This window comes from Achromobacter dolens, assembly GCF_902859745.1.
Lineage (GTDB): Bacteria > Pseudomonadota > Gammaproteobacteria > Burkholderiales > Burkholderiaceae_B > Achromobacter > Achromobacter dolens.
The window spans coordinates 56,021-112,617 of record NZ_CADIJW010000009.1 but is presented as its reverse complement, the minus strand read 5'-3'; the positions used below and the strand labels follow the sequence as shown (position 1 = coordinate 112,617).

General features: G+C 68.0%; 51 protein-coding genes and 1 pseudogene (2 of these 52 running past the window's edge). 30 read left to right on the top strand and 22 right to left on the bottom strand.

What is annotated here, in order from left to right:
* Both ttcA and folB read right to left on the bottom strand, forming a co-directional pair.
* Nucleotides 1-789, bottom strand: the 5' portion of a protein-coding gene (ttcA, locus tag HV783_RS09965) for a tRNA 2-thiocytidine(32) synthetase TtcA (RefSeq protein WP_254603856.1). 228 nt of this gene lie to the left of the window's left edge; the window shows 789 of its 1,017 coding nt (coding positions 1-789); it begins with the start codon at nt 787-789; the stop codon falls past the left edge of the window.
* A gap of 2 nt (nt 790-791) precedes the next feature.
* The gene (gene folB, locus HV783_RS09960; protein ID WP_006386740.1) at nt 792-1,151 is read right to left on the bottom strand and encodes a dihydroneopterin aldolase; all 360 of its coding nucleotides are present in this window, start codon (nt 1,149-1,151) and stop codon (nt 792-794) included.
* A 122-nt stretch (nt 1,152-1,273) separates the two neighbouring features.
* Here folB and HV783_RS09955 point away from each other — a divergent pair, with 122 nt between their 5' ends.
* On the top strand, nt 1,274-2,176 hold the full coding sequence (locus HV783_RS09955; protein WP_175189063.1) for an NAD(P)/FAD-dependent oxidoreductase: 903 nt from the start codon (nt 1,274-1,276) through the stop codon (nt 2,174-2,176).
* Nucleotides 2,177-2,285: 109 nt separating this feature from the next.
* On the opposite strand, the gene pcaD is transcribed toward HV783_RS09955, so the two are convergent.
* Complete coding sequence (gene pcaD, locus HV783_RS09950; protein WP_054503774.1) at nt 2,286-3,086, bottom strand: 3-oxoadipate enol-lactonase; 801 nt, start codon at nt 3,084-3,086, stop codon at nt 2,286-2,288.
* 157 nt (nt 3,087-3,243) lie between these two features.
* On the opposite strand from pcaD, the gene HV783_RS09945 reads away from it, so the two are divergent.
* Entirely contained in the window at nt 3,244-4,170 is a 927-nt protein-coding gene (locus HV783_RS09945; protein WP_175189062.1) for a LysR family transcriptional regulator, read from the top strand.
* A 55-nt stretch (nt 4,171-4,225) separates the two neighbouring features.
* Here HV783_RS09945 and HV783_RS09940 read toward each other — a convergent pair whose 3' ends face one another.
* Entirely contained in the window at nt 4,226-4,987 is a 762-nt protein-coding gene (locus HV783_RS09940) for a maleate cis-trans isomerase family protein (protein WP_049070818.1), read from the bottom strand.
* A 126-nt stretch (nt 4,988-5,113) separates the two neighbouring features.
* Between HV783_RS09940 and HV783_RS09935 the strand changes: the two genes are divergently transcribed.
* From HV783_RS09935 to HV783_RS09915, 5 genes are all read left to right on the top strand, one after another.
* A complete protein-coding gene (locus tag HV783_RS09935) occupies nt 5,114-6,004 on the top strand; it encodes a LysR substrate-binding domain-containing protein (protein WP_175143697.1) in 891 nt (296 codons plus the stop codon).
* 123 nt (nt 6,005-6,127) lie between these two features.
* Nucleotides 6,128-7,096 carry a Bug family tripartite tricarboxylate transporter substrate binding protein gene (locus tag HV783_RS09930; protein WP_175189061.1) on the top strand — a complete coding sequence of 323 codons (969 nt, stop codon included), beginning with the start codon at nt 6,128-6,130 and terminating at the stop codon, nt 7,094-7,096.
* Complete coding sequence (locus HV783_RS09925; RefSeq protein ID WP_064525946.1) at nt 7,097-7,762, top strand: 3-oxoacid CoA-transferase subunit A; 666 nt, start codon at nt 7,097-7,099, stop codon at nt 7,760-7,762.
* Between the two features lies 1 nt (nt 7,763).
* Nucleotides 7,764-8,468: a 3-oxoacid CoA-transferase subunit B gene (locus tag HV783_RS09920; protein WP_054503616.1), complete on the top strand. Its 705-nt coding sequence runs from the start codon at nt 7,764-7,766 to the stop codon at nt 8,466-8,468.
* Nucleotides 8,469-8,505: 37 nt separating this feature from the next.
* Nucleotides 8,506-9,498, top strand: coding sequence for a tripartite tricarboxylate transporter substrate binding protein (locus HV783_RS09915; protein WP_175189060.1), 993 nt, complete (start codon nt 8,506-8,508; stop codon nt 9,496-9,498).
* Between the two features lie 398 nt (nt 9,499-9,896).
* Here HV783_RS09915 and HV783_RS09910 read toward each other — a convergent pair whose 3' ends face one another.
* A complete protein-coding gene (locus HV783_RS09910; RefSeq protein ID WP_144656704.1) occupies nt 9,897-11,672 on the bottom strand; it encodes a M61 family metallopeptidase in 1,776 nt (591 codons plus the stop codon).
* A 39-nt stretch (nt 11,673-11,711) separates the two neighbouring features.
* On the opposite strand from HV783_RS09910, the gene HV783_RS09905 reads away from it, so the two are divergent.
* The 16 genes from HV783_RS09905 (at nt 11,712) to HV783_RS09830 (ending at nt 29,826) form a co-directional block, all read left to right on the top strand.
* Complete coding sequence (locus tag HV783_RS09905; protein ID WP_049070829.1) at nt 11,712-12,488, top strand: enoyl-CoA hydratase; 777 nt, start codon at nt 11,712-11,714, stop codon at nt 12,486-12,488.
* 292 nt (nt 12,489-12,780) lie between these two features.
* Nucleotides 12,781-14,343: a DUF1254 domain-containing protein gene (locus tag HV783_RS09900; protein ID WP_054503613.1), complete on the top strand. Its 1,563-nt coding sequence runs from the start codon at nt 12,781-12,783 to the stop codon at nt 14,341-14,343.
* 460 nt (nt 14,344-14,803) lie between these two features.
* Complete coding sequence (locus tag HV783_RS09895; RefSeq protein WP_054503772.1) at nt 14,804-15,217, top strand: ATP synthase subunit I; 414 nt, start codon at nt 14,804-14,806, stop codon at nt 15,215-15,217.
* An 86-nt stretch (nt 15,218-15,303) separates the two neighbouring features.
* The gene (gene atpB / locus HV783_RS09890) at nt 15,304-16,185 is read left to right on the top strand and encodes a F0F1 ATP synthase subunit A (RefSeq protein WP_006386764.1); all 882 of its coding nucleotides are present in this window, start codon (nt 15,304-15,306) and stop codon (nt 16,183-16,185) included.
* A gap of 118 nt (nt 16,186-16,303) precedes the next feature.
* Nucleotides 16,304-16,546 (top strand): F0F1 ATP synthase subunit C, encoded by a 243-nt coding sequence (gene atpE, locus HV783_RS09885; protein ID WP_003815363.1) that lies wholly within the window; start codon nt 16,304-16,306, stop codon nt 16,544-16,546.
* Between the two features lie 142 nt (nt 16,547-16,688).
* Nucleotides 16,689-17,159, top strand: a complete 471-nt coding sequence (locus HV783_RS09880) for a F0F1 ATP synthase subunit B (RefSeq protein WP_006227275.1) — start codon at nt 16,689-16,691, stop codon at nt 17,157-17,159.
* 12 nt (nt 17,160-17,171) lie between these two features.
* Nucleotides 17,172-17,711, top strand: coding sequence for a F0F1 ATP synthase subunit delta (locus tag HV783_RS09875; RefSeq protein WP_049070834.1), 540 nt, complete (start codon nt 17,172-17,174; stop codon nt 17,709-17,711).
* A gap of 31 nt (nt 17,712-17,742) precedes the next feature.
* Complete coding sequence (gene atpA, locus HV783_RS09870) at nt 17,743-19,284, top strand: F0F1 ATP synthase subunit alpha (RefSeq protein ID WP_049070835.1); 1,542 nt, start codon at nt 17,743-17,745, stop codon at nt 19,282-19,284.
* Between the two features lie 98 nt (nt 19,285-19,382).
* A complete protein-coding gene (gene atpG, locus HV783_RS09865) occupies nt 19,383-20,288 on the top strand; it encodes a F0F1 ATP synthase subunit gamma (protein WP_049070836.1) in 906 nt (301 codons plus the stop codon).
* Between the two features lie 43 nt (nt 20,289-20,331).
* Nucleotides 20,332-21,732: a F0F1 ATP synthase subunit beta gene (gene atpD, locus HV783_RS09860; RefSeq protein WP_006386768.1), complete on the top strand. Its 1,401-nt coding sequence runs from the start codon at nt 20,332-20,334 to the stop codon at nt 21,730-21,732.
* 9 nt (nt 21,733-21,741) lie between these two features.
* Complete coding sequence (locus HV783_RS09855) at nt 21,742-22,167, top strand: F0F1 ATP synthase subunit epsilon (protein ID WP_049070837.1); 426 nt, start codon at nt 21,742-21,744, stop codon at nt 22,165-22,167.
* A 196-nt stretch (nt 22,168-22,363) separates the two neighbouring features.
* Nucleotides 22,364-23,158, top strand: coding sequence for a hypothetical protein (locus HV783_RS09850; protein WP_155755621.1), 795 nt, complete (start codon nt 22,364-22,366; stop codon nt 23,156-23,158).
* 100 nt (nt 23,159-23,258) lie between these two features.
* Entirely contained in the window at nt 23,259-24,332 is a 1,074-nt protein-coding gene (hemE, locus tag HV783_RS09845; RefSeq protein WP_116793186.1) for a uroporphyrinogen decarboxylase, read from the top strand.
* Nucleotides 24,333-24,702: 370 nt separating this feature from the next.
* Nucleotides 24,703-26,808, top strand: coding sequence for a primosomal protein N' (locus HV783_RS09840; protein WP_054503611.1), 2,106 nt, complete (start codon nt 24,703-24,705; stop codon nt 26,806-26,808).
* A gap of 55 nt (nt 26,809-26,863) precedes the next feature.
* The gene (locus HV783_RS09835) at nt 26,864-28,927 is read left to right on the top strand and encodes a UvrD-helicase domain-containing protein (RefSeq protein WP_059269091.1); all 2,064 of its coding nucleotides are present in this window, start codon (nt 26,864-26,866) and stop codon (nt 28,925-28,927) included.
* A gap of 71 nt (nt 28,928-28,998) precedes the next feature.
* The gene (locus HV783_RS09830; RefSeq protein ID WP_064528389.1) at nt 28,999-29,826 is read left to right on the top strand and encodes an AraC family transcriptional regulator; all 828 of its coding nucleotides are present in this window, start codon (nt 28,999-29,001) and stop codon (nt 29,824-29,826) included.
* Nucleotides 29,827-29,890: 64 nt separating this feature from the next.
* Here the strand turns inward: HV783_RS09830 and HV783_RS09825 are convergent.
* Nucleotides 29,891-30,948 (bottom strand): annotated as a pseudogene (locus tag HV783_RS09825) (threonine aldolase family protein).
* A 139-nt stretch (nt 30,949-31,087) separates the two neighbouring features.
* Between HV783_RS09825 and HV783_RS09820 the strand changes: the two are divergent.
* Complete coding sequence (locus tag HV783_RS09820; protein WP_054503608.1) at nt 31,088-31,927, top strand: class II glutamine amidotransferase; 840 nt, start codon at nt 31,088-31,090, stop codon at nt 31,925-31,927.
* Here the strand turns inward: HV783_RS09820 and HV783_RS09815 are convergent.
* Nucleotides 31,894-32,730: an SDR family NAD(P)-dependent oxidoreductase gene (locus HV783_RS09815; RefSeq protein WP_175189059.1), complete on the bottom strand. Its 837-nt coding sequence runs from the start codon at nt 32,728-32,730 to the stop codon at nt 31,894-31,896. The genes HV783_RS09820 and HV783_RS09815 overlap by 34 nt on opposite strands.
* Before the next feature lie 125 nt (nt 32,731-32,855).
* Here HV783_RS09815 and HV783_RS09810 point away from each other — a divergent pair, with 125 nt between their 5' ends.
* Entirely contained in the window at nt 32,856-33,788 is a 933-nt protein-coding gene (locus HV783_RS09810; protein ID WP_054503606.1) for a GlxA family transcriptional regulator, read from the top strand.
* 39 nt (nt 33,789-33,827) lie between these two features.
* On the opposite strand, the gene dapD is transcribed toward HV783_RS09810, so the two are convergent.
* From dapD to HV783_RS09760, 10 genes are all read right to left on the bottom strand, one after another.
* Nucleotides 33,828-34,808 (bottom strand): 2,3,4,5-tetrahydropyridine-2,6-dicarboxylate N-succinyltransferase, encoded by a 981-nt coding sequence (dapD, locus tag HV783_RS09805; protein ID WP_054503605.1) that lies wholly within the window; start codon nt 34,806-34,808, stop codon nt 33,828-33,830.
* Nucleotides 34,809-35,484: 676 nt separating this feature from the next.
* On the bottom strand, nt 35,485-36,615 hold the full coding sequence (locus HV783_RS09800) for a M20 family metallopeptidase (RefSeq protein ID WP_175189058.1): 1,131 nt from the start codon (nt 36,613-36,615) through the stop codon (nt 35,485-35,487).
* 33 nt (nt 36,616-36,648) lie between these two features.
* Nucleotides 36,649-37,554 carry a prolyl oligopeptidase family serine peptidase gene (locus tag HV783_RS09795; protein WP_144656724.1) on the bottom strand — a complete coding sequence of 302 codons (906 nt, stop codon included), beginning with the start codon at nt 37,552-37,554 and terminating at the stop codon, nt 36,649-36,651.
* A gap of 5 nt (nt 37,555-37,559) precedes the next feature.
* Nucleotides 37,560-38,570: an ABC transporter ATP-binding protein gene (locus HV783_RS09790; protein WP_020925445.1), complete on the bottom strand. Its 1,011-nt coding sequence runs from the start codon at nt 38,568-38,570 to the stop codon at nt 37,560-37,562.
* The gene (locus HV783_RS09785) at nt 38,567-39,550 is read right to left on the bottom strand and encodes an ABC transporter ATP-binding protein (RefSeq protein WP_063580211.1); all 984 of its coding nucleotides are present in this window, start codon (nt 39,548-39,550) and stop codon (nt 38,567-38,569) included. The genes HV783_RS09790 and HV783_RS09785 overlap by 4 nt, the downstream gene beginning before the upstream one ends.
* Nucleotides 39,551-39,680: 130 nt before the next feature.
* Nucleotides 39,681-40,598 carry an ABC transporter permease gene (locus tag HV783_RS09780; RefSeq protein WP_063569477.1) on the bottom strand — a complete coding sequence of 306 codons (918 nt, stop codon included), beginning with the start codon at nt 40,596-40,598 and terminating at the stop codon, nt 39,681-39,683.
* Nucleotides 40,599-40,603: 5 nt separating this feature from the next.
* Complete coding sequence (locus tag HV783_RS09775) at nt 40,604-41,581, bottom strand: ABC transporter permease (protein WP_006392551.1); 978 nt, start codon at nt 41,579-41,581, stop codon at nt 40,604-40,606.
* Between the two features lie 50 nt (nt 41,582-41,631).
* Nucleotides 41,632-43,272 (bottom strand): ABC transporter substrate-binding protein, encoded by a 1,641-nt coding sequence (locus tag HV783_RS09770; protein WP_175189057.1) that lies wholly within the window; start codon nt 43,270-43,272, stop codon nt 41,632-41,634.
* 63 nt (nt 43,273-43,335) lie between these two features.
* Entirely contained in the window at nt 43,336-44,307 is a 972-nt protein-coding gene (locus HV783_RS09765; RefSeq protein WP_116793235.1) for a M14 family metallopeptidase, read from the bottom strand.
* A gap of 53 nt (nt 44,308-44,360) precedes the next feature.
* Nucleotides 44,361-45,797, bottom strand: coding sequence for a M20 family metallopeptidase (locus HV783_RS09760; protein WP_175189056.1), 1,437 nt, complete (start codon nt 45,795-45,797; stop codon nt 44,361-44,363).
* Nucleotides 45,798-45,961: 164 nt separating this feature from the next.
* Between HV783_RS09760 and HV783_RS09755 the strand changes: the two genes are divergently transcribed.
* The gene (locus tag HV783_RS09755; protein WP_049070861.1) at nt 45,962-46,876 is read left to right on the top strand and encodes a LysR family transcriptional regulator; all 915 of its coding nucleotides are present in this window, start codon (nt 45,962-45,964) and stop codon (nt 46,874-46,876) included.
* A gap of 88 nt (nt 46,877-46,964) precedes the next feature.
* Here HV783_RS09755 and HV783_RS09750 read toward each other — a convergent pair whose 3' ends face one another.
* From HV783_RS09750 to HV783_RS09740, 3 genes are all read right to left on the bottom strand, one after another.
* Nucleotides 46,965-48,578 carry an ABC transporter substrate-binding protein gene (locus HV783_RS09750; RefSeq protein ID WP_116793233.1) on the bottom strand — a complete coding sequence of 538 codons (1,614 nt, stop codon included), beginning with the start codon at nt 48,576-48,578 and terminating at the stop codon, nt 46,965-46,967.
* A 482-nt stretch (nt 48,579-49,060) separates the two neighbouring features.
* A complete protein-coding gene (locus HV783_RS09745) occupies nt 49,061-49,294 on the bottom strand; it encodes a hypothetical protein (protein WP_049070864.1) in 234 nt (77 codons plus the stop codon).
* Nucleotides 49,295-49,415: 121 nt separating this feature from the next.
* Complete coding sequence (locus tag HV783_RS09740) at nt 49,416-50,285, bottom strand: NAD(P)H-hydrate dehydratase (protein ID WP_175189055.1); 870 nt, start codon at nt 50,283-50,285, stop codon at nt 49,416-49,418.
* A gap of 100 nt (nt 50,286-50,385) precedes the next feature.
* Between HV783_RS09740 and HV783_RS09735 the strand changes: the two genes are divergently transcribed.
* Entirely contained in the window at nt 50,386-51,219 is an 834-nt protein-coding gene (locus HV783_RS09735; RefSeq protein WP_006392559.1) for an enoyl-CoA hydratase/isomerase family protein, read from the top strand.
* Between the two features lie 115 nt (nt 51,220-51,334).
* On the opposite strand, the gene HV783_RS09730 is transcribed toward HV783_RS09735, so the two are convergent.
* Nucleotides 51,335-52,075: an enoyl-CoA hydratase-related protein gene (locus tag HV783_RS09730; RefSeq protein WP_116793231.1), complete on the bottom strand. Its 741-nt coding sequence runs from the start codon at nt 52,073-52,075 to the stop codon at nt 51,335-51,337.
* Nucleotides 52,072-53,043, bottom strand: coding sequence for an NAD(P)H-dependent flavin oxidoreductase (locus HV783_RS09725; RefSeq protein WP_054503596.1), 972 nt, complete (start codon nt 53,041-53,043; stop codon nt 52,072-52,074). The genes HV783_RS09730 and HV783_RS09725 overlap by 4 nt, the downstream gene beginning before the upstream one ends.
* A 199-nt stretch (nt 53,044-53,242) precedes the next feature.
* Here HV783_RS09725 and HV783_RS09720 point away from each other — a divergent pair, with 199 nt between their 5' ends.
* From HV783_RS09720 to HV783_RS09710, 3 genes are all read left to right on the top strand, one after another.
* A complete protein-coding gene (locus HV783_RS09720; protein WP_020925435.1) occupies nt 53,243-53,866 on the top strand; it encodes a TetR/AcrR family transcriptional regulator in 624 nt (207 codons plus the stop codon).
* A gap of 36 nt (nt 53,867-53,902) precedes the next feature.
* Complete coding sequence (locus HV783_RS09715) at nt 53,903-55,051, top strand: acyl-CoA dehydrogenase family protein (RefSeq protein ID WP_006386797.1); 1,149 nt, start codon at nt 53,903-53,905, stop codon at nt 55,049-55,051.
* Between the two features lie 376 nt (nt 55,052-55,427).
* Nucleotides 55,428-56,597 carry the 5' portion of a CaiB/BaiF CoA transferase family protein gene (locus HV783_RS09710; RefSeq protein WP_175189054.1) on the top strand. It continues 60 nt past the right edge of the window, so the window shows 1,170 of its 1,230 coding nt (coding positions 1-1,170); the start codon lies at nt 55,428-55,430; its stop codon lies beyond the right edge, outside the window.

The window sequence follows — 56,597 nt, the reverse complement described above, 5'->3', positions numbered from 1 at the left end:
CGAGCGGCCCGGGTGCTCCTTGTCCCATTGCTTGATCATGCGGCCGACTTCCTTGCGCTTCAGGTTTTCCTGGGAGCCGCACAGGTTGCAGGGGATGATCGGGAACTGCTTGAGTTCGGCGTAGGCGATCAGGTCGGTTTCCGGCACGTAGGCGAGCGGGCGGATGACGGTGTGGCGGCCGTCGTCGGACACCAGCTTGGGCGGCATGCCCTTGGCCTTGCCGCCGTAGAACAGGTTCAGGAAGAACGTGCCCAGGATGTCGTCGCGGTGATGGCCGAGCGCGATCTTGGTGGCGCCCAGTTCCGAGGCCACGCGGTACAGGATGCCGCGGCGCAGGCGCGAACAGAGCGAGCACATCGTCTTGCCCTCTTCGAGCACGCGCGTGACGATGGAATAGGTATCCTGCGTCTCGATGTGGAACGGCACGCCCAGTTCGGTCAGGTAGCGCGGCAGGATGTCGGCCGGAAAGCCGGGTTGCTTCTGGTCCAGGTTGACCGCGATCAGTTCGAACCGGAACGGCGCGCGCTTTTGCAACTGGAGCAGGATGTCCAGCATGGCGTAGGAGTCCTTGCCGCCCGACAGGCACACCATGACGCGGTCGCCCGCCTCGATCATGTTGTAGTCGGAGAGGGCGCGGGTGGTCTCGCGCGCCAGGCGCTTGGTGAGCTTGTTGCCTTCGTGGCGGGCCTTCTTGTCGTCGGGGCCGGCCACGGAGACGGCGCGGGTCGGCGCCGCCGCGTCAGGAGAGTCCGCCACGGTGCGGATGTCGGGGGAGGCGATATCGTTCATGGTCAACGCGAGATCTGGATTTCCACGCCCACCGCCGCACAGTCGGAGAAGGCCATGGGCTTGCTGATGCGCAGGCGCAGCGAGCGGATTTCATGGAAGTCGGCCAACAGGCGCGCGGCGACTTGTTCCACCAGGGTTTCGATCAGGTTCACGTGCGCCTGGGTGCATTCCTCGACGATGGCCTCGCGCAGGCGGCGATAGTCCAGCACGCTGTGGATATCGTGGTCGTCGACCGCGCGCTGGATGTCGACGTCGAACTCGGCATCGACGTGCAGCGGCTGGGTGGCGCGGCGTTCATGTTCGAGGATGCCGATGCGGGCGTCGAGCGCGAGCCCGGATAGGATGATGCGGCGAGTGGGCATGATGAAAACCTGGGTGGAATCCCGGAATTGTAAGGCGGCGGCGGACCGGGCCGGCGCGCTGGCTACAATTCGGCCATGGCCGGACGCCCGCGTGGGGGCGGCGACGGCAAACAAGGGATGAAATGCAACAGATGCACGATGCGGTCATTGTAGGCGGCGGCCCGGCCGGCGCCTCCTGCGCCCTCTGGCTGGCCCGGCTGGGCCTGGCGCCGTTGCTGGTCGAGGCAAGCAGCCGCCTGGGCGGCCTGGCCGTGGACAACCCCTTCGCCGACGACTGGATCGCGGTGCTGCCCGGCATGACCGGCCAGCAGGTGGCCGCCAATATCGATACCAGCGTGCGCGCCGCCGGCGTTCCGCTGCGCCTGGACACCCGGGTGACGGCGGTGCGGCCCTGCAAGGGCGGCATCGAGGCGACCCTTTCCGACGCCAATGGGGACGTATCGCTGGCGCGCGGCCGCACCCTGGTGATCGCCTCGGGCGTGCGCGCCAAGGGCTTTCCGGAACATCCGCCGGGCTCGCAGTGGCCGGGGGTGCTGATCGGGCCGGGTTCGCCGATCGTGGCGCAGGATTACTCCGGCCTGTCGGTGGCGGTGCTGGGGGGCGGCGACAACGCCTTCGAGAACTACGTCTATGTGCGCAACCGCGGCGCCCGCGCCGTGCACCTGTACGCCCGCAGCGTGCGCGCCCAGCAGCAGTGGGTGCTGCGCGCCGGCAAGGAAGGCGTGCGCATCGGTCCGTACCAGGTCGATCCGGCCACCCGCAGCGTCGACGGCCAGCGCTACGACCTGATCCTGGTGTTCTACGGCTGGGAGCCGCAGGCCGCGTTCGCCGACGGCCTGCAACTGGCGCGCGACGAGCGTGGCTACATCCGCACCGATTTCGCCACCGCCGAGACCAGCGTGCCGGACATCTACGCCATCGGCGAGGTGGCTCACCGCATGCATCCCTGCGTGGTCACGTCGATGGCGGACGGCGTGGTGGCGGCCAAGGCGATCCAGCGGCGCTGGGAACGCGCCGGGGAATAACGCCGGGGCCGTTGTGCGGCGCCGCTGACATCAGGCCCGTCGACGCCGCCATCGCGTCGCCGAATGTCCGACCCTGCAAACGGCCGGCATCGGGCGACGCGCCCGGGCCTCAGCGCGCCAGCAGGAATCCCAGCACCGCGTCGCGGAATTCATCCGGCCGCTCGATGTTGGACAGGTGCACCGCCTCCAACAGCAGCCACTGCGCGCCCGGCACGGTCGCGGCGATCTGTTCGCCATGGCTGGCGGCCGTGACGGTGTCGTCGCGGCCCGCGATCACCAGCGTCGGCCGCGGAATCAGCGCGATGGTGCGGCGCAGGTCGGCGTCGCGCACCGCGGCGAACGCGCCCGCCAGGCCTTGCGGATCGGTGTTCAGCAGCATGTCGCGGAAGGTGTCGATGACCGGCCCGCCGGCGCGCAGCATCGACGCCGGGAACCAGTTCGCCAGGAACGTCTCGGCGGCCTGTGTCATGTCCGGCGCCCGCAGCGTGGTGGCGATGCGTTCATCCCACTGCGGCGCGGGGCCGAGATAGGGCGAGGTGTTGGCCAGGATCAGGCGGTCGATGCGCTCGGGCGCATGCACGCCCAGCCATTGCCCGATGATGCCGCCCAGCGACAGGCCGAGGAAGTGGGCGCGCGTCACGTCCAGCGCATCGAACAGCTCCAGCACGTCGCGGCCGAGCCGGTCCAGCGAGTAGGCGCCGGCAGGCACGCTGGAATTGCCATGTCCGCGGGTATCGAAGCGCAGCACGCGGAAATGCCGCGCCAGCGCCGGCACCAGGTCGTCCCACATGTGCAGCGTGGTGCCGATGGAGTTGGACAAGGCCAGCAGCGGCAGGCCGGCATCGCCGTCCCAGCGGTAGGCGATGCGGGCGCCGTCGCCCGTGGTGATGAAAGTCGTGTCGGCAGGCATGATGAGCGTCCTGTTCATGAAGGAGATGCGAGGCCTGGAGCGGATGTCGCGCTCATCTGCCGGGCCGGGCAACGGGGTAGTCGTTGAAGACATCGTAGTTGCCGCCCGGCCTGAAAGAAATTACAAAGATCGCACAGTCACTGTAGGAAAACCTGACATGAGCGAGTTCACCCTGCACGACCTGCAGTGCTTTGACGCGGTGGTGCGGGCCGGCGGCTTCCAGGCCGCCGCCGAGACCCTGCACCGCTCGCACCCGGCGGTATTCGCCGCCGTGGCCAAGCTGGAACACCAATTGGACCTGACGCTGCTGGACCGCAGCGGCTACCGGGTGCGGCCCACCGCCGCGGGGCATTCGTTCCATCTGCGCGCGCAGCGCCTGCTGCGCGAACTGGCCGGCCTGCGCGCCCACGCCGAACAACTGGCGATGGGCCAGGAAAGCGAGTTGAACGTGGTGATTGGCGACTTCTGTCCACGCCCGCTGCTGCTGGGACTGTTGGGCCAGTTCTTCGCGCAATGGCCGGCCACGCGCCTGAACCTGCACTTCGAGGCCGTGACCGGGCCGTGGGAACGGCTGCTGGACGGCGATGCCGACCTGATCCTGCACCGCGTGGAGCCGGGCGAGGCGCGCGTCGAATGCCTGGAACTGGGCAGCGTGCCATTCGTGCCGGTGGCCGCACCCGGCTATCTGCCGTCCGCCCCGCGCGCGTTGCGGCCCGAGCACCTGTGCGACTACACCCAATGCGTCATGCGCGACACCGCCCGCCACACGCCGGCGCGCGATTACTTCATGGTGGAGGGGGCGCGTCAGTGCACCGTGGCCGACCACCTGATGAAGAAGGAGATCATCCTGCAGGGCCTGGGCTGGGGCCACATGCCGCGCTTCCTGGTGGAAGACGAGTTGCGCGATGGCCGTCTGCGGTCGCTGGCCAATCGTCACCTGCCCGGCAGCACCGAGACGTTGGCGGCCGCGCGCCGCGCCGACCGGCCGCAGGGGCCGGTCATGACGCGCTTGTGGGACACGTTGCGCGCGCACGCGCCCGCCATTCGACAGGCTGTGTCGCCGGTAAAAAAGCGCAAGCCCTGATCCCGCATCCGAAAGCCGCTTGCCCTGCCTGTCGCGCAGGTGGCGGCCACGCCGCTCAGTACTTGCCGGTCAGCAGTTCGCCGGCGTCGGGCACGCGCGTTTCCAGGTCCAGCACCTTGAGCATGCGATAGACCGTGGCCGCGGCGGCCGTCACCACCGGCAGGCCCAGGCGGTCCTGCACCGGCTGGATCGACGCCAGCGACGGCATCTGCACGCAGGCCGACAGCACCACCGCGTCGACGCCGCGCGTATCCAGGCGTTCGACATGGCTGGCGGGCGCCAGCGGGTCCTGCGCGCCCACCTTCAGGTTGTCGGCGATCTCCAGCGACAGGCTGTCGTGCACCTCGATGCCTTCGTGTTCGATGTAGTCCACCACCAGCTTGGTCAGCGGCTTCATGTAGGGCGTCAGGATGGCGACCTTGCGCGCGCCGATGGCGTGCAGGCCCTCGACCAGCGCGCCGGCGCTGGAGACGATGGGCGCGGGCGCGCCGTTGTCCACGGTGGCCTGGTGCAGCCGTTCCTGCGAGGCGCGGTGGTAGCCCAGGCCCTGCGCCATGATGGCCACCAGGCAGGCGTAGCCCAGCACGTCGACGCGCGCGTCCGACAGTTCCTGCGCGCAGCGGTCGGATTCGCGGTCCATCGAGGCCAGCTCGGCCGCCGTCACCTGCTTCATGCGCATGCGGCTGGAATGGAAGGTGAAGCGTTCGGGCGCGATGGTCTCGCGCCGGCGCAGCATGGCGGGGATCTCCGTTTCCATGGTGGTGTTGGAACTGGGAACGATCTGGCCGATGCGCAGGACGCGGGGCGACTGGGTCATGGCGGGTCTCCGGTAAGCGTTGTCAGCGCCCGGGAGGGCGCGAGAAGCCGATTCTGCTCGCCGCGAACGATAGTTTCCAATATAGTTTTTGTCTGGTTTCATATCTTTCGCAAATCATTGGCCGCCATGGAAATCCGCCAACTCCGTTATTTCGCCGTGCTGGCCGAAGAACTCAACTTCACCCGCGCCGCTGCCCGGCTGCACATTTCGCAGCCGCCGCTGAGCCTGCAGATCGCCCAGCTCGAGCGCGAGCTGGAGGTCCGGCTGTTCGACCGCACCAACCGGCGGGTGACGCTGACCGAGGCCGGCGCCGCGTTCCTGAACGACGTGCGCGCCACGCTCGCCGGCCTCAAGGACGCCACGGTGCGGGCGCGCGCCGTCGACCAGGGCAGGGCGGGGCGGGTCGAGATCGGCCTGTCCGGCTCGCACTTCCTGGGGCCGGTGCCGGCGCTGATCGCGCGCCATGCGCAGACCCACCCGCAGGTGTCGGTGCTGCTCAATGAAATGAATCCCGCCGCGCAGTTGGACGCGGTGCGCGGCCACCGGATCGACGTCAGCATCTCGCGCACCGCCGTGGACGACGACGAACTGCAATCGCTGGCGCTGTGGCCCGATCCGGTGGTGGCGGCCCTGCCGCCCGGGCACCGCCTGGCCGGGCGCAAGCGCCTGGCGTTGGACGACCTCAGGCAGGACGCTTTCGTGATGCTGCGCACCGAGACCTCGGCCTTCGCCCGCGAGCTGGCCGATACCTGCGCCCGCGCCGGCCTGGCGCAGTCGGTGGCGCAGCGCGTGGCCGAAGTGCCGGCGCAACTGGCGCTGGTGGCGGCCGGGCTGGGCGTGGCCCTGGTGCCGGGCTCGGCGTGCGGCCATTTCGGCGCGCGCATCGCGGTGTGCGCGCTGCCGGCCGCGGTCGGCAGCGGCACGGTCTACGCAGTCACGCGGCGCGACGACGGCAACCGCGCGCTGCAGGCGTTCCTGCGCACGGCGGGACAGATCGCGGCGCGCCCGCCGCGCTGAGACGCGCGCTCTTTTGCGCAGGCGAAGCCGCTCCTCCAGATTCCGGAATAGGCATTTCGCGGCATCGCGGCCACACTCTCCCGCACAAGTTGATTCGCACCAGGATCACGCAGGGAGACAAGCATGCTGCACCCGCAACGCTGGCTGGCCGCCAGCGCGCTGTCGCTCGCCATGGCGGGTCCCGCCCTGGCGGCGTGGCCCGAACGGCCCATCACCCTCATCGTGCCGGCTTCGCCCGGCGGCACCACCGACATCGCGGCGCGCCTGATCGCCGACAAGCTGGCCACGAAGCTGGGCCAGCAGGTCATCGTCGAGAACCGCGCCGGCGCCGCCGGCATCATCGGCGCGCAGACCCTGGCGCGCGCCAAGCCTGACGGCTACACGGTGCTGATGGGCAACATCGGCCCCAACGCCATCAACTACGCGCTCTACAAGACGCTGCCCTACAAGCCGGCCGACTTCGCGCCGGTGACGCTGGTGATTTCCGTGCCCAACGTGCTGGTGGTCAACGAGGCCTCGCCCGCGCACAGCGTGGCCGACCTGCTGGCGCTGGCTCGCAAGGACCCGGGCAAGGTGTCGTTCGGCAGTTCGGGCAGCGGCCAGTCGCCGCACCTGTCGGCCGAGCTGTTCAAGCAGCGCGCCGGCATCGGCGGCACGCACGTGCCCTACAAGGGCGCGGGCCCCGCGGTGGCGGCGCTGCTGGGCCAGCAGTTCTCCTTCATGATCGACAACCTGCCCAGCTCCATGCCCTACATCCAGTCGGGCAAGCTGCGCGCGCTGGCCGTCACCAGCGCGCGGCGCCTGGCGGAATTGCCCGACGTGCCGACGATGGCCGAGGCCGGCGTGCCCGACATGGTGGTCACCGCCTGGTTCGGCCTGGTGGCGCCGGCCGGCACGCCCGCCACCGTCATCGACACGCTCTATGCCGCCACCCGCGACGTGGTGCGCAGCCCCGACATCGCCGAGCGCTTTCGTGCCATGGGCGGGCAGGCCGGCGGCAACACGCCAGCCGAGTTCGCCGCCTTCATCGACCAGGAACGCACGCGCTGGAAACAGATCGTGGACGCCGCGGGCATCGCGCAGGAGCAATAAGTGATCGACAAGATTCAGGCTTGCATGAGGGATGCCGTGGCCGTCATTCCCGACGGCGCCAGCGTGCTGGTGGGGGGCTTCGGCGAGGCCGGCGTGCCGTACGAATTGCTGCACTGCCTGGCCGAGCTGGGCCGGCGCGACCTGACCCTCATCGCGAACAACGCCGGCACCCACGACCGCGGCATCGCCGCGCTGCTCAATCGCCGCCAGGTGCGCAAGATCATCTGCTCGCATCCGCGCCCGCCCAATTCAGAAGCGTTCGCCCGCGCCTTCCGCGCCGGCGAGGTGGAGCTGGAATGCGTGCCGCAGGGCACCCTGGCCGAACGCCTGCGGGCGGCCGGCGCGGGCCTGGGGCCGTTCTACACGCCCACCGGCTACGGCACCGAGCTGGCGCAAGGCCGCCGCCAGGAGGTGATCGACGGCGTCGGCTACGTGCTGGAGCAGCCGCTGCGCGGCGACTACGCACTGATCCGCGCGCACCAGGGCGACCGCTGGGGCAACCTGATGTACCGCCACGCCGCGCGCAATTTCAATCCCGTGATGTGCATGGCCGCCGGCCACGCCATCGCCCAGGTCGACGAGGTCGTGCCGCTGGGCGCCTTCGCGCCCGAGCACATCATGACGCCCGGCCTGTTCGTGAAAACCGTGGTGCGGGTGGAGACCTGACATGCCGACGATCACCCCCATGACCCGCCAGCAGGTCGCGCAACTGCTGGCCGGCGATATCCCCGACGGCTCGGTCGTCAACCTGGGCATTGGCATGCCGACCCTGGTGGGCGACTACCTGCCGCCCGACAAGGACATCCTCTTGCATAGCGAGAACGGCATCACCGGCATGGGGCCGGCCGCGGCTGGAGACGCCATCGATCCGGACCTCATCAACGCCAGCCGCCAGCCCATCACGCTGCTGCCGGGCGCCTCCATCACCGAACACACCGTGTCGTTCGCCATGATGCGCGGCGGCCATCTCGACTACGCCGTGCTCGGCGCCTTCCAGGTCTCGGAACGCGGCGACCTGGCCAACTGGAAGACCGACGCCGCCGACGCCATTCCGGCCGTCGGCGGCGCCATGGACCTGGCGGTCGGCGCGCGCCAGGTGCTGGCCATGATGGAACACCGCGGCCGCGACGGCGCGCCCAAGATCCTGCGCCAATGCCGCTACCCACTGACCGGCGCGCGCGTCGTCACACGTATCTATACCGACCTGGCCGTGATCGACGTTACGCCCGACGGCCTGCGCGTGCACGCCATGCTGCGGGGCGTCAGCGCCGACGATCTGCAGGCCGCCACCGAAGCGCCCTTGCGGTTTACCGACACGCCATCGGTCATCGCGCTCGATGCCGCCGGCGCGCCGCGCTACGTCAGGGGCTGAGGCAACCCACCCTGTCCGAGCCATCCCGGAGTCCGCCATGCACCGTCCCGTCCTAGCCGTCCTGGCAACCGCCAGCCTGTTGTTTGCCGCGGCGACCACCGTCCGCGCACAGCCCGCGGCGGCAGCACCCGCCGGCGCCTATCCCGACAAGCCGATTACGCTGCTGATCCCGTACCCGCCCGGCGGCAGCGCCGACATGCTGGCCCGCCCGCTCGGCGCGGCCTTGCAGAAGAAGTGGAACCAGCCCGTGGTGCTGGAGTACAAGCCGGGCGCCGGCGGCGCCATCGCCTCTTCGCAACTGGCGCGTGCCAAACCGGACGGCTACACCCTGCTGATGGTCCTGGCCGCCCACGCCATCAATCCCAGCCTCTACCCCTCGCTGCCCTACGACACCCGGCGCGACTTCGCCCCGGTCTCGCTGGTCGCGACCCTGCCCATGCTGGTCTCGGCCCCGCTGTCCACCCCCGCCAACAGCATCCCCGAACTCATCGCCTACGCCAGGCAGCATCCCGGCAAGCTCAGCTTCGCCTCCGCCGGCAACGGCAACACCAGCCACCTGGCCGCCGAGATCTTCAAGCACCGCACCGGCGCCGACATGCTGCACGTCCCCTACAAAGGCAGCGGCCCCGCCGTCGTCGCCCTGTTGGGCGGCGAGGTCTCCCTGATGTTCGACAGCATCTCCACCTCGCTGCCCCAGGTCCAGTCCGGCAAGCTCAAGGCCCTGGCCGTCACCGGCGAACACCGCTCCCCCTTGCTGCCCAACGTCCCCACCGTCGCCGAAGCCGTCCCCGGCTTCGTCGTCAACGGCTGGTACGGCATCCTGGCCCCCGCCAACACGCCACCCGCCATCCTCGACACCCTCAGCAGCGCCATCGCCGCCGCCATCAACACCCCCGACCTGAAGGCCCAGCTAAACAGCTACGGCTACGAAACCGTAGGCTCAACCCCCGCCGCCTTCGCCGACCACATCAACAAGGAACTCGACACCTGGAAACAAGCCGTCGAAGTCTCCGGCGCGAAGTTGAACTGAAGCACACGCGAGAGCGTCATCACAAATCGCAAGACACAACGTAAGCCGCAAAAGGCCGCCCGCGCGGCCGCTTTGCGGCGGGCCCCGCAAGACCCTCCCACCCCACACCTAGACGGCAAAAACGCCAAGCAAACAGCCCACCCCAGCAACGGCCGTTAAGTCTCAACGCGAGCGTGTGGCGGGGCAGGCGGGGGAGGGCGGGGCGTGTAGATGCGCCCAAGGGAAACCGAAGGGAGCCGAAGGCGTACGAGGTTGACGCAGGGGCAGTCCGGAGCGAAGGCTCCGGACCGCAATCGTAGCCCCGTCCTCCCCCGCCTGCCCCGCCACACGCGCCTAAAGAACCCCACCGCCCCAATGCAAAAAGAGCCTTCCAATAAAGAAGGCCCTCAAAAAAATACTCACCCAACCGACAACACACAATCCAGCGCCTCAGGCCCATTCAAACGAACCTGAAACACCCTCAACTCATCCCGCCTGAACACATGCACGCTCACGCGATCCCCCACCCGATACTGCCCCAGCAACACTTCGACGCCCGCGGCCCCTTCGACCTTCAAGCCATCGATCGCCACCAGCACATCCCCGGCAGACAACCCGCCCTTATGTCCCGCGCCGCCCTCCAGCACCGTCGCCAGCACCAGTGAATCCCCCTGCTTGCGCGTGCGCACATCCAGCGAAGGAATATTGACCGAGGCTTTCCATTGCAGCTTGACGCCTTGAGCGGCCAGCAGCTCCGCCAGCGGCACATCCGCCGTCCCGTAGGCATGCCGCGCGATGAAGCGCCGCGCATCCACCCCGGTCGCCTCCTTGATCAGCGCCGGCAGGCCATCCTCCGCCAACCCCTGCGCCTTGCCGCGATAGAAATCGCGCCCATACCGCTGCCACAACAGCCGCATCACATCGTCCAGCGAATGCGCGCCCGCAGACTCCTGGCGGATCAGCAGATCCAGCCCCAGCGCCACCAGCGCGCCCTTGGTGTAATAACTCACCAGCGCATTGGGCGAATTCTCGTCCTGCTTGTAATAGCGCGTCCACGCGTCGAACGAACTTTCCGCCACCGACTGCTTGTGCCGCCCCGGCGTGCGCGCCACGCTGGTGATGGTCTTGGCCAGTAGGCGCAGGTAATCGTTCTGCGTGATGACGTTGGAGCGCAGCAGCAGCAGATCGTCGTAGTAGGACGTGAACCCCTCGAACACCCACAACAGCCGCGTCAGGTCCGGCTGTGCCAGGTCGTACGGCACGAACGCCTGCGGCTTGATGCGCTTGACGTTCCAGGTATGGAAATACTCGTGGCTGACCAGCCCCAGGAAGCCGCGATAGCCTTCGCCCTGGCCCTGCTGGCCCAGCACCGGCAGGTCCTTGCGCGCCGTCATCAACGCCGTGCTGGCGCGGTGTTCCAGGCCGCCGTAGCCGTCGCCCGTCACCATCGTCATGAAGACATAGCGGTCGCTGCTGTCCAGGAAGGGCGCGCGCTTGCCGCGCGGTTCGAAAAAGGCGATCTGGGTTTCGCAGATCCTGCGTACGTCGTCGGTGATGCGGGCCAGGTCCAGGTTGGGCGCCACGCCCGTGAACACCAGTTCGTGCTCGGCGCCATGCGCCGTGAAGCTCGCCACCTGCGGCGTGCCCATTTCAACGGGATGATCGATCAGCGCGTCGTAGTCCGGCGCCAGGTACAGGCCGAAGCCATGGCGGCGCGCCGCGCCCGTGTGGCCGCGGGCCTCGGGCAGGCTGGTGTAGACCTTCCAGCCGTCGATGCCGCGCGGCGGCGCCAGGTCCACCAGGCAGGGCAGGTGGTCCTGTCCATGCACGCGCAGGAACACGCTGGTGCCGTTGAAGAAACCGTGGGTTTCGTCCAGGTGCGCGCCGCGCACCGACAGGTCCCAGGCGTAAACCGTGTACTCGACCCGCAGCGGGCCGTCGCAGGGCGCGGCCTGCCAGGTGTGATTGTCTATTTTGTCGACAGCCACGCGGCGATTGCCGCAATGGGCCGTCAGCGACTCGATCTGGCGCGAAAAATCGCGGATCAGGTAGCTGCCCGGAATCCAGGCCGGCAGCGACAGGCGCTGGCCGTCCGGCGAGGGCGCCTGGATGGTTAGGGTTATCCGGTAGCGGTGCCCCGCGGGGTCGTGGGGCGCGAGGCGGTAAAGTATGGGGAAAGCATCGGTTTTTTCCATGCGTATATCTTATTTCATCCCATCCTCTGGAGACAGGTAATGAGCGAGTCGTTTGTGCTGGTCGAAACCCGCGGCCGCGTCGGTCTGCTGACGCTGAACCGCCCCAAGGCGCTCAACGCGCTCAACGATCAACTGATGAACGAGCTCGGGGCGGCGCTGCTGGCTTTCGAGGCGGATGCGGACATCGGCGCGGTCGTCATCACCGGCAGCGAAAAGGCCTTTGCCGCGGGCGCCGACATCGGCGCCATGAAAGACTGGTCGTACATGGATGTGTACGGCAGCGAATACATCACCCGCAACTGGGAAACCCTCAAGCGCATCCGCAAGCCCGTGATCGCCGCGGTCGCCGGCTACGCGCTCGGCGGCGGCTGCGAACTGGCCATGATGTGCGACATCATCATCGCCGCCGACACGGCCAAGTTCGGCCAGCCCGAGATCAAGCTGGGCGTCATTCCCGGCGCCGGCGGCACCCAGCGCCTGCCGCGTGCGGTGGGCAAGGCCAAGGCCATGGACATGGCCCTGACCGCCCGCATGATGGGCGCCGAGGAAGCCGAGCGCGCCGGCCTGGTGTCGCGCGTGGTGCCGGCCGACAAGCTGATGGACGAAGCCCTGGAGGCCGCCACCGTGATCGCCTCGATGTCGCTGCCCTCGGTCATGATGGCCAAGGAATGCGTCAACCGCGCCTTCGAAGGTTCGCTCAACGAAGGCTTGCTGTTCGAGCGCCGCGTCTTCCATTCGCTGTTCGCGACCGAGGACCAGAAGGAAGGCATGGCCGCCTTCACCGAAAAGCGCAAACCGGACTTCAAACACCGTTAAGCCTTGTTACGCCGGCCCGGCTGCGCCGGGGCCGGGTATCCCGGGCGCGTGGCCCCGACGTCCGGCCCTGTTTTCCCGTGCGCGCCCTTTCCGGGCGCGTTTTTCATGCCTGCGCGGTCGGGTTGGCGCGTTGCGCCTTGAAACTTTTGGACAGCACCTTGTTGCAGTGATCGGCCCTATCCTGAAAAGGCGTCACTCTGAAAACGAGATGTCGCGCCAGAGAGGCTTGCCCGAACTGGTAAGCCCCAAGCGCGGCGGCTCGTCTGCAAACAATAGCAACAAGGAGCCTTGCATGCGTACTTCCCCCTTCAACCGCCGGTGGTCAGCCGCCGTGCTCGCGGGCGCCCTCAGCGCCTGCTTCATGACCGCTACGCAAGCGCAATCGCCGCAGCCGACGCTGCGGCTGGTATCGGAAACGCCGTATCCCGCCGCCAACGCGCCCGCGCCGCAGATGAGCGCGCAGGAACTGCGCGACATCGCGATCGACGCCTATGTCTACGCCTATCCGATGGTGGTGATGGAGCTGGCGCGCCGCAAGGCCACCGCGGTGCAGTCGCCGCTCGAAGGCAAGGCGCCCGTCAACCAGTTCGGCCACAAGGCCGCCTTCCCCGATCCGCGCGCCGCCGACACGCCCTGGCCCAGCGCCGACGCGCTGTATTCGAGCCTGTGGTTCGATGTCTCGCGCGCACCGCTGATCGTGCGCCTGCCCGACACCGGCAACCGCTACACCGTGCTCTCGGCGCTGGATATGTGGAGCGACGTGTTCGCCTCGCGCGGCACGCGCACCAATGGCCAGGGCGCGCAATCGTTCGCCATCGTCGGTCCCCATTGGGACGGTGTGCCGCCGCCGGGCGTGGACGTGATCCGCAGCCCCACCTCGACCGGCTGGCTGATCGGCTGGACCCAGACCGGCGGTCCGCAGGACTACGCCGCGGTCAACCAGATCCAGGCCAACATGTCGGCCAGCCCCATGGTGACGCCGGTGGCGCCGGCGCCCGGCCGCCATCGCGGTCCTGGCAGCGCCACGCCGTATCCGCAGACAGGTCCGGGCGTAGGCACGGCCCCGATCGGCAGCGACGTGCCGATGCCAATGTCCACCCCGGTGACGGTGGGCGAGGGCACGCCGGCCGAGCAGGCCGCGGGCCTGGATGCGGCGTCGTTCTTCACGCTGTTCTTCGACGTCATGCGCAACAATCCGCCGCATGCCAACGACACGCCGATTCTGGACCGCATGCGCCGCATCGGTCTGGACGCCCGCCAACCGTTCTCGTATGGCCGCTTGAGTCCTGCGGTGCAACAGGCGCTGACCGAGGCGCAGCCGCTGGCCGGCCGCCGCATCGCCGATGGCGTGTCGCGCCTGGCCACGCCGATGAACGGCTGGAACACCGTGCTCACCGGCATCGGCACCTATGGCACCGACTACACGCGCCGCGCCGCCATCGCCTATGCCGGCCTGGGCGCGCCGACCGCCGAGGACGTGCTTTATCCGGTCACGGTGGCCGACAGCAAGGGTCGCCCGCTCAACTCGAACGAGGACTACGTGCTGCATTTCGAGAAGGGCCAGTTGCCGCCGGCCAACGCCTTCTGGTCGCTGCATGTCTATAACGACAAGCACGGCTTCGCCGACAACCCGGCCAACCGCTATGCGCTGCGCAGCACCGACGGCCTGAAGTACAACGCCGATGGCTCCCTGGACATCTACATCCAGCGCCGCGATCCGGGCGAGCGCAAGCGCGCCAACTGGTTGGCGACGCCCGCCGCCGACGGCCAGTTCCTGCTGAGCATGCGCCTGTACTGGCCGCAGGATGTCGCGCTCGACGGGCAGTGGGCGCCGCCGCCGGTCAAGCGCGACTGACCGATCCGACGCGGCGCGGCTTTCGCCGCCGAGACGCGAACAACGGCCCCGCGAGGGGCCGTTTTTATTTGCCCGCCCGAGGTCCGCGCGACCCTTGGCGCATGCAAGGGCGCTCCGATTTCGCGTCCCCAATTTTTCACGCCGCGGGCGGCTCGGCGGATGCTGTTGCCGCCTTACAAACCGCCGAAAGTTCATTTGCTCGGGTAAAAAGAATCACGCTATACTCTGCGGGTTTGACGCTTGCGGGATAAGAACACATGGCAGGGATTTCGCCAGGGTTCTGACAGGGGCAAGGCTTGCGGTATGAGGCTTTAAGCGGGGAAGTTTGATGCAGCAGAACACAGTGCGGCACGAACCTGCGCGCGGTTGGGATGAGAAAACCCGGGATGCATCCTGTGGGTTGAATCAGCCCCTTGCGCAACAGGGCGAGGCACGCCAGGTTCTGGCGGATCAGGATCCGGTGGACCGGGTGCTGGTTCTCAGCGACGCGGACCGCGCGGCGCTGAATGCGCAGGCTGGCCGCGGACTCTTGTTGGCACTGGCGGCGCAAGGCGCCATGGGGCTCGCAGCAGCAGTAATAGCGGGGTTTGTCGGAGGGGCGGCGGCAGGTTGGTCGGCGCTGGCGGGGGCAGGAGCGTATTTCATACCCAATGCGTTGTTCGCATTGCGCCTGGCTGTCAGTGTTCGGGCCGGTAAGGCCAGTCCCTTTACCTTTCTCTCTGGTGAGTTGATCAAGTTGTTCGCAACGGCGTTGCTGTTGTGGCTGCTTTCGCGTGTGGCGCAGGACAGTCTCGTCTGGCCCGCCGCGCTGCTGGGCTTGATACTCACGCTGAAGGGATATCTCCTGCTTTTGATGTTCCGCAAGTTGTCATAGCGCGCCGGGTAGGTAACGGCAAACGGAATCGTGGAATCGTCCGGCTCGCAAGGGCTCGGGCATACAGCAAATAGGGTAGGATTCAAATGGCTGCTGCCAGCGACGTGTCGCCTCAGTCCGCTTATATTCAGCACCACCTGGTGCACCTGAACAATACGGGCGAAAAACAGACTGCAATTGCTCAGTTTGACATCATCAACTACGACTCGTTGTTCTGGTCCGGCCTGACGGGCCTGATCGTCATCTTCTTCCTGTGGCGCGCCGCCCGCCGTGCGACCGCCGGCGTTCCGGGCCGCTTCCAGGCCTTCGTGGAAATGATCGTCGACATGGTCGACGACCAGGCCAAGGGCATCGTCCACAATGCCAAGAGCCGCCTCTTCATCGCTCCGCTCGCCCTCACCGTGTTCCTCTGGATCATCCTGATGAACGCGCTGGACCTGCTGCCCGTCGACCTGATGCCGTCGATCTGGCGCCTGACCGGCCTGGGCGCGCACCACGGCGACCCCCTCTACTACCACCGCGTGCTGCCGACCGCCGACCTGAACGTGCCGATGGGCATGTCGCTGGGCGTGCTGCTGCTGATGTTCTACTACGGCATCAAGATCAAGCACCCGGGCGGCTTCGTCAAGGAACTGTTCACCGCGCCGTTCCATGCGCATGGCCTGGGCGCGCTCGTCCTGGCCCCGTTCAACCTGCTGCTGAACCTGATCGAATACGCCGCCAAGTCCGTGTCGCTGGGCATGCGGTTGTTCGGCAACATGTTCGCCGGCGAATTGATTTTCATGCTGATCGCCCTCTTGGGCGGTGCCTGGACCGGTTTCAACGGCGCCAGCATCGGCTTGGGAATCGGCCACGTGCTGGCCGGCTCGATCTGGGCCATCTTCCACATCCTGATCGTGTTGCTCCAGGCCTTCATCTTCATGATGCTGACCCTGGTGTACCTCGGCCAGGCGCACGAAGGCCACTGATCCCCCGAATTTCCGGCGTCGGCCTCCGGGCCGGCGCTGGATAGCAAGATCCTCTTGCATTGAGCAGTACCCCAATCTTTTATTTTTTTGACTTCAGATTTCTAACCAAGGAGTTGTCATGACCAACGTCGCTTTCGTTGCTCTCGCTTGCGGTCTTATCATCGGTCTGGGCGCTATCGGCGCTTGCATCGGCATCGCACTGATGGGCGGCAAATACCTGGAAGCTTCGGCTCGTCAGCCTGAACTGATGAACGCTCTGCAAACCAAGATGTTCCTGCTGGCTGGCCTGATCGACGCGGCATTCCTGATCGGCGTGGGTATCGCCATGCTGTTCGCCTTCGCCAACCCGTTCGTCGGCTAAGGCACGCCCGCCGGCGAAAAGGCGGGTCATGACGCTGGCGGCGATGCGGGCCTGAGCCCCGTCGCCGACCGGCAAAGTATCGAGTGCTCCGCGTTGCCCGTCCCGGGCGCCGTCGGAGCCGCAAGGTGTTAAAGGAACGACCGTGAATCTGAACGCGACGATCATTTTCCAGATGCTCGTGTTCTTCGTTCTGGGCTGGTTCACGATGAAATTCGTGTGGCCTCCTCTGACGAAGGCGATGGACGAGCGCCGCCAAAAAATCGCCGACGGCCTTGCCGCCGCGGAGAAGGGCAAGGCCGATCTGGCCCAGGCCCAGGCGCGTGTCAGTCTGATCGAGGCTTCTGCCAAGTCCGAAAACCACGCCCGCATCATCGAGGCCGAGAAGCAAGCCGCCTCCCTGATCGAGCAGGCCCGCCGTGAAGCGGAAGCCGAGCGTGCCCGCATCGTGGCGCAAGCTGCACAGGATGCCGCGCAGGAAGTCCAGCGCGCCCGTGATTCGCTGCGCGACGACGTCGCCGCGCTGGCCGTCAAGGGTGCTGAACAGATCCTCAAGCGCGAGGTTGACGCCCGCGCCCACGCCGAGCTGCTGAACCAGCTCCGCGCGCAGCTTTAATCCGGGACCGTCATGGCTGAACTTTCCACTGTTGCCAGGCCCTACGCCGAAGCCTTGTTCGCCGCCGCGCGCGACGACAAGGCCGGCCTGCAGGCTTGGGCCGACCTGGTCAGCGAGCTGTCGCAGGTCGCCTCCAACCCCGACGTGCGCGAGGCCATGGCCGATCCGCGTCTGGGCGACAAGCAGCGCGTCGAGCTGTTTACCGGCCTGGTGAAGGCCGAACTGCCCCAGGCCGCCCGCAATTTCATCGAGCTGCTGGTCGAAAACGACCGGTTGCTGCTGCTGCCCGAGATCGCCACGCAATTCGTGGTGCTGCGGAACCGTCACGACGGCACGGCGCAGGCGGAAATCACCAGCGCGTTCGAGCTGAGCGACGCCCAGGTCCAAGAACTGGTCGTTGCCCTCGAGAAGAAATTCGGCCTGAAGCTCAAGCCCGTCGTCACCGTCGACCAGTCGTTGATCGGCGGCGTGCGCGTGGCCGTCGGGGACCAGGTGCTCGATACTTCCGTACAAGCCCAATTGGCCCGCATGCGCGATACGCTCGCCGCTTAAAGGCAGCACTAACAGGATTCCAGGAGTCAATATGCAACTCAATCCCTCCGAGATCAGCGAACTGCTCAAGAGCCGCATCGAGGGCCTGGGCGCTTCGGCTGATGTCCGTACTCAGGGCACCGTCGTGTCCGTGACCGACGGTATTACCCGCATCCACGGCCTGTCCGACGTGATGCAGGGCGAAATGCTCGAATTCCCCAACAACGTCTTCGGTCTGGCGCTCAACCTCGAGCGTGATTCCGTCGGCGCCGTTATTCTCGGTGACTACACCGGCGTGTCCGAAGGCGACGCGGTCAAGACGACCGGCCGCATTCTGGAAGTGCCGGTCGGCCCCGAGCTGAAAGGCCGCGTGGTCAACACGCTGGGCGAGCCGATCGACGGCAAGGGCCCCGTGAACGCCAAGGCCACCGACATCATCGAAAAAGTGGCCCCCGGCGTTATCGCCCGCCGCTCGGTGTCGCAGCCGCTGCAAACCGGCATCAAGGCTATCGACTCGATGGTTCCCATCGGCCGCGGCCAGCGCGAACTGATCATTGGCGACCGCCAGACCGGCAAGACCGCCGTGGCCGTCGACACCATCATCAGCCAGAAGGGCAAGGGCGTCACCTGCGTGTACGTCGCCATCGGCCAGAAGGCTTCGACGATCAACAACGTGGTGCGCAAGCTGGAAGAGCACGGCGCGATGGAATACACCATCGTCGTGGCCGCCTCGGCTTCGGACTCCGCCGCCATGCAGTACCTGGCCGCCTACGCCGGCTGCACGATGGGCGAATACTTCCGCGATCGCGGCGAAGACGCCCTGATCGTCTATGACGACCTGACCAAGCAAGCCTGGGCCTACCGCCAGGTCTCGCTGCTGCTGCGCCGTCCGCCGGGCCGCGAAGCCTACCCGGGCGACGTGTTCTACCTGCACTCGCGCCTGCTCGAGCGTGCCGCTCGCGTGAACGAAGACTACGTCGAGAAGTTCACCGGTGGCGCCGTCAAGGGCAAGACCGGCTCGCTGACCGCGCTGCCGATCATCGAAACCCAGGCGGGCGACGTGTCGGCCTTCGTTCCGACCAACGTGATCTCGATCACCGACGGCCAGATCTTCCTGGAAACCGACCTGTTCAACGCCGGTGTGCGTCCCGCCATCAACGCCGGTATCTCGGTGTCGCGCGTGGGCGGTGCCGCCCAGACCAAGGTCGTCAAGAAGCTGTCCGGCGGTATCCGTACCGACCTGGCGCAGTACCGTGAACTGGCCGCCTTCGCGCAGTTCGCCTCGGACCTGGACGACGCCACCCGTCGCCAGCTCGAGCGTGGCAAGCGCGTGGTCGAACTGCTCAAGCAGCCGCAATACCAGCCGCTGCAAGTGTGGGAACTGGCCGTCACGCTGTACACGGTCAACAACGGCTACCTGGATGACGTGGACGTGGCCCAGGTGCTGTCGTTCGAAAAGGCGCTGAAGGACCAGCTCAAGGCCAAGCACGCGGCCCTGATCCAGCGCGTCGAAGACACCAAGGAACTGTCCAAGGATGACGAAAGCGAACTCGCCGCCGCCATCCAGGAATTCAAGAAGCACGGTGCTTTTTAAGAAAGTGATGGGTTAGGCGCGCAAGCGCCTCACCCATCCTTATCGGATGGTTGAGGCGCAAGCGACAACCCATCGGCCAGTCTTCACAGGAAAGCGCAATGCCCGGAATTAAGGAAATCCGAACCAAGATCAAGAGCGTGCAAAACACGCGCAAGATCACCAAGGCGATGGAAATGGTCGCCGCATCCAAGATGCGCAAGGCGCAGGAGCGGATGCGCGCGGGCCGTCCGTACGCCACCAAGGTGCGCGAGATCGCCGCGCACCTGATGCAGGCCAATCCCGAGTACAGCCACCCGTACCTGGTCGAGCGCGAAATCAAGGCGGTCGGCGTGGTCATGGTGACGACGGACAAGGGTCTGTGCGGCGGCTTGAACACCAACATCACCCGCGTGGTGTTGACGAAGCTGAAAGAGTTCGAGAAGAACGGCATCGCCGTTCAGGCGACCGCTTTCGGCAACAAGGGCGTGGGCGTGCTGTCCCGTATCGGCGCCAAGCTGGTTTCCCAGGAAGTGCAACTGGGCGACAAGCCGCAACTGGATCGCCTGCTGGGCGCGATCAAGGTGCAGCTCGACGCCTACCTGGAAGGCCGCATCGACGCGCTGTACGTGGCTTCGACCCGCTTCGTCAACACGATGAAGCAGGAGCCGCTGTTCCTGCGTCTGCTGCCCCTGGCCAGCGGTTTGGAAGATCCGTACCAGACGGGCGCCGAAAGCCTGGCCAAGACTTCGGAAGTGAAATCGGATTACAGCTGGGATTACATCTACGAACCCGACGCTCGTAGCGTGATCGACGACCTGCTGCAGCGTTACGTGGAAGGCCTGCTGTACCAAGCCGTGGCCGAGAACATGGCTTCGGAGCAGTCGGCCCGGATGGTCGCCATGAAGGCGGCGTCGGACAACGCCAAGAAGGTCATCGGCGATCTGCAACTGGTCTACAACAAGACCCGCCAGGCCGCGATCACCAAGGAAATTTCGGAAATCGTAGGGGGCGCTGCCGCCGTCTGAGGCAGGCAGCATCCCGTCAAAAGCTATCAAGCAAGGAATCGACATGAGCAACGGAACCATCGTTCAGTGCATCGGCGCCGTGGTGGATATTCAGTTCCCCCGCGATCACATGCCCAAGATCTACGAAGCGCTTACTCTGGTCGACGAGGGTTCCTCGTTCGCCGAAAAGGGTCTGACGCTGGAAGTGCAGCAACAGCTGGGTGACGGCGTGGTGCGTACCATCGCCCTGGGCTCCAGCGACGGCCTGCGCCGCGGCATGAAGGTCGCCGGCACCGGCGCCCCGATCTCGGTGCCGGTCGGCACCGGCACGCTCGGCCGCATCATGGACGTGCTGGGCCGCCCGATCGACGAAGCTGGCGAAATCCAGCACGACGAAAAGCGTGGCATCCACCAACCGGCTCCCCGTTTCGACGAGTTGTCGCCGTCGGTGGAACTGCTGGAAACCGGCATCAAGGTTATTGACCTGGTGTGCCCGTTCGCCAAGGGCGGCAAGGTCGGCCTGTTCGGCGGCGCCGGCGTGGGCAAGACCGTCAACATGATGGAACTGATCAACAACATCGCCAAGCAGCACAGCGGCTTGTCGGTGTTCGCCGGCGTGGGTGAGCGCACCCGTGAAGGCAACGACTTCTACCACGAAATGGAAGAGTCGAACGTTCTGGACAAGGTCGCCATGGTGTTCGGTCAGATGAACGAACCCCCGGGCAACCGTCTGCGCGTGGCGCTGACCGGCCTGACGATGGCCGAGAAGTTCCGCGACGAAGGCCGCGACATCCTGTTCTTCGTGGACAACATCTACCGCTACACCCTGGCCGGTACCGAAGTGTCGGCACTGCTGGGCCGTATGCCGTCGGCGGTGGGCTACCAGCCCACGCTGGCCGAAGAAATGGGCAAGCTGCAAGAGCGCATCACGTCCACCAAGACCGGCTCGATCACCTCGATCCAGGCCGTGTACGTGCCCGCTGACGACTTGACCGACCCGTCGCCCGCTACCACCTTCCAGCACTTGGACTCGACCGTCGTGCTGTCGCGTGACATCGCCGCCCTGGGTATCTACCCGGCCGTGGATCCGCTGGATTCGTCCAGCCGCCAGCTCGACCCGCAAGTCGTCGGCGAAGAGCACTACGCCGTGGCCCGTGGCGTGCAGCAGACGCTGCAGCGCTACAAGGAACTGCGCGACATCATCGCGATTCTGGGCATGGACGAACTGTCGCCGGAAGACAAGCAGGCCGTGGCCCGCGCCCGTAAGATCCAGCGTTTCCTGTCGCAGCCGTTCCACGTGGCCGAAGTGTTCACCGGTTCGCCCGGCAAGTACGTGCCGCTGGCCGAAACCATCCGTGGTTTCAAGATGATCGTGAACGGCGAGTGCGATGCGCTGCCGGAACAGGCCTTCTACATGGTCGGCTCGATCGACGAGGCCTTCGAGAAGGCCAAGAAACTGCAATAAGGAACCGATATGGCTACCCTGCATGTGGATGTCGTCAGCGCAGAGGAAGCGATCTTCTCCGGTGAGGCGAAGTTCGTGGTGCTGCCTGGCGAGGCGGGTGAGCTGGGCATCCTGCCCGGTCACACCCCGCTGATTTCGCGCATACGCCCCGGGACGGTCAAGATCGTTCGTGCCGACCAAGGCGAGGAAAACATCTTCGTCGCCGGGGGCATCCTGGAAGTGCAGCCGGGCAGCGTGACGGTCCTGGCCGACACGGCCATCCGTGCCGCCGACCTGGACGAGGCCCGTGCCCTGGAAGCGCGCAAGCGCGCCGAAGAGGCCCTGGCCAACGCCAAGGACAAGGCCGACATCGCGGTTGTCGAAGCCGAGCTGGCGATGCTGGCGGCGCAAGCCGTCGCCGCGCGCAAGCTGCGTCAAGGCGGTCGCTCGCACTGAGCGCACGACCTGCCGGGGTTCGCCCCGGATCCGGAAAAAGCGGCCCTGGGCCGCTTTTTTCATGCCCGCCTTTCGTGCTCGTTCGGCGGCGGCTTCCCTCGGTCGACCGCAGTCCCGCTTGCGCTCACTACGAATGGCCGGGCGTGTTCTGCAACGGTAGCCTGCAATCTTTGGAACACAAGCCAGGAGGGATTGCATGCGAGAAGCCATGGATTGCGGGGTGCTGCTCGCCCCGGGCCACGAAATCACCATGGGCCACTGGGTCGCGCGCGACCAGCCCCGGCTGGCGCGGGTGCGCCTGCACCTGGTGCCATTGCGCACGCCCGGTGGCGCGTCGGGCGGCCCCGACATCCATGCGCTGGCGGGGTTGGCCGTCGGTCTGCGGCGCTACGATCACTGCATCCTGCCGGTCGCGCCGGCATCGCTGGCCTGGACCCGCATGTCGCTGCAGCAGGCCGCCGGCGCGCTGGCCACGCCCATCCTGCTGTTCGTGCACGACATGACCGCGCCCGCCATCGAGGATCTGCTGCGGTTGGGCGCATCGGATTTCCTGGCCGCGCCATATTGCCTCGAAAGCCTGCGCGTGCGGTTGGGGCGGCTGGCCCGGCGCTCGCCCCTGTTGGCCGAGGGCTTGCGGGAACCCGAGGCGGCGTATGCCGCGGGCGGTGCGCTGTCGGCCGGCAAGCCATGCACCCGGCCGCCAGTGCCGCGGCAGGTGTTGCAGCAGGGGCTGGCGGGGTTGCGTTACCAACCCCGCCGCGACACCCAGGAGGCCTTCCGGCAGGCCAAGGCGCGGGTGGTTGATGGGTTCGAGTCCGACTACATCCGCCTGGCGCTGTCGCGTCATCATGGCAACGTGGCGCGCGCCGCGCGCGCTTCCAGCAAGCATCGGCGGGCGTTCTGGGCGCTGATGCGCAAGCACGGCATCGATGCCGCGCCGTATCGGCGCCAGGCCGCGATGCAGGCCGAAGGGGTTGGCGACGCCGGCTGAATTTGCCCGGTTTGCGCGCCGGCAAATGCCGTCCGCGCCGCCGCCATGCCCTGTCAGCTTGGGGCAGTAAAATCACGGCTTCCGATCATCGAGGATAGTCGTGTCTGCTTCCGTCTTGAAGAACGATGTGTTCTTGCGCGCGCTGTTGCGCGAGCCCGTGCCCTACACCCCGATCTGGCTGATGCGCCAGGCGGGCCGCTACCTGCCCGAATACCGCCAGACGCGGGCCCGGGCCGGTTCCTTCATGGGCCTGGCTCAGAACCCGGACTACGCCTCGGAAGTCACGCTGCAGCCGCTGGAGCGTTTCGATCTGGACGCGGCCATCCTGTTCTCGGACATCCTGACCGTGCCACACGCCATGGGCCTGGGCCTGGACTTTGCCGAAGGCGAGGGCCCGCGCTTCGCCCGGCCGGTGCGCACCGAGGAAGACGTGGCGCGCCTGGCCGTGCCCGACATGGACAGGCTGCGCTATGTGTTCGATGCCGTCAGCACGATCCGCCGCGACCTGGACGGCAAGGTGCCACTGATCGGCTTTGCGGGCAGCCCCTGGACCATCGCCTGCTACATGGTCGAAGGGCAGGGCAGCGATGACTATCGCCTGATCAAGACCATGCTGTATGCGCGGCCCGACCTGCTGCATCGAATCCTGGAAATCAACGCCGAGGCGACGCTTCAGTACCTGAACGCACAGATCGCCGCGGGCGCGCAGGCCGTGATGTTGTTCGACAGTTGGGGCGGCGTGCTGGCCGACGGCCTGTTCCAGCAGTTTTCGCTGGCCTACACCCGCAAGGTCGTGGCCGGCCTGACCCGTGAACACGAAGGCCGCCGCGTGCCCGCCATCGTTTTCACCAAGGGCGGCGGCCAGTGGCTCGAGGACATCGCCGCTTGCGGCTGCGACGCCGTCGGCCTGGACTGGACGGTGGACCTGGCCGCGGCGCGGCGCCGCACCGGCGATTCGGTCGCGTTCCAGGGCAACCTCGATCCCATGGCGCTGTTTGGCGGCGCCGAGGCCATCCGCGCCGAAGCGCGCCGCGTGCTCGACGCCTTCGGCCCGGTGGGCAAGGGCGGCCATGTCTTCAATCTCGGCCATGGCATTTCGCGCTTCACGCCGCCCGAAGCGGTAGCCGAATTGGTCGACGAAGTCCACCGTCACAGCCGTTCGCTCAGAGGGTAAGTGAGTGAACGCTTCGGCCCGCAGGGCCGGACATCGAGGCCCCCCGAGCGCAGTTGTGCACAGCAAGATCAGACTCGGGGAAAACCCTCTGGAAGCTATTTTACAATCTTGGAAGTTTGCTTAAGTCGATGTTTTTAATGGAATAAAATGGGTTTTCAACAGGGTTGCAAGAGTTGATGCAATCTTGCCTTATTCCAATTTCTGACGTTGCTCTCGCCTTTTCCCCAAAGTTATCCACAGACGGGGCTGGAATCCCGGCAGGGATTGCGGCGACAATCCTCTCTGGTCCGGGCGCCGGCCCGGTCCGCTCTTCCAGCCACCGTCATCGCGCCTTTCGGGCCAGTTCCGTTCATGTTCCGTTCCCTTCTCCATGTCTGAAGACTTCGCGCTGGTCGAATCCATGCCGGCCGCGCCTGCGGTGGTCTGCTGGGTGCGCGTTGCGCTAGACGTGCCGCTGCCCGGCCCGTTCGACTACCGGCACCACGAACCCGTCGGGGCGGGCCTGCGGGTGATCGTGCCGTTCGGGCGCCGCAAGTTGATCGGCGTGGTGGTGGACAACCCGGCAGAGCCGTCCTATGAGCCGAAGCAGATCAAGCCGATCGAGGAAGTGCTGCGCGACCTGCCTCCCTTTGACGAGGCCTGGCTGCGCCTGGCGCGTTTCGCCGCCGAGTATTACCAGCGGCCGTTGGGCGAGGTGATGCTGCCGACGTTGCCGCCGCCGCTGCGCAAGCCGACCGCCTATCAGGGCAAGCGCTCGGCCGGCGGCCCGGTGGCGCGGCTGGACGGACGCAAGCGCAAGGCGGTCCGCAACCCGGCCGAGGCCGACCAGCCCCCCGAACTGAACGATGCGCAGCGCGAGGCCGTGGACACCATCGCCGGACTCACCAAGTTCAAGCCGGTGCTGCTGTACGGCGTGACCGGCAGCGGCAAGACCGAGGTCTACCTGCGCGCCGCCGAGAAAGTGCTGGCCGCCGGCCGCCAGGTGCTGCTGCTGGTGCCGGAAATCAACCTGACGCCGCAACTGGAGGGCGCGTTGCGCGCCCGCCTGGAAGGCCTGGTCGGGCCGGACGGCCTGGCGGTGCTGCACAGCGGCCTGTCCGATGGCGAGCGCTTGCAGGCCTGGGCACGGGCGCAGCGTGGTCAGGCGCGCATGCTGCTGGGCACGCGCATGGCGATCTTCGCGCCCATGAGCGAGCTGGGCCTCATCGTGGTGGACGAAGAACACGACGCCTCGTACAAGCAGCAGGACGGCCTGCGCTATTCCGCGCGCGATCTGGCGGTGTGGCGCGCGCACGACCTGGACATCCCGGTGGTGCTGGGCTCGGCCACGCCGTCGCTGGAGACCTGGCAGCATGCCGAGCGTGGCCGCTACCTGCGGCTGGCGCTGCCGGCGCGCGCCCGCGCCAGTTCGCTGCCGGCCATGAAGCTGGTGGACACGCGCCGCCTGCAGATGAAGCACGGCATGTCGCCACAGTTGCTGGAGGCCCTTGGCGAACGGCTGGCACGCAAGGAACAGTCGCTGATCTTCCTGAACCGCCGCGGCTACGCGCCGGTGCTGCATTGCCAGTCCTGCGGCTGGGTCAGCAACTGCCCGCGCTGCACCGCGTTCACGGTGCTGCACCGCGCCGCCGGCCGCGGCCATCGCCTGCAATGCCACCACTGCGGCTACCAGGCGCCGGTGCCGCACGCGTGCCCGGAGTGCGGCGACCAGGACCTGGCGCCGATGGGCCGTGGCACGCAGCGGGTCGAGGAACACCTGGCCGAACTGTTCCCCGAGGCGCGCATCCTGCGCATCGACGCCGACAGCACCCGCAAGAAGGGCAGCGCCGAGGCCCTGTTCGCGTCGGTGCACGCGGGCGAGGTCGACATCCTGGTCGGCACGCAGATGGTGTCCAAGGGCCACGACTTCGCGCGGCTCGGACTGGTCGGCGTGCTCAATCCCGATTCGGCGCTGTTCGCGCACGACTTCCGCGCGCCCGAACGGCTGTTCGCCCAATTGATGCAGGTGGCCGGCCGCGCCGGCCGCCACCAGGGCAACGGCCAGGTCATCATCCAGACCGGCTACCCCGAGCAGCCGGTGTACCAGGCGCTGCTGCGCCATGACTACGCGGGCTTCGCGCGCCATGCGCTGCAGGAACGCGAAAGCACCGGCCTGCCGCCGTTCGCCTACCAGGCGCTGTTGACGGCCGAGGCGCGCGAGCTGGCGGTGGCGCAGGCGTTCCTGCAACAGGCGCGCGCGCTGCCCGAAGGCGAGTGGGCCGCCGACTTCCCGGGGCTGGACGCGATCATGCTGTACGACCCGGTGCCGCTGCGCGTGGTGCGGGTGGCCAACATCGAGCGCGCCCAGTTGCTGGTGGAAAGCACCAGCCGTCCGGCGCTGCAGGCTTTCCTGGCGTCGTGGTCGCACCACCTGCCGTACCTGGCCAACGAGGCCCGGGTGCGCTGGCAGTTGGAGGTTGACCCGCTGGAAATCTGACAGGCGCCGCGCATTCGTCCGTTTACTCTATGTCGTTCCCCTTTCCCCGACTCCCATGTCCGCACACGAACCCATCGGCCACGGCCTGAACCCCGCGCAGAAAGAGGCGGTGCTGTACCTGGACGGCCCCTGCCTGGTGCTGGCCGGCGCCGGCAGCGGCAAGACGCGCGTCATCACGCAGAAGATCGCCTACCTGCTGCGCGAATGCGGCTACATGGGCCGCAACGTGGTGGCGCTGACCTTCACCAACAAGGCCGCGCGCGAGATGGATGAGCGCGTCAAGACGCTGGTGGACCGCAAGCTGGGCAAGGGCCTGACCATCAGCACCTTCCACTCGCTGGGCGTGAAGCTCTTGCGCGAAGAGGCGCGCAACGCGGGTCTCAAGCCGACCTTCTCGATCCTGGACGCCGATGACGCCATGGCGATCATCCAGGAGCTGCTGGCCACCACCGACAAGGGCCGCCTGCGCCACGTGCAGGGCATCATCTCGCTGTGGAAGAACGCGCTGATGGAACCCGACGACGCCGCGCGCGAAGCCATCACGCCGGGCGACGTCGAGGCCGCCAACGTCTATCGCAGCTACGCCGCCACGCTGGCCGCCTACCAGGCCGTGGATTTCGACGACCTGATCCGCATTCCGGCCATCCTGCTGGCCAACAACGAAGAGGTGCGCACGCGCTGGCAGAACCGCGTGCGCTACCTGCTGGTCGATGAATACCAGGACACCAACGTCTGCCAGTACCGCCTGGTGCAGTTGCTGACCGGCCCGCGCGCCATGTTCACGGCGGTGGGCGACGACGATCAGGCCATCTACGCCTGGCGCGGCGCCACCATCGAGAACCTGGCCAAGCTGACCACCGACTATCCCAATCTCAAGCTCATCAAGCTGGAGCAGAACTACCGCTCGGTGCAGCGCATCCTGGCGGCGGCCAACCAGGTGATCGAGAAGAACCCCAAGCTGTTCGAAAAGAAGCTGTGGTCGGACCTGGGCGTGGGCGAGCCGATCGTCGTTTCGGCGATGGACGGCGAGGAGCACGAGGCCGAGTCCATCGCCATGAAGATCTCGGCCTCGCGCTTCGAGCGCCAGGCGCAGTGGAAGGATTTCGCCATCCTGTATCGCGGCAATCACCAGTCGCGCATCCTGGAGCAGGCGCTGCGCAACCTGAAGATCCCGTACACGATCGCGGGCGGGCAGAGTTTCTTCGACAAGGCCGAGGTGCGCGACATCCTGGCCTACCTGCGGCTGCTGGCCAACGACGAGGACGATCCGGCCTTTATCCGCGCCGCCACCACGCCCAAGCGCGGCATCGGCCAGGCCACTTTGCAGACGCTGGGCCAGTATGCCGCCACTCGCGAGCTGTCGCTGCTGGCGGCGGTCGATGAGACCGGGCTGGAAAGCCTGCTGGCGCCGCGCCAGCTCGAACCGCTGCGCACCTTCACCGAATTCATCCGCCGCATGCAGTGGCGCGCCGGCCGTGGCGCCACCGCCGGCACCGATGGCGCGCCCGCCGAACCCGCCGGCGTGATCCTGGACGACCTGGTGCAGGCGATCCAGTACGAACGCCATCTGTTCGAGCTGTTCGACGAACGCCCGGCGCAGACCCGCTGGCAGAACGTGCTGGAGCTGACCGGCTGGCTCAAGCGCAAGGCCGAAGAGGACAACATGTCGCTGTTCGAACTGGTGCAGCACGTTGCGCTGGTGACCATGCTCGAACGGGGCGAGGAAGAGGAGCCGGACGCGGTCAAGATGTCGACCCTGCATGCCTCCAAGGGCCTGGAGTATCCGCACGTGTACCTGGCGGGCGTCGAAGAAGGCCTGCTGCCGCACCTGGGCAAGGACGACGAGGTGGGCGATCCGGCGCGCGCCGCGGAGAACCTGGCCACCCGTATCCAGGAAGAGCGGCGGCTGATGTACGTGGGCATCACGCGAGCCCAGCGCAGCCTCAACCTGAGCTGGTGCAAGCGCCGGCGCCGGGCGCGCGAGGACCTGGTGCGCGAACCGTCGCGCTTCATCGAGGAAATGGGCCTGGATGCTCCGGGCATCCAGGAAGACGAGACCACCGCCGCCATGAATCCCAAGGAACGCATGGCCATGCTCAAGGCCTTGCTGAAGAAATAGCCCCGCAATAAATTACATGACGGGGGAGCGTCCAGGATCTATACCTGCCGCTTTGCATCATGGCGCTGACGATGAAGGATGACGTGCGTTACCAACCGGTGCCCGGCACGCCGGGCCTGGTGCTGGGCGTGGCGCGGCTGGTCGACTTCCAGTTCGACCGGCACTACCACGTCGATTACCACATCGGCCTGGTGACCCAGGGCGTGCAGCGCCAGACCTTCCGTGGCCGCAGCACGCTGCTGGGGCCCGGGGGCATCGCCCTGATGCCGCCCGGCGAGGTCCATGACGGCGCCGGCGTGGCCGACTATGGCCAGTCCTACACCCTGAAGACCTTCCGTCTGTCGCCCGACCTGATGCGCGATTTCATCGCCGAAGTCTCGGGCGGCGCATCCGACGAGCGGTTCCTGGGCACCTTGATCGAGGAACCCGCGCTGGCGGCCCGCTTCAAGGCGTTGCACGCTTCCTGGATGGCGGATGCGGCCGCCGGGCCGCTGGCGCACGAGTCCGCCTCGCTGGCCCTGATGGGGACGCTGTTCGCGCGCACGGGGGCGGTGACGCCCCAGGCGGTGCGCGGCGGCCTGTCGCTCGCGCACCAGCGGGTCGTGCGGGATTATTGCCAGGCCCACCTGGGCGACAAGATCGGTCTGGAAGACCTGGCGCGGCTCTGCGGCCTGAGCCGCTACCAGTTCCTGCGCCGCTTCGCGCTGTCGGTGGGGCTGACGCCGCACGCCTGGCTGACGCGGCTGCGCCTGGAGCGGGCCTGCGCCGCGCTGGCGCGAGCGCGCGCTCCGATCGCGCAGGTGGCGGCCGATGTCGGCTTCTACGACCAGAGCCATTTCAACCGCGCGTTCCGCACGGCCTATGGGGTGCCGCCCTCGGCCTACCGGCGCGCGGCCTGAGCGCGCCGATTCCCGCGTCGTCCTGGCGCTGGCGCGCGGCGCGCCGGAGGGACGGCGCGGGTCGTTATCGCACCAGCGCGCGCAACGCCGCCAGGAAGTGATCGACGTCCTGCTCGTGCGTGGTGACGACGTGACCAGCCGCGCCACGCCCGGGCCCCAGCGGTCGTGGTAGAAGCGAAAGCCCTGCGCCAGCAGGCCGTCAATGGCGGCGATCGGCAGCCGGCAGAACAGGATGTTGGCCTCGACCGGCCCCTGAAGTTCAACGCCCGGCAGGTTCGCCATGCCCGCCGCCAGCCGCGCCGCCATGGCGTTGGCCTGGCGCGCGTTGCGCAGCCACAGGTCGTCCGCCAGATAGGCTTCCATCTGTGCCGACAGCAGCCGCATCTTCGAAAACAGGTGGCCGCCGCGCTTGCGCCGGTAGGCCAGTTCTGCGGCGCGTCCGGGTTCGAACAGCACGATGGCCTCGGCGCCCAGCGCGCCGTTCTTGGTGGCGCCGAACGACAGCGCCGCGACGCCGGCCTTCCAGGTCATTTCCGCTGGCGTGCAGTCCAGGCTGACCAGGGCATTGGCGAAGCGCGCGCCGTCCATGTGCAGGGGCAGCCCGGCATCGCGGCAGACGGCGCCGAGGGCCCGGATCTCGTTCAGCGTGTACACGCTGCCGGTCTCGGTGGCCTGTGTGATGCTGACGCAGGCCGGCGGCATCGAGTGCACGTCTCCGGCCTTGTGGCGCGCTTGCTCCGCGAGCCGGGCGGGGTCGAGCTTGGAGGCCGCGCCCTCCAGCAGCGCCAGGCGCGCGCCGCCGCTGTAGAACTGCGGCGCGCCGCATTCGTCGTTGGCGATGTGGCTGTGCGCGTGGCACAGCACGCTGCCCCAGGGCGGCGTCAGCGCCGCCAGCGCCAGCGAATTGGCGGCGGTGCCGGTGGGCACCAGCAGCACGTCGACCTCGCGTTCGAAGATCTCGGCCAGGCGCCGTTCGACGCGCAGGGTGATGTCGTCGGCGCCATAGGCGGGGGCCTGTCCCTCATTGGCGCGCAGCAGCGCGGCCAGGATCTGGGGGCTGGCGCCGGCGGTGTTGTCGCTGGCGAAACCCTGTTGGGGCGAGGCGGCGGCGGGGGTGTCCAATACGGGGCTCCGGTGAAGACAGACAGGTCCTCACTATGCCCGCCGGCGCCGGGCCGGGCTTGTAGAAAATTGCGCCTCGCTCCTACACTGGGGCGGACCCGGCGAGCCCGCGCCGGGCCGGTTTTTCAAGGAGCGCATCATGTGCCGCTGGCTGGCTTACACCGGGAGTCCCCTGCAAATGGAGAGCGTGCTGTTCAAGGCCACGCACTCGCTGATCGACCAGAGCCTGCATGCGCGCATGGGCGCCACCACCACCAATGGCGACGGCTTCGGTCTGGGCTGGTACGGCCGACCGCCCGAGCCGCCGTTCCGCTACCGCAGCGTGCATCCGGCCTGGAACGACCGCAACCTGCGCGAGGCCGCGCGCGCCATCCATTCGCCGCTGTTCGTGGCGCACATCCGCGCCGCCACCGACACGCCGGCCCAGGAAACCAACTGCCATCCGTTCCGCCATGGCAACTGGCTGTTCGTGCACAACGGCGTGATCCGCGACTATCCGCTGCTGCGGCGCGACCTGATGCTGATGATCGCGCCGGCCTACTTCGGTTCACTGGAAGGGTCGACCGATTCCGAGGTGATGTTCCTGCTGGCGCTGACTTTCGGCCTGGAGGAAGACGCGCTGCAGGCGCTGGCGCGCATGGTCGGCGCGGTCGAGGAGACCGGCCGGCGCCACGGGGTGGCCCGGCCCATCAACATGACCGTGTGCGCGCTGGATGGCGAGCGCCTGATCGCGGTGCGCTATTCCAGCGAGCGCGATTCGCGCACGCTGTTCCACAACACCTGCGTGCGGCATCTGCGCGAGCTTTATCCCGACGACCCGAAGGTCGCGGCGCTGGACGATGACGCATTCCTGTTGCTGTCCGAGCCGCTGAGCGAGATGCCGGGCGCCTGGGAAGAGGTGCCCGAATCCACCGCCATCATCGCGGGCCGGGGCCGCGTCGAGCACTATCCGTTCGTGCCGGTGCCGCCGGGCGCCTGAATGCCATAGCGCGCCGCCGGCGTATTGCGCGACAGTTCCGGCCCCAGGGCCTGGCGCGCCGCTTCCAGGCGTTCCAGCAGGGTCGGGTCGGTCAGCGACGGGATGGTGACGAACTCGCCCTGGTCCAGGCCCGCCAGCGCGCTGCGCACCATGTCGTCCGCGCTCATCACGATGGCGGACGGCAACTCGCTGGCCGGCTTGCCGGCCTGGTCCCAGAACTCGGTGCCGGTGGCGCCGGGCAGCACCGCCTGGACGCGCAGGCCCTTGTCCGCCAGTTCGTGGCGCAGCGACTGCGAGTAGGCCAGCACATAGGCCTTGCTGGCGCCGTAGACGCCGTTGAGCAGCTCGGGGTGCAGGCCGACGATCGACGCGATATTGATGATGGTGCCGCCGCCGCGCGCCACGAAGGCGGGCGCGGCCGCCATGGTCAGGTGGGTGAGGGCGCTGATGTTCAGGTCGATCATGGCCTGCATCTGGGCGGCATCGGATTGCAGCAGCGGCGCCACCGCGCCGATGCCGGCGTTGTTCACCAGCAGGGTCAGCGAGTCGTCCTCGCGCAGCGCTTGCGCCACGCGTTGCACACCGTCGGTCCGCGACAGGTCGGCTGGCAGCACGCGCACGTCACGGCCGGTCTCGGCGCGCAGTCGCGCGGCCAGGGTTTCCAGGCGTTCGACGTTGCGCGCCACCAGCGTCAGGTCGTGGCCGCGATGGGCCAGGTGGTGGGCGTAGCGCGCGCCGATGCCGGACGAGGCGCCGGTGACCAGGGCGCGGCCGGGGGATTTGCCAGACGGGGTGTTGCTCATGAAAGACTCCGAAATGGGGACGGCTGGTAGTGCCGGTACCCTTGCAGAGTAGAACCGGGATGGAATATCCTCAATGACATAGAAACGTCTTTTCAGGACATACGATGAAAACGGACGGAACAGCCATGAAAACCATCGCGATCCTGTTGCACCCGGGCTTCCAGCTCATGAGCCTGGCGGCCAGCGCGGTCTTCGAGATGGCCAACCGCCAGAGCGGCGAACCGGCCTATCGCGTCGTCCTGGTGTCCGAGCATGGCGGCCCGGTGGCCAGTTCGCTGGGGTTTGCGCAGGACACGCAGAAGCTGGGGCGGCGCGCGTTCGACACCTTGATCGTCGCCGGCGACAACACCGGCGAGGGCGCGTCCGAGAGCCTGTTGCGCGCGCTGCGTGGCGCCAGCGAGCGGGTGCGCCGTTGCGCCTCGATGTGCACCGGCGCGTTCGTGCTGGCGCAGGCCGGCCTGCTCGACGGCCGCCGCGCCACCACTCACTGGTTCTATGCGCGGCGCCTGCAGCGCGAGTATCCGCGGGTCAAGGTGGACGAGGACCGCATCTTCGTGGCTGACGGCCCGATCTGGACCTCGGCGGGCATGAGCGCCGGCATTGATCTGGCGCTGGCCATGGTGGAGGCGGACCTGGGGGCGGACATGGCGCGCGCGGTCGCGCGCAAGCTGGTGCTGACACAACGCCGGGCGGGCGGACAGTCGCAGTATTCGGCGTTGCTGGAGCTGGATGCGAAGTCCGATCGGGTGCAGACGGCGCTGGCCTACGCCAAGGCCAACCTGAAGGCCGAATTGTCGGTGGACGAGCTGGCGCGCGCCGCGCACTTGAGCCCGCGCCAGTTCAGCCGCGTGTTCCGCCAGGAAACGGGCCAGTCTCCGGCCAAGGCGGTGGAGCATCTGCGGTTGGAGGCGGCGCAGGACATGATGCAGTCCGGCCGTCATGCGGCCGAGGTGGTGGCGCGCGAAACCGGCTTTGGCGATCGCGACCGCATGCGCAAGGCGTTCCTGCGCGCGTTCGGCCAGTCGCCGCAGGCGATGCGGCGGTTGCTGCACGCCTGACGACGGCGTCGCGCGGACGGCCCGTGACGGGCCGCCCGATCAGTGCCCGGTGTGCAGCGCCGGGTTCAAGGTGCCCCAGGCGGCCGTGCGCACCAGCGTTTCGACCGCGCCGGTCTGCGAGTTGCGGCGGAACAGCAGTCCGTGCTGGCCGGCCAGCTCCACCGCCTTGACCACCGCGCCTTCCGGCGTCAGCACGCGGGTGCCGGCGGTGACGTAGCAGCCCGCTTCGACCACGCAGTCGTCGCCCAGCGAGATGCCGATGCCGGAGTTGGCGCCAAGCAGGCAGCGCTTGCCAATCGCCACGACCTGTTTGCCGCCGCCCGACATGGTGCCCATGATGGAAGCGCCGCCGCCGATGTCGGTGCCGTCATCGACGATGACGCCGGCGCTGATGCGGCCTTCGACCATGGAGGCGCCGAGGGTGCCGGCGTTGAAGTTGCAGAAGCCTTCGTGCAGCACGGTGGTGCCGGCGGCCAGGTGCGCGCCGAGCCGCACGCGGGCGGTGTCGGCGATGCGCACGCCGGCGGGCACGACGTAGTCGGTCATGCGCGGGATCTTGTCGACGCCGCGGATTTCAAGGATCTGCCCGGTGGCGCGCAGTTGCCAGCGCAGCGCGTCGACCTGGTCGACGGCGCAGGGGCCGGCGGAGGTCCAGGCCACATTTGCGAGCACGTTGAACAACCCGTCGAGGTTGGCGCCATGCGGCCGAATGAGTCGGTGGCTGAGCAGGTGCAGGCGCAGGTAGGCGTCGTGTGCGTCGGCGGGCGGCTGGTCGAGCGAGGCGATGGCGGTGCGCACGGCGACGATGTCGACTTTGCGCCGGGTGTCGCGCCCCAGCGAGGTGGGCACGTGCTCGCCGAGCGCGGCTCGCGCTTCTTCAGGCGTGAGGTGCCGGGTGCCGCCCGCGGGCGTCTTGTCGGTCAGGGACGGGCGCGGATACCAGGTATCGAGGACGGTGCCGTCGGCGGCGATCGTGGCCAGGCCGTAGGCGATGGCGCTGTTTTGGGGGTGTTCTTGCATGGGCTTTTTTTGGGATTCTCTTGGGAATATTCTAGGCGATGGGGGCGGGGCTTTCTATTCGGGGGCGGCGGGGCGCTTCGTAGGCCGCCCCTCGGGCAGGCGGCCGCAAGGGGCGTCTGCGCATTTGAAGGCGAGACGGGTGCGCTGTGCGCTGGTGTTGAGGGGTTTTCTATTTGGGCCGCGCATCAGGGGGAGGGGCGGTGGTGGGCGGCGCGATGGATGTCATGTTGCGCGTCACGAGTCTGCCGCGCCGCCCACAAACAAGTGTGGTGCGCGCAATCTCTCAGTCGTGCTCGACAGCGCCGCATCCACGCGCGCCAGCGTCAACGCGACGACGCAAGACGCCGCGTAAGCCTCAAAAGGCCGCCCGCGCGGCCGGCTTGAGGCGGGCCCCGCAAGATCCTCTCCCCACCCCTGATGGGCAATAGCATGCCAAGCACCCCATTCGCCCCAGAGCCCGTCACTAAGTCTCATCGTGAGCGGGTGTCGGGGCAGGCGGAGGATGGCGGGGCGTGTAGATGCGCCCGAGGGAATCCGAAGGAGTCGCCGAAGGCGAGGACGAGGATGACGACGGGGCAGGCCGGAGCGAAGGCTCCGGACCGCAATCGTAGCCCCGCCATCCTCCGCCTGCCCCGACACCCGCGGCTAAAGAACCCAACCCGCCGCAAAAAGAACTCTAAGCAAGTTCCTTCAACAACAACTCCCAGAACTTCAACCGCTGCTCCAACGTAGAAACCAAGATGTACTCATTCAGCGTATGCGCCCCGTCCCCATCCGCCCCAAGACCATCCAGCGTCGGAATCCCCATGGCCGAGGTGAAGTTGGCGTCGCTGCCGCCGCCGGTCATCGGCGCGTCTTCCAGCAGGAAGCCGGCGCGTTCCGCGTAGCCTTGCACCAGCGCCAGCAGCGCGGCGGCTTCCTCGGTCTTCACCATCGGCGGGCGGTTCAGTTCCACGTCGATGTCCAGTTCCACGTCCGGGCCCACCGCGCACAGCTCGCGCATACGGCGCAGCACGTCTTCGGCCGCGCCCATGTCGGGCACGCGGAAGTCCACCACGCAGCGGCACAGCGCCGGCACGGTGTTGGTGACGGTGCCGCCGGCGATCGTGCCCACGCTCACGGTGATGCCGCGCTCGTAGTCCGTCATCGCTTCCAGCGCCAGCACCTGGTGCGCCATTTCGCGGATCGCGCTGCGGCCTTTCTCGTGCTGCATGCCGGCGTGGGCGGGGCGGCCCTTGACGTTCAGGTTCAGCATGCCGGTGCCCTTGCGCGCCGTCACGCACTTGCCGCCGTTGGGGCGGGCCGGTTCGCACACCAGGGCGTACTTGGCATTGGCGGCGAAGCGTTCGATGTGCGCGCGCGAGGCATGGCTGCCGGTTTCCTCGTCGGGCACCACCAGGAAATCCACCGGCAGTTGCGTCGCGCCCGGGCGGGCCACGCTGGCCAGCGCCGTCAGCGCCAGGTAGATGCCGGCCTTCATGTCGTAGCTGCCGGGGCCGTAGAGGCGGTCGCCCTCGATGCGCACCGGGTTCTCCAGCAGCGTGCCGACCGGGTGCACCGTGTCCATGTGCGCCAGGATCAGGATGCCGGGGCGGGTGTCGCCAGCGGCGCGGTTGGTGGCGTACAGCAGCGGGCCGGTGGCGGGGCCGAGCGACGACAGTTCCACCGTCAGGCCGGCCGCGGCGGCGTAGTCGGCGATGATGCGGGCCATCGCGGCGATGCCTTCGGGGAAGTTCGAAGGCGATTCGCATTGCAGCCAGCTCTGGATGCCGGCGACGAGTTGTTCAGTGCGGGAAGTGGAGGACATGGCGATTCTGCTAGCGGAAATGAAAGGGAACGTTCAGGCGACCTGCTGGCCGGCCAGGCGGGCCAGTTCGGCGTCGCTCGGCATGCCGCCCTCGAACCACAGGCTGGCGCAGACCGCGGACATGGCGCGGCCGTCGTGGCCGATGCCGGGCACCACCTGCAGCGTCCAGTTGAACGGCACGCCGCGGCGCTCGGCTTCCTTGCGGCCGGCCTCGAAGTAGTTGTGGGCGCGGGCGAAGCGGTGCGGCCCCTGGCGCATGGCGGCCGGTTCCGACGGCAGGTTGGGGTCGTCGGTGGCGATGTCCTGGTCGCCGGCCAGGATCGTCATCGGGTACGCCAGCAGCTTGACCAGGTGGTCCTCGGTCAGGCCGACGCCGTCCATGCCTTCGGGGAAGGGGTAGTCGAAGGTCGGCAGGGTGTACCAGCCGGGGTTGCCGGCCACCACGGCCTTGAACGGCGCGTGCGACTGGCTGCTCATCAGGCGGTGCACGAACTGGCCGCCGGCCGAGTGGCCGAACAGGTAGACATTCTGGCCATCGGTGATCTCGGCGTCGATCATGTCGCGGATCACGTTGCCGACCAGCGCGTAGGTCCAGCCGTCGATGTGGCGCGGATTGCCGCCGGCCGAGAACACGCGGCCATTGTTGTAGCTTTCCACGCCCGGCCAGATCTCGTTGGAGAAGGTCAGCGCCACGATCAGCAGCTTGTGCTTGTCGGCGGCCTCGACCCAGAAGTCGCGGTATTCGTCGCCGTTGCGCAGCACGCCGTGCTGCACGATCACCACCGGGCGGTCCGGGGTGTAGCCGTAGGGGCGGTAGGTCTGCAGCTTGAACGGGCGATCGGAATTGCGATCCTCGTCGATATAGGTGATGGCGTTGCGGCCGGCATGGCCCATTTCGATGGCGATGCGGTCCACGTTGGACATGTCAGAGGGTTTCATGGCGTTCAGGCGGTGGCTTCGTTCAGGTGGCAGGCCGACCAGTGGCCCGGAGAGATTTCCTTCAGCGTCGGCGCCTGCTCGCGGCAGCGCGGCATGGCGTGCGGGCAGCGCGGGTTGAAGGTACAGCCCGACGGCGGATTCAGCGGCGACGGGATCTCGCCCTTGATCGGCGTGAACTTGCGGCCGCGGCGCGCCACGTCCGGCACCTCGGCCATCAGGGCCTGGGTGTACGGATGGTTGGCGCGCGCGAAGATCTCGGCCGAGGTCGAGATCTCGACGATCTTGCCCAGGTACATGATAGCCACGCGATCCGAGATGTGGCGCACCACGCCCAGGTCGTGGCTGATGAAGAGGTACGTGAAACCGTGCTGCTCGCGCAGGTCCATGAACAGGTTGATCACCTGCGCCTGGATCGACACGTCCAGCGCCGCCACCGGTTCGTCGCACACCAGGAACTTGGGCGCCACCATCAGCGCGCGGGCGATGCCGATGCGCTGGCGCTGGCCGCCCGAAATTTGGTGCGGAAAGCGGTCGCGGTACTCGGTGTCCAGGCCCACTTCCTTCAGGGCCTGGTCGATGCGCGCGGGAATCTCGGCCGGCGGCGCCAGCTTGTGCACCTTGAGCGATTCGCCCAGGATCTGGCGCAGGCGCTGGCGCGGGTTGAGCGAGGCCTGCGGATCCTGGAAGATCATCTGCACGCCCAGCGTGTAGGCCAGCTTGTCGGCGCCGCGCAGTCGACGCGCGTCCTGGCCCTGGTAGAGCAGGTCGCCTTCGGTCTGGCGGTGCAGGCCGGCAACGACGCGGCCCAGGGTGGACTTGCCGCAGCCGGACTCGCCCACCAGGCCGACGACTTCGCCGCGGCCGATGCGCAGGTCGACGCCGTTGACGGCATACACGGTGCGGCGGTCGATCGGGCGGCCGCCCAGGGCCAGGATGCGCTGGGCCAGGTCGGGACGCTGTTCGAAGCGCTTGTGGACGTTCCGGAGCTCGATGACGGGGGTATCGGCTTGACTCATGCTTGCTCGGCCTCGCGGGCGATCGGGACGTAACAGCGATAGCTGCGCGAACCTTCGGTGGTAACGGTGGGGGCTTGTTCGGTGCAGCGCGTGACCGCGTGGGTGCAGCGCGGCCGGAAGGCACAGCCCGACGGGCGGCCGGCCAGGCTGGGCGCCATGCCGTTGATCTGGTGCAGGCGCGCGCCCGGCGTGGTGGCGCCGGGCATCGAGTCCAGCAGGCCGCGGGTGTACGGATGGCGCGGCGCGTCCAGCACCTGTTCGACCGGGCCGCTCTCGACGATGCGGCCGGCGTACATGACCGCGACGCGGTCGGCCAGCTCGGCCACCACGCCCAGGTCGTGGGTGATCCAGATCAGCGCCGTGTTGTGCTCGCGGCAGATCTCCTGCATGCGGTACAGGATCTGGCCCTGGATGGTCACGTCCAGCGCCGTGGTCGGCTCGTCGCAGATGATCAGGTCGGGCTTGTTGAGCATGGCGATGGCGATCGCCACGCGCTGGCGCATGCCACCCGAGAACTCGTGCGGGTAGCTCTTCAGGCGCTTCTCCGGCGACGGAATGCCGACCATGGCCAGCGCCTCGCGGCAGCGTTCCATGGCCTCGGCGCGCGGCACGTCCTCGTGCGTCAGGATGGCTTCCATCATCTGCTCGCCGATGCGCAGCACCGGGTTGAGCGTCATCAGCGGGTCCTGGAAGATCATGGCGATGCGGTTGCCGCGCAACTGGCGCATCTGCTCTTCGGAGAGCTTGCGCAGGTCGTTGCCCTTGAACTTCACTTCGCCGTCGACGACTTCCCCGGGCGGATCGATCAGCCCCAGCAGCGAGAAGCCGGTGACCGACTTGCCCGAGCCGGACTCGCCGACCAGGCCCACGATCTCGCCGCGGCGCACGGTCAGGTCGACGCCGTCGACCGCCAGCCAGGCGCCGGCCTCGGTATGGAATGCGGTGCGCAGGCCGCGCACTTCTAGAAGCGTGTCACTCATATCATTTGTCCATTGCGCCAGTCGCCAAGCAGGCGGGAGGCCTTGCCCAATCGGGATGCCGCGGAGCCGGCTCCGCCGGTCCGCTGGCATGCCCCCTTGAGGGGGGAGCGCGAAGCGCTTCGGGGGTGGGTCATTTCCTCGGGTCCAGGCTTTCGCGCAGGCGGTCGCCCACGATGTTGATGGAGAGAATCAGCAGCAACAGCGCAATGCCCGGGAACAGGCTGATCCAGTAGTCGCCCGACAGCAGGTACTGGAAGCCGTTGGAGATCAGCAGGCCCAGCGACGGTTCGGTGATCGGCACGCCGACGCCCAGGAACGACAGCGTCGCTTCCAGCGCGATGGCGGTGGCGATCTGGATGGTCGCGAACACCATGACTGGGCCCAGGCAGTTGGGCAGCAGGTGGAACACCATGATGCGCCAGGCCGGGAAGCCCAGGTTGGCGGCGGCCTCGACGTACTCCTTGCGCCGCTCCTGCAGCGCGCGGCTGCGCATGATGCGGGCATAGTGGCCCCATTGCACCAGCACCAGCGCCAGGATCACCTTGTCGACCCCGCGCCCCAGCACCACCAGCAGCACCAGCGCCACCAGGATGGTCGGGAAACCCAGGATGAAGTCGACGATGCGCATCAGCACGGTGTCGACCAGGCCGCCGACGTAGGCGGCCACCAGGCCGACCGCGCCGCCCACGGCGGTGGCAAGCACCACGGCCGACAGGCCCACCATCAGGCTGATGCGCAGGCCATAGAGAATGGCGCTGAGCATGTCGCGGCCCTGGTCGTCGGTGCCGAGCCAGGCGATGCTGCCGTCCATCAGCGCCTGGCGCGGCGCCAGGCGGCCGTCCATCAGCGACAGGTTGGCCAGATCATAGGGATTCTGCGGCGCGAAGTAGGGCGCGAACACCACCAGCAGCACCAGGATGGTCAGGGCGATGACCGAGCCGCGCACGGTCGGGCGGGCCCGCAGTTTCTTCAGGATCGAGGCGCGCTTGGGCGTATCGGCCAGGGGCTGGACGGTACGGGTGCGGCCGGTATTGGGAGATTGAGCCATGGCGATTATTGAGCGGGGGTCACGAGCTGCACGCGCGGATCGAGCGCGGCGTACAGGATGTCCACAACCAGGTTGATGACCACGAAGATCAGGGTGACCAGCATCACGTACGCGACCACCACGGGCCGGTCGAGCTGGTAGACGCTGTCGATGAGCAGCTTGCCCATGCCGGGCCACGCGAACACGGTCTCGGTGATGGTGGAATAGGCGATCAGGCTGCCGAATTCCATGCCGATGACGGTGACCACCGGGATCAGGATGTTGCGCAGGATGTGGCGGCGCACGATGCGGCCGGGCTTGATGCCCTTGGCGCGCGCGAACTTCACGTAGTCCTGGCTGCGGGCCTCGACCACGCCGGAGGCGGTCAGGCGCAGCACCAGCGCGATGTTGGCCAGCGCCAGGTTGATGGCCGGCATGATCAGGTGCGACCAGCCGTCGGCCGTCAGGATCGACAGGCGCACGCCCAGCACCGTCACGGTGTCGCCGCGGCCGGTGGCGGGCAGCCAGCCGAGCCACACCGCGAACAGCAGGATCAGCATCATGCCCTGCCAGAAGTTGGGCAGCGAGAAGCCCAGCACCGACGACGCCATGATGCCGCGGCCCAGGGGCTCATCGCGGTACAGGCCGGCCACCAGGCCCAGCGGAATGCCGATCACACAGGTCAGGCCGATGGCCACGATCACCAGTTCGAAGGTGGCGGGGATGCGCTGCACGATCAGCTCGATGGCCGGGATGCCGTGCACGAACGAGGTGCCCAGGTCGCCGTGCAGCGCGCGCCACAGGAACCCTGTGTATTGCTGCCACACGGGCAGGTCCAGGCCGAGGCGGGCGATCATCGCCTCGCGCGCCGCCTGGCTGGCTTCGGGGCTGACCAGCAGTTCGATCGGGTCGCCCACGGCATACACCGCGAAGAAGACCACGACCGAGACGGCCAGCAGCACGAACAGACTCTGGATCAGTCTGCGTAGGATGAAAAGGGCCACGTGATATTTCCTTGGTGGGCTCGGGGTTGCAGGCGCCGGAAACGGCGATCTTAATTGGCGGGCTTGGCCGACATGGCCAGGGTGTATTGGTCGGCGCGGCCTTCGTACGTCAGGCCCTTGCGGAACGCCCAGATGCTGCTTTCGAAATGCAGCGGAATGCTGGGCAGGTCGGCCAGCGCCAGGGTCAGGGACTCCTGCAGCAGCTTCTCACGCACCGCCGGATCGACGGTGGTCAGGGCGCGCTTGAAGACCTTGTCGAAGGCCGGATTGTCATAGCCGCCGTAGTTGCTGGTGCCCAGGCCGTGTTCCTTGTCGAAGGCGCTGACCCAGTACTGCAGGAACGACGAGGCTTCGCCGGTTTCCGACGACCAGCCGCCCATGGCGAAGCTGAACTCGCGCTTGGCGCGCTTGGGAAAGTAGACCGAGCGCGTCATCGCGTCCACGGTCGTCTTGATGCCCACGCGCGACAGGTACTGGGCCACGGCCTGCGAGATCTGCGCGTCGTTGATGTAGCGGTCGTTGGTGGACGAGATGGTCAGCTCGAAGCCGTCCGGGTAGCCGGCCTCGGCCAGCAGCTTCTTGGCGGCGGCCGGATCGTACTTCAGTTCTGGCGGCGGCTGCAGCGTGCCGAACATGCCGTCGGGCAGGAACTGGTTGGCCGGGGTGGCGGCGCCGTCCATGATGCGGGCGGTAATGGCCTTGCGGTCGATCGCCATCGAGATGGCGCGGCGCACGCGCACGTCCTGCAGCGGGTTCTTGCCGTCGGCTGCGCGCACCATCGGGCTGGGGCTGCGCGCCACGTCGAACTGGAAGTACACCACCCGCACGGACGGCGTGATGACGTAGCGGAAGCCCGGCGTTTCCGAGATGCGCTTGACGTCGCGCGCGGCGGGATTCTCGATCAGGTCGAAGTCGCCGGCCAGGAGGCCGGTCAGGCGCGGGCCGGCGGCCGGCACCGGAATCAGGCGCACGTTCGGCCAGGCCGGCTTGTCGCCCCAGTAGGCGTCGTTGCGCGCCAGCTCGATGGCGCTGCCCTTGACGTACGACTTGAGCGTGTACGGGCCGGTGCCGATGGCGGATTTGCCGCTGTTGAAGTCGCTGATGGTGGGCCAGGGGCCGGTCACGCCGCAACCATTCTTGGGATCGAAGCGGATCGGGCCATGCTCGACGATGCCGCTCCACAGCATGGCGTTGCGGGTCAGGTCGTTGGGCAGCAGCGGGTAGGGCAGGTGGGTCTTGATGACCAGCACGTTGCCGTCGCGCACGTCGATGCTGGCCAGCTTCTGCACCACGCTCAGGTACGAGCCGCCGATCGACTGCTCGTTGTGGAACGCGCGGCACAGCGTGAAGATCACGTCCTGGGGCGTGAACGGCTGGCCATTGGAGAACTTCACGCCGTCGCGCAGCGTGAATTCCCAGGTGGTGTCGTCCACCGCCTTCCAGGCGGTCGCCAGCCGCGGCACCAGATTCATCTTGGCGTCCTGGCCGATCAGCGTCTCGAAGATGTGCGAGGTCATCGCGTCGTTGGGCGTGACCTGGTGGTAGTGCGGGTCCATCGCCGTGGGTTCGGACGACAGGCCGATCCGCAGCGTCTGCGGGGCCGACTGGGCCTGGGCCATGGCGCCAGCGGCCAGGGCGGCCGCCAGCGTACAGGTCGATAACGCGCTGCGAATGAAAACGTTTGCGGACATGCTGCTTCCCTTGGTGGTTTTTTTATGAGGCGGCGCGCCATCGAGGGCGCGCCGCGCGATGCATCAGACGATCGGTTGCGCCAGCCGCACCACCGTCACCCCGGCCCGCAGGTTGGCGGTCGACGGCATGATCAGGACGCAGTTGTCGTACGGCGTGGTCACGGCCTCGCCCTCGGACCAGCCGATGGCGGTGCCGGCGCGCGCCAGCGTCTCCAGGCCCTTCCAGGGCTCGGCGAAACGGAAGTCGGCGCTCTTGGCGGCGATTGCGTGGGTCACGCGCAGCGCGCGCTGCGCGCTGGCCTGGGGGGCGAACCAGGCGGCGGGCAGGTCGGCCTCGTCCACGGTGCCGGCCGCCACCAGGAAGCGCGCCATCTGATCGACCGCCACGCCGCGCGCCTCGGGCGCGCCATGGAAGCCGCATTCGATCAGCAGCGAGCGGGTGCCGTTGTCGCCGGCCTCGCCGAAACGGCCGTAGTCGCGCATGCGCACGCCGGCGGCATGGCCGGCGTCGGCGATGATCGTGGCGGGGTTGCCCAGCGACAGGGCCAGGTCGATGTTGCGCTGTTCCATGCCGGTCAGTTGCAGCGGCACGTCGGAATTGCTCATCGAGTGGAAGTCCAGCAGCCAGTCGGCCTGCGCCACCCACGGACGCAGGGCGGCGGCGCGGCGGCGTTCCTGGCTGATGGGCTGGGCCAGCTTGTCGTCGCTCCAGACGCGGTTCATGTCTTCGTCGACGAAGCGCGCCGGCGCGTAGTTGGCGGGGTCGAAGCGGTCGAACGCGGCCAGGTTGCAGAATGCCAGCGTCAGCGAACCACGGCGCGGGCGCAGGCCGGCGGCCAGCGCGTCCTTCAGGGCCCAGGCGCCGCACAGCTCGTTGCCGTGGACCAGGGCGCTGAGCATCACGCGCTTGCCCGGCGCGCCGGAGTCGAAATGCCAGACGCCGGGGGTATCCGTGTTGCCCACGCGCTCGGCCGCCAGATCCGGACAGGCGAGCAAAAAGGGACGCGGACGGGACGCGGTAGGGGACGAGGACATGGGAACTCCGATCAAGCGAGGGGGATTGTATAAGGGATGACGCCCGAAGGCGGTCAGGTGGCGGTCAGGCGCTCGCGTTGCGCGGCCACGGCCGCGCCCTGTTCGCCCAGGTCCCAGAACAGGCCGGCCATCACCGCCGCGCCTTCGCGCGCCACCGAGGCGAGCAGGTGTTCGTCGGGGCCATGCTGGCAACAGGCGGGATAGGAATGCGGCACCCAGATGGTGGGCAGCCCCAGCACGTCCGAGAAGGCGTCGTTGGGCACGGTGCCGCCCAGGTTCGGCAGCAGCGCGGGCGTCTTGCCGGTGGTGGCGGCCAGCGAGGCCACGGCCCAGCGCGCCCACGGATCGTCCGGGTCCAGCCGGGTGGCCGGCGTGCCGCGCCGCACGCGGACCTGGACCTGCCGCAGGCCCCGCGCGTCCAGGTGCCGGCGCAGGATGCCCTCGGCCTGGCGCCAGTCGGTGCCGACCACGAAACGCAGGTTGCAGGTGGCGCTGGCGCGCGGCGGAATCGCGCCTACCGGGTTGTCGGGATTGCCGGTCTTGTAGGCCAGCACTTCCAGCGTGTTCCAGCCAAACAGGCGCTCGGCCAGCGACAGGCCGGGCTCGCCCCAGTCCGGGTCGATCTCGGGTGCGTCGTCGTCCTGGCCGACCTGGATGTCCGCCAGCGCCTGGCGCACGGCGGGCGGAATCGCCGGCGGACGCAGGCCGTCGACCAGCAATCGGCCGCGCGCATCCACCAGGCTGGCCAGCGCGTTTGCCAGGATGATGCCGGGATTGGGCAGCACGCCGCCCCAGTTGCCCGAGTGGTGGGCGTGGCCGCGCAGGTCCACCGTCAGGTCGAACAGCAGCGTGCCGCGCGAGCCCAGGAACAGTGTCGGCAGGTCGGCCGCCAGCCGCGGCCCGTCGGAGGCGATGAAGACGTCCGCCGCCAGCGACTCGCGCCACGCGGCGCAGGCCTGGTGCAGGCCGGGCGAGCCGACTTCCTCGCCGCATTCCACCAGCATGCGCAGGTTGAAGCCCAGGCGCCCGCCGCGTTCGGCCCGCACCTGTTCCAGCGCCGTCATGTTGACGCAGTACTGTCCCTTGTTGTCGGCGGCGCCGCGGCCGTACCAGCGATCGCCCTCGGCCGTCAGGCGCCACGGCGCCAGGCCGGCGCGCCATTGCTCGTCATAGCCGCGCACCACGTCGCCGTGGGCGTACATCAGCACGGTGGGCAGGGCCGGGTCCTCGATGCGCTCGGCCAGCAGGAACGGCGGACCGCCGGCGACGGGGTTGTCCTCGACGCGCCAGGAACAGCCCAGCGCTTCCAGGCGCGGCGCGACCGCCGTGCGCAGGTAGTCGTGGAGCGCGGCGCGCTGGTCCGGGTTCTGGCTTTCGGTGCGGTGCGCGACCAGCTCCGCCAGGTCGCGCTGCAAGGCGCCGCTATCGGCATACGCGACCGCGCGGCCGATGGCGGCGGCGCGGCTGGCGCTCGTGACTGCTGCTGGCACGGACTTCCCCTTGTCTGGCAGGGCGCGTCATTGCGCACCCTGCTGAATCGTTGCGCAAATTCTAGGATCAGGGAAGCTTTCTCTACAATTAGAATATTTATCAGAAGCTTTGCAAAAAAGGCAAAGCTATTTTCATCGGCGTCAGGCCCCAGCGAGGGGGAAACATGCACGGCATCGCCCTGCGTTACTTTGTCGAGGTCGCCCAGGCGGGCAGCCTGAGCGGGGCGTCCGAACGCCTGCACGTGGCGGTGTCGGCCATCAGCCGGCAGATCGCCAAGCTGGAGGAAGAGGCGGGCGCGCCCTTGTTCGAGCGCGCCGCGCGCGGCATGGTGCTGAGCGAGGCCGGCCGGCTGCTGCTGGCCCACGCGCGCCGCACATTGCTGGAATCGGATTCGGTGCTGCAGGAGATCGCCGCGCTCAAGGGCATGGCGCGCAACGAGATCCGCATGGCGGCGGTCGAGGGCGTGGCGCGCATCTTCCTGCCGTCGGCCATGGCGCGCTTTCGCCGCGACTGGCCCGAGGCGCGCTTCGACCTGCACGTGGGCACGCCGGCCGATGTTGCGCGCCGCGTCGCCGAAGGCAGCGTCGAACTGGGCATGACCTTCAACGTCGAACGGCTCAGCGGCGTCAGCGTGCGCTATTCGCGGCGCGCGCCGGTGCACGCCGTCATGGCCGCGGGCCACCCGCTGGCCGGCCGCAAGAGCGTCAGCCTGCAGGACCTGGGCCGCTACCCGCTGGCGCTGACGGGCCCCGGCACCACCACCCGCCATCTGTTCGAGATGGGCTGCCTGCTGGAATCGGTGCAGCTCGAGCCGACCTTTACCTGCAATGATTCCTCGCCGCTGCATGGCTTCGTGTTCGGTTCCGACGCCATCATGCTCAGCGGCTACATCTCGGTGGCCTGGAGCCTCAAGCGCGACGAGCTGGTGGCGGTGCCGATCTCCAACGCCCAGTTGCAGTCGCGCACCTTGCAACTGCACGTCATGCAGGGGCGCCAATTGCCGCCCAAGACGGAAGCCTTCATCGACCTGTTGTCGCGCGAACTGGACGTGCTGCTGGCGCAAGGGCCGGGCGCCTGAGACCGTCACGCCCGTCAGGGGGGCGCGACGCGCATCCAAAGAAAAACGGCTGCCCGAAGGCAGCCGTTTTCATGTCGCGCGCGCCGGATTACTTGGCGTCGGGCTTGACCGAGGTGGCCAGCGTGAACTGGTCGCGGCGGCCTTCATAGGAGATGCCCTTGCGGAAGGCCCAGATGCTGCTTTCGAAGTGCAGCGGAATCAGCGGCACGTTGTCCAGCGCGATCTGGGTGGCTTCCTGCAGCAGCTTCTCGCGCTTGGGCGCGTCGACGGTGACGATGGCCTGCTTGTAGACCTTGTCGAAGTCGGCGTTGGTGAAACCGCCGTAGTTGCTGGTGCCCAGGCTCTTGGGCGAGTCGAGCGAGGCGACCCACAGTTGGAACAGCGCCGAGGCTTCGCCCGTTTCCGCCGGCCAGCCGCCCATCGAGAAGCTGAACTCGCGCTTGGCGCGCTTGGGGAAGTAGATCGAGGCGGTCATGGCGTCGACGTTGGTCTTGATGCCGACGCGGGCCAGGTACTGGGCCACGGCCTGCGCCACCTGGCCGTCATTGACGTAGCGGTCGTTGGTCGACGACAGCGTCAGCTCGAAGCCGTTGGGGTAGCCGGCTTCGGCCAGCAGCTTCTTGGCGCCTTCCGGGTCGTACTTGATTTCCGGGGCCTTGGGCAGCGCGCCGAACATGCCGTCGGGCATGTACTGGTAGGCCGGGGTGGCCATGCCGTCCATGATGCGGGCGGTGATGGTCTTGCGGTCGATGGCCATCGAAATCGCCTTGCGCACGCGCAGGTCCTGCAGCGGGTTCTTGCCGTCGGCGCTCTTGACGAACGGGCTCGGGTTGCGCGCCACGTCGGGCTGGAAGAACACCAGGCGGGTCGAGGGCGTGGCCACGAAACCGAACTTGGGGTTGTCCTTCAGGCGCTGCAGGTCGCGCGCGGCGGGGTTCTCGATCATGTCGAAGTCGCCCGACAACAGGCCGGTCAGGCGCGGGCCGGCGGCCGGCACCGGCACGAACTTCACTTCCTTCCAGTAGGGCTTCGGACCCCAGTAGTTCTCATTGCGCACCAGTTCGATGCCGGTGCCCTTGACGTACGACTTCAGGGTGTACGGGCCGGTGCCGATGGCGTCCTTGCCGTTGTTGAAGTCGGCCACCGTCGGCCAGGCGCCGGTCACGCCGCAACCCTTCTTCGGGTCGAACGTCAGCTTGCCGTGCTCGACGATGCCGTTCCAGATGATCGGCAGCGAGCGCGCCATTTCGGCGGGCATCAGCGGGAAGGGGGCGCCGGTCTTGATGATGACGGTGTGCGCATCCGGCGTCTGCACGTCGGTGATCAGCTTGGTCGTGTCCATGTAGGACTGCGACACGTTGGTCTCGTTGTTCAGCGTGCGGCAGATCGTGAACAGCACGTCTTCGGACGTGAACGGCTTGCCGTTGGAGAACTTGACGTCGTCGCGCAGCTTGAATTCCCAGGTCAGGTCGTCCAGGTTCTTCCAGGACGTGGCCAGCGCGGGCACCAGCTTCATGTCGGCACTGCGGCCCACCAGCGAACTGTAGACGTGCGCGGAGAACGCGTCGTTCTGCGTCATCTTGTGGTAGTGGGGGTCGGCCGAGGTGGGTTCGGCGGACAGGCCGATCTTCAGCGTCTGGGCCTGGGCAGCGGCCAAGGGAATGGCGGCGGCCACAAGGGCCAGGGTGGTGCGCAACTTCATGGTGACAACTCCGGATGGGGAACGAACCGGATCGTGCTGGCGGGGGGGAAACAGCGGCGGGGCCAACCGGGGGAACGCAACGTCGGCTGGGGGGCTTGCGGTGTTTTTGGCGCCAGGCACGACGGCAAGGGGCCGATTATCGATAGGGGCTTCGCGCGCTGTCAATGCGCGCCGGGCCGGCGTCAGGGTAAACGCCGAGAGGGGGAATAGCGGGCGAAGCCGTGCGAAAAATGCCGATCGCCCCAGTTCGAGGCAGTCCCGCTTCGGGACGGCTTCGCACCGGGGCGATCGAGTATTGCGTCGTGGAGGGCGTCGCGGGGGCCCCGCAAGTGGGGCCGGCGCGGCGCGATGGCGCCCGGTAATGAAGACCCGGGCACCGGGTCCGATGCAGCGGGCGCCGCGTGGGCGGCGGGCGTTGCACCGGCAGCGCGCCAGGCTGAATCGCGGGAGATCGGTCGCGACTCAGGCCGGCACGGCTGGTCTTACCACTGCGAACCGGAGAAGCGCGAGCTGGCGGCGCGGGCCTTGTTCATCGACTCGTTGACTTCGTCGATGAAGGCGAACACGCCAGCAACGGCGGCGGCGATCGCCTTGCCAGCCTTCTTCAGGTTGGTCAGCGGGTGGGAATTCGGTTGGTTCTCGAGGGCGCCGCGGAGCAGGTCACGCTCCAGCGCGTCGGTCAGGCGGGCAGTGTGGTTCAGGGTCAGTTCGCTCATGGTTTTCTCCAGTCCGTTTCGTCTTGGGGTAAACCATTATAGGGATAACCCTAAATCAAAAGCAACGCGTTTTTAGGGGAAAACCCTAGTATGTTGTAAAAATGTTTTTGCCGCCGGGGACTTAGGCGGTCGGCCCGCCGTTGCGCAGTCCCCGGGCGGCGTCCGCCAGTTCGCCCGCGGTCAGCCCGATCGGCCCGATGCCCCGGGCCACCAGGGCGTCGGCCGCCGCGCCGTGCAGCCAGACCGCGCCGGCCACGGCTTGCGCCAGCGGCAGGCGCTGGGCCAGCAGCGAGCCCAGGATGCCGGCCAATACGTCCCCCGTTCCGGCCGTGGCCAGGCCGGGGTTGCCGCTGGTATTGCGCCACCAGGTGCCGTCCGGCGCGCAGACCACGGTGCCCGCGCCCTTCAGGACCGCCCAGGCGCCGAAGCGCCGCGCCAGCGCCTGGGCGGCGGCGGGGCGGTCGGCCTGGATGCCGGGGGTGTCCAGACCGAGCAGCCGGCCGGCCTCGGCCGGGTGCGGGGTCAGCACCACCGGGCCGTCGCCCCAGTTGGGCTGGATGCCGCCGTTGGCCAGCAGGTTCAGGCCGTCGGCGTCCAGCACCAGCGGCGCGCCATGGCGCAACACGAACAGCTCGGACAGGGCGTTGGCCGCGCCCGGGCCGGCGCCGATGCCGCACCCGGCAACCCAGGCGGTCACGCCCCAGTCCGTGTCGAACAGCGAGCGCGCGTCGCGCAGCATCAGTTCGGGTTGCAGCGGATCGCAGGGCAGCGGCGCCGCGTCCTGGGCGAAGCCCACCAGCACCTTGCCGGCGCCTGTCTTGAGTGCGGCGCGCGCGGCCAGCAGCGCCGCGCCTTCCATGCCACGCCCGCCGCCCACCACGCCGACGGTGCCGAAACTGCCTTTATGGGTGTCCGGGTCGCGCACGGCGAACAACGCCGGCAGGTCGTCGCGGCGGATCTCGCCGGCAAAGGAGGGGGCGGGGGTGTTCATGGGCTGAGGCTCCGGGATCGGCGGCGGGCGCCTGGGATGGGGCTATCCACTATAGTGCCCCAAAACGCGCGGCCTTCCGCCCGCGCCACCGGAGACGACGATGACCGATATCACGCTGGAACACTATTCCGCCTACGAGTCCCTCAAGCTGCGCCGCCATCCCAATGGCGTGCTGGAGCTGATCATGGGGTCCAAGGACGGCAAGCCGGGCAAGCTGTCCACCGCCGACGACCGCATGCACCGCGAGCTGGCCGACATCTGGCGCGATATCGACACCGACCCCGATACCCGCGTGGTGGTGATCCGCGGCGAGGGCAAGGGTTTCTCGGGCGGCGGCGACCTGGACCTGGTGCAGCAGATGGCGGACGACTTCGACGTGCGCACCCGCGTCTGGCGCGAGGCGCGCGACCTGGTCTACAACATCATCAATTGCAGCAAGCCGATCGTCTCGGCGATGCACGGCGCCGCCGTGGGCGCGGGGCTGGTGGCCGGCCTGCTGGCCGACATCTCGATCGCCGCGCGCGACGCCCGCATCATCGACGGCCACACCCGCCTGGGCGTCACCGCCGGCGACCATGCCGCCATCGTCTGGCCGCTGCTGTGCGGCATGGCGCGCGCCAAGTACTACCTGATGCTGTGCGAAACCGTGAGCGGCGAAGAGGCCGAGCGCATCGGTTTGGTGTCGCTGTGCGTGGACGAGGCCGAGTTGATCGGCCGCGCCTTCGAGGTCGCCAACCGCCTGGCGGCCGGCTCGCAGACCGCGATCCGCTGGACCAAGTATTCGCTGAACAACTGGCTGCGCATGGCCGGCCCGACCTTCGATACGTCGCTGGCGCTGGAATTCATGGGGTTTGGCGGCCCGGACGTGCGCGAAGGCGTGCAGTCGCTGCGCGAGCGGCGGGCGCCGAACTTCAGGCCCGACTCGCCGTTCTGACAAGGGCGGTTGCCGGCCGCGTCCGGCCCCGCGCCGGGCGGGATCTGGCCAAGCGAGCCGGCCCAGGCGTCGCATACGGCGGCGCGGGCGCGCAAGGCGCCCGGCCGTGCCGGATTCACTTCTTGAAGAACGCCGCGAAGGCGGCCTGCGCCTCTTCCGTTTGCAAACGGGCGCGGAACTGCTGCGCCTCGTAATCGAGCGTGTCCTGGATCGCCTGCCGGTCCGGGCGCTTGAGCATGGCCTTGGTCAGCCGCAGCGCGGTCGGCGGTTGTTTCGCCAGGCTGGCGGCGGTGGCCTGCGCGGCCGCCAGGGCGCCGCCCTTGGCGGTGACCGCGGTGGCCAGGCCGGCCTCGCACGCTTCCCGCGCCGAGAATGCCTTGCCCTGCAACAGCCATTCGGCGGCCCGGCGGGCGCCGGCCAGGCGCGGCATCAGCAGGCTGGACGCGCCCTCGGGGCACAGGCCCAGCGCCACGAACGGCATGCGCAGCGTGGCGCCCTCGCCGATGTAGACGAAGTCGCAATGCTGCAGCAGCGTCACGCCGATGCCGATGGCGTAGCCCTCGACGGCGGCGATGACCGGCACGTCGGCCTGCGTCAAAGCGCGCAGGAAGGTCAGCCCGGCGCTGTCGCCGGCGCCGCGCTCGGCCTGGAAGTCACGCAGGTCGTTGCCGGCGGTGAAGTGTTCGCCGGCCCCGGCCAGGATCACCGCCGACACGCCGGTGTCGGCGCTGGCCAGCGCGAGCTGTTCGGTCAGCGCGGCGTAGGTGGCCGTGTCGAGCGCATTGCGGCGATCCTGGCGGTCGATCACCAGCGTCAGCACCGCGCCGTCGCGCGTGACCCGCAGTCCGGCGCTCATGCGAAGGTCCTGGCGGCCAGTTGCGTCTTGGCCTCGGCGTACTCGCGGCGTAGTGTCTCGACGATCTGGCGGGTCGGCTGCACGCTGCCGATGTTGCCCACGCCCTGGCCCGCGCCCCAGATGTCCTTCCACGGCTTGACGCGGCTGGAGCCGAAATTGGAGGCGCCGCTGTCCGGCTGCGGCAGGTTGGCCGGATCGAGGCCGGCGGCGCTGATGCTGGCCTTCAGGTAGTTGCCGGGGATGCCGGTGAAGAACGGGGTGTAGAGGATGTCGGCCGCGCTGGCCTCGACGATGGCGGACTTGTAGCCCTCGCTGGCGTTGGCTTCCTCGCTGGCGATGAAGCGCGTGCCCATGTAGGCGAAGTCCACGCCCATGGCGAGCGCGGCCAGCACCTGGGCGCCGGAGGTGATGGCGCCCGACAGGATCAGCGGGCCGTCATAGAAGCGGCGCACTTCGGACACCAGCGCGAACGGGCTGAGCGTGCCGGCATGGCCGCCCGCGCCCGCGCACACCAGGATCAGCCCGTCTACGCCCGCTTCCAGCGCCTTTTCGGCGTGGCGGATGGTGGTGACGTCGTGGAACACCTTGCCACCCCAGTCGTGGATGCCTTTGACCAGGTCGCCGGGCGCGCGCAGGCTGGTGATGATCAGCGGCACGCGGTGGCTGGCGCACACCGCCAGGTCCTGTTCGAGCCGGTCGTTGGACTGGTGGATGATCTGGTTGACGGCGTAGGGCGCGACCGCGGCGCCCGGATTGGCCTCGCGGTACGAGGCCAGCCCTGCCTGGATCTCGTCCAGCCAGTCGGTCAGCAGGCTCTGCGGACGCGCGTTCAGCGCCGGAAACGAACCGACGATGCCGCTCGTGCATTGCGCGACGACCAGCTTCGGGTTGGACACGATGAACATGGGGGCGCTGATGACCGGCAGGGACATCTGGCCATACAGATCTGTCACGAGGGAGTGGGGCATAACGGCGTCACGTGTGGTTTCGGGTTGAGCGCCCAAGCCGCGCTTGCGTGGCGGAAAGGGATGTGTCTACAATTACCTACCGACCGTCCGGTAATTAATTAATCTTTATTTAACGGCAAGCGCCGAACCGCTGTCAATGGAACGGAACCGCCCGCGGTCCGGCATTGCCTGCCTCGACGCCGCCTCACCAGGTTCCCTCATGGCGACTTCCGCAGCCCCCGCCACCAAACGCGCCCGCGCCGGCCGCCCGCCAACGCTGGCGGCGCCGCGCGAACGCATCCTGGCCGAAGCCGCCAAGCTGTTCGCGCGCAGCGGCTACGATGGCAGTTCGGTGTCGGACCTGGCCGCCGCCATTGGCGTGTCCAAGGCCGCCATCTATCACTACTTCACCACCAAGCAGGACATCTACGACGCCATCATCCTGGCGGTGCTCAATGGCCTGAACCAGAGCGTCGGCCAGGACGTGGCGCGCGCCGAGGGCGGCGCCGCCCGCCTGCGCGCCTTCATGGTCGGCCACGCCCGCTACTTCGAGCAGCACCACGCCGAGTTCGTCACCATGCTGATCGGCTATTCCGGCATGGCGCTGCCCGAGCGCGAGGACGCCGCCCGGCTGCGCGACGGCTACGAGAAGCGCCTGCGCGACCTGATCGCGCAGGGCGTGGCCGAAGGCGCGTTCCGGCCGCTGGACGTGCCCGCCACCGGCCGCGCCGTGCTGTCGATGCTGAACTGGATGGTGCGCTGGTACAAGCCAGGCCAGGGCGACAGCGCCGAGACCATCGCCGCCGGCTATTTCGATTTACTGGTTGGCGGCATGCGCCCCTGAGCGCCGGCCGCCCCGCACTCCCGAGAGACTCAGATCATGGCCCTGGATACCGAAACCCTGACCCTGTTGCTGGACGCCGTGCGCCGCTTCGTGCACGAACGCCTGATTCCCGCCGAGGATGAACTGGCCGCCAGCGGCCAGGTGCCGCCGGACATCGTCGCCGAAATGCGCGAGCTGGGCCTGTTCGGCCTGTCGATCTCGCCCGACCACGGCGGCCTGGGCCTGACGATGGAAGAAGAAGTGAAGGTGGTGTTCGAACTGGGCCAGACCTCGCCCGCGTTCCGTTCGCTGGCCGGCACCAACATCGGCATCGGCTCGCAGGCCATCGTGCTGGCAGGCACCGACGAACAGCGCGCCCGCTATCTGCCGCGCCTGGCCAGTGGCGAACTGATCGGTTCGTTCGCGCTGACCGAACCCGACGCCGGCTCCGACGCCATGGCGCTGCGGCTGTCGGCCGAACGCGACGGCGACCACTACGTGCTCAACGGCACCAAGCGCTACATCACCAACGCGCCCATCGCCGGCCTGTTCTCGGTGATGGCGCGCACCGCGCCCGAACGCCGCGCCAATTCCATTTCGTGCTTCCTGGTCGAAGCCGGCACGCCTGGCCTCATCATCGGCAAGCCCGACAAGAAAATGGGCCAGGCCGGCGCGCTCACCAGCGACGTGGTCTTCGACAACTGCCGCGTCCCCGCCTCGGCCCTGCTGGGCGGCGAGGAAGGCAACGGTTTCCGCACCTCGATGCGCGTGCTGGACAAGGGCCGCCTGCACATCTCGGCCCTGTGCGTCGGCATCGCCGACCGCCTGCTGCGCGACGCTGTCAAATACGCCACCGAACGCAAGCAGTTCGGCCAGCCCATCGCCGAGTTCCAGTTGATCCAGGCCATGATCGCCGACAGCCAGGCCGAACTCTACGCCGCCCGCTGCATGGTCCTGGACGCCGCCCGCCTGCGCGATCGCGGCGAGAACACCACCATGCAGGCCGCCTGCTGCAAACTCTACGCCACCGAAATGGTCGGCCGCGTCGCCGACCGCGCCGTCCAGATCCACGGCGGCGCCGGCTACATGTCCGAATACGCCGTCGAACGCTTCTACCGCGACGTGCGCCTCTTCCGCATCTTCGAAGGCACCTCGCAAATCCAGCAACTGGTCATCGCCCGCGAGGTCATCAAGGCCAACAGTTAAGCAGGGAGAAGGCGTGGCGGGCATCCACCGGCCACGCCCGATGGTCGTCACCAGAATGCCAAGCACACCGTCCGTCCCAGCGCCCGTCATGAGCCCTAAATGCAGCCCTTTGCGGTGTGGCGTGGGGAATGGGGGGCGTGTAGATGCGCCCGACGGAATCCGAAGGAGTCGCCGCAGGCGAGGACGAGGATGAGTAAGGGGCAGTCCGGAGCGAACGCTCCGGACCGCAATCGTAGCCCCCCATTCCCCACGCCACACCGCAAAGGGCGTCTAAAGAACCCACCCGCGTCCCCCCAAAACGACCACCCCAACACACCCAAGCCCCCACCGGCTAATATCCCCACTGACCTAATACTCTTTGGCGAAAAGATAAAAGATGTCGCAACGTCCCGCTCCCCTGACAGGCATCCGCGTCCTGGACCTGACCCGCGTTCTCGCCGGCCCCTGGTGCACCCAGAACCTGGCCGACCTCGGCGCCGAAGTCATCAAGATCGAGCGCCCCGGCGCCGGTGACGACACCCGCGCCTGGGGCCCTCCGTACCTGAAGGACGCGGCCGGCAACGACACCACCGAAGCCGCCTACTACCTCTCTGCCAACCGCAACAAGTTCTCCGTCGCCCTCGACATCGCCTCGCCGCGCGGCGCCGAGCTGGTGCGCGAACTGGCCCTGCAGAGCGACATCCTGGTCGAGAACTTCAAGGTCGGCGGCCTGGCCAAGTACGGCCTGGACTACGCCAGCCTCAAGGAAGTGAACCCGCGCCTGATCTACTGCTCGATCACCGGCTTCGGCCAGACCGGTCCGTACGCCAGCCGCCCGGGTTATGACTTCATGATCCAGGGCATGGGCGGCCTGATGAGCATCACCGGCGAGCGCGACGACCTGCCCGGCGGCGGTCCGCAGAAGGCGGGCGTGGCCGTGGCCGACCTGATGACCGGCATGTACTCCACCGTCGGCATCCTGGCCGCGCTGCACGAGCGCTCGGTCAGCGGCCTGGGCCAGCACATCGACATGGCGCTGCTGGATTGCCAGGTCGCCATGCTGGCGAACCAGAACCTGAACTTCATGACCTCCGGCAACGCGCCGCGCCGGGCCGGCAACGCGCACCAGAACCTGGTGCCGTACCAGGTATTCGCCGCCAGCGACGGTCACCTGATCGTCGCCGTGGGCAACGACAGCCAGTTCCGCAACTACTGCGGCGCCATCGGCCTGCCCGAGCTGTCGGCCGATCCGCGTTTTTCCACCAACCCGCAGCGCGTCAAGAACCGCGAGGCGCTGGTGCCGCTGCTGGCCGAACGCATGGCCACCGGCGCGCGCGATCACTGGCTCGCCTCGCTCGAGGCCGTGGGCGTGCCGGCCGGCCCGATCAATACGCTCGACCAGGTCTACGAAGACCCGCAGGTGCTGGCGCGCGGCATGAAGCGCGAATTGCCGCATCCGACCGCGGGCACCGTGCCCATGGCCGCCAGTCCGCTGAAGTTCTCGGGCAGCCCGGTCGAATACCGCCGCGCGCCGCCCATGCTGGGTGAACACACCGCGCAGGTGCTG

What these genes read in the sequence shown, in the direction of transcription:
- HV783_RS09790 (WP_020925445.1), bottom strand. Translation starts at nt 38,570, where the DNA reads ATGAGTCAAGCCGATACCCCCGTCATCGAGCTCCGGAACGTCCACAAG.
- HV783_RS09720 (WP_020925435.1), top strand. Translation starts at nt 53,243, where the DNA reads ATGGCGACTTCCGCAGCCCCCGCCACCAAACGCGCCCGCGCCGGCCGC.
- HV783_RS09820 (WP_054503608.1), top strand. Translation starts at nt 31,088, where the DNA reads ATGTGCCGCTGGCTGGCTTACACCGGGAGTCCCCTGCAAATGGAGAGC.
- folB (WP_006386740.1), bottom strand. Translation starts at nt 1,151, where the DNA reads ATGCCCACTCGCCGCATCATCCTATCCGGGCTCGCGCTCGACGCCCGC.
- HV783_RS09765 (WP_116793235.1), bottom strand. Translation starts at nt 44,307, where the DNA reads ATGTCCTCGTCCCCTACCGCGTCCCGTCCGCGTCCCTTTTTGCTCGCC.
- HV783_RS09815 (WP_175189059.1), bottom strand. Translation starts at nt 32,730, where the DNA reads ATGAGCAACACCCCGTCTGGCAAATCCCCCGGCCGCGCCCTGGTCACC.
- HV783_RS09940 (WP_049070818.1), bottom strand. Translation starts at nt 4,987, where the DNA reads ATGACCCAGTCGCCCCGCGTCCTGCGCATCGGCCAGATCGTTCCCAGT.
- HV783_RS09810 (WP_054503606.1), top strand. Translation starts at nt 32,856, where the DNA reads ATGAAAACCATCGCGATCCTGTTGCACCCGGGCTTCCAGCTCATGAGC.
- HV783_RS09795 (WP_144656724.1), bottom strand. Translation starts at nt 37,554, where the DNA reads ATGAAACCCTCTGACATGTCCAACGTGGACCGCATCGCCATCGAAATG.
- HV783_RS09740 (WP_175189055.1), bottom strand. Translation starts at nt 50,285, where the DNA reads ATGAACACCCCCGCCCCCTCCTTTGCCGGCGAGATCCGCCGCGACGAC.
- HV783_RS09745 (WP_049070864.1), bottom strand. Translation starts at nt 49,294, where the DNA reads ATGAGCGAACTGACCCTGAACCACACTGCCCGCCTGACCGACGCGCTG.
- atpA (WP_049070835.1), top strand. Translation starts at nt 17,743, where the DNA reads ATGCAACTCAATCCCTCCGAGATCAGCGAACTGCTCAAGAGCCGCATC.
- HV783_RS09930 (WP_175189061.1), top strand. Translation starts at nt 6,128, where the DNA reads ATGCTGCACCCGCAACGCTGGCTGGCCGCCAGCGCGCTGTCGCTCGCC.
- HV783_RS09915 (WP_175189060.1), top strand. Translation starts at nt 8,506, where the DNA reads ATGCACCGTCCCGTCCTAGCCGTCCTGGCAACCGCCAGCCTGTTGTTT.
- HV783_RS09830 (WP_064528389.1), top strand. Translation starts at nt 28,999, where the DNA reads ATGAAGGATGACGTGCGTTACCAACCGGTGCCCGGCACGCCGGGCCTG.
- atpD (WP_006386768.1), top strand. Translation starts at nt 20,332, where the DNA reads ATGAGCAACGGAACCATCGTTCAGTGCATCGGCGCCGTGGTGGATATT.
- HV783_RS09835 (WP_059269091.1), top strand. Translation starts at nt 26,864, where the DNA reads ATGTCCGCACACGAACCCATCGGCCACGGCCTGAACCCCGCGCAGAAA.
- HV783_RS09955 (WP_175189063.1), top strand. Translation starts at nt 1,274, where the DNA reads ATGCAACAGATGCACGATGCGGTCATTGTAGGCGGCGGCCCGGCCGGC.
- atpB (WP_006386764.1), top strand. Translation starts at nt 15,304, where the DNA reads ATGGCTGCTGCCAGCGACGTGTCGCCTCAGTCCGCTTATATTCAGCAC.
- HV783_RS09945 (WP_175189062.1), top strand. Translation starts at nt 3,244, where the DNA reads ATGAGCGAGTTCACCCTGCACGACCTGCAGTGCTTTGACGCGGTGGTG.
- HV783_RS09735 (WP_006392559.1), top strand. Translation starts at nt 50,386, where the DNA reads ATGACCGATATCACGCTGGAACACTATTCCGCCTACGAGTCCCTCAAG.
- HV783_RS09785 (WP_063580211.1), bottom strand. Translation starts at nt 39,550, where the DNA reads ATGAGTGACACGCTTCTAGAAGTGCGCGGCCTGCGCACCGCATTCCAT.
- HV783_RS09920 (WP_054503616.1), top strand. Translation starts at nt 7,764, where the DNA reads ATGCCGACGATCACCCCCATGACCCGCCAGCAGGTCGCGCAACTGCTG.
- HV783_RS09750 (WP_116793233.1), bottom strand. Translation starts at nt 48,578, where the DNA reads ATGAAGTTGCGCACCACCCTGGCCCTTGTGGCCGCCGCCATTCCCTTG.
- HV783_RS09900 (WP_054503613.1), top strand. Translation starts at nt 12,781, where the DNA reads ATGCGTACTTCCCCCTTCAACCGCCGGTGGTCAGCCGCCGTGCTCGCG.
- atpE (WP_003815363.1), top strand. Translation starts at nt 16,304, where the DNA reads ATGACCAACGTCGCTTTCGTTGCTCTCGCTTGCGGTCTTATCATCGGT.
- HV783_RS09780 (WP_063569477.1), bottom strand. Translation starts at nt 40,598, where the DNA reads ATGGCTCAATCTCCCAATACCGGCCGCACCCGTACCGTCCAGCCCCTG.
- HV783_RS09770 (WP_175189057.1), bottom strand. Translation starts at nt 43,272, where the DNA reads ATGTCCGCAAACGTTTTCATTCGCAGCGCGTTATCGACCTGTACGCTG.
- dapD (WP_054503605.1), bottom strand. Translation starts at nt 34,808, where the DNA reads ATGCAAGAACACCCCCAAAACAGCGCCATCGCCTACGGCCTGGCCACG.
- HV783_RS09755 (WP_049070861.1), top strand. Translation starts at nt 45,962, where the DNA reads ATGCACGGCATCGCCCTGCGTTACTTTGTCGAGGTCGCCCAGGCGGGC.
- HV783_RS09935 (WP_175143697.1), top strand. Translation starts at nt 5,114, where the DNA reads ATGGAAATCCGCCAACTCCGTTATTTCGCCGTGCTGGCCGAAGAACTC.
- HV783_RS09875 (WP_049070834.1), top strand. Translation starts at nt 17,172, where the DNA reads ATGGCTGAACTTTCCACTGTTGCCAGGCCCTACGCCGAAGCCTTGTTC.
- HV783_RS09840 (WP_054503611.1), top strand. Translation starts at nt 24,703, where the DNA reads ATGTCTGAAGACTTCGCGCTGGTCGAATCCATGCCGGCCGCGCCTGCG.
- pcaD (WP_054503774.1), bottom strand. Translation starts at nt 3,086, where the DNA reads ATGCCTGCCGACACGACTTTCATCACCACGGGCGACGGCGCCCGCATC.
- atpG (WP_049070836.1), top strand. Translation starts at nt 19,383, where the DNA reads ATGCCCGGAATTAAGGAAATCCGAACCAAGATCAAGAGCGTGCAAAAC.
- HV783_RS09725 (WP_054503596.1), bottom strand. Translation starts at nt 53,043, where the DNA reads ATGCCCCACTCCCTCGTGACAGATCTGTATGGCCAGATGTCCCTGCCG.
- HV783_RS09850 (WP_155755621.1), top strand. Translation starts at nt 22,364, where the DNA reads ATGCGAGAAGCCATGGATTGCGGGGTGCTGCTCGCCCCGGGCCACGAA.
- HV783_RS09910 (WP_144656704.1), bottom strand. Translation starts at nt 11,672, where the DNA reads ATGGAAAAAACCGATGCTTTCCCCATACTTTACCGCCTCGCGCCCCAC.
- HV783_RS09800 (WP_175189058.1), bottom strand. Translation starts at nt 36,615, where the DNA reads ATGTCCTCCACTTCCCGCACTGAACAACTCGTCGCCGGCATCCAGAGC.
- HV783_RS09715 (WP_006386797.1), top strand. Translation starts at nt 53,903, where the DNA reads ATGGCCCTGGATACCGAAACCCTGACCCTGTTGCTGGACGCCGTGCGC.
- HV783_RS09730 (WP_116793231.1), bottom strand. Translation starts at nt 52,075, where the DNA reads ATGAGCGCCGGACTGCGGGTCACGCGCGACGGCGCGGTGCTGACGCTG.
- HV783_RS09905 (WP_049070829.1), top strand. Translation starts at nt 11,712, where the DNA reads ATGAGCGAGTCGTTTGTGCTGGTCGAAACCCGCGGCCGCGTCGGTCTG.
- HV783_RS09855 (WP_049070837.1), top strand. Translation starts at nt 21,742, where the DNA reads ATGGCTACCCTGCATGTGGATGTCGTCAGCGCAGAGGAAGCGATCTTC.